We start from the raw sequence: 57299 nt of genomic DNA, 5'->3' as shown, positions 1-57299 counted from the left end.
CGCCTGCGTCAGCTCGCGCTGGAAGGCACCGAGGTCGAGGGCTGCGTCTCCTGCATGCTGTGACCTTCCGACGACGGCGGCCCTGCCGCCGTCGTCGGTCTTCACCCTGATTCATCCACAGACATCAAAGTAAGCAAGGGAAAATCGATGAGCGCCGAGAAGGTCAAGCTGCTGGGCCACGTTGAGGCCATCAACTGGAACCGCATCCAGGACGAGAAGGACGTGGAGGTCTGGAACCGCCTGGTCAACAACTTCTGGCTGCCGGAGAAGGTGCCGCTGTCCAACGACGTGCAGTCCTGGCACACGCTGACCGCGGATGAGCAGCAGCTGACCATGCGCGTGTTCACCGGCCTGACGCTCCTGGACACCATCCAGGGCACCGTCGGCGCCGTGTCGCTGATCCCCGACGCGCTGACGCCGCACGAGGAGGCCGTGTACACCAACATCGCCTTCATGGAGAGCGTGCACGCCAAGAGCTACAGCTCCATCTTCTCCACGCTGTGCTCCACCAAAGAGATCGATGACGCCTTCCGCTGGTCGCTCGAGAACGAGCACCTGCAGAAGAAGGCGCAGATCGTCATGGATTACTACCAGGGCGAGGATCCCCTCAAGCGCAAGGTCGCCTCGACCCTGCTGGAGAGCTTCCTGTTCTACTCGGGCTTCTACCTGCCGATGTTCTGGTCCAGCCACGCCAAGCTGACCAACACCGCCGACCTCATCCGCCTCATCATCCGTGACGAGGCCGTGCACGGCTACTACATCGGCTACAAGTTCCAGAAGGGTCTGGAGCTGGTCTCCGAGGAGAAGCGCCAGGAGATCAAGGACTACACCTTCGAGCTGCTGTTCGAGCTGTACGAGAACGAGGTGGCGTACACCCACAGCCTCTACGACACGGTGGGGCTGAGCGAGGACGTCAAGAAGTTCCTGCACTACAACGCCAACAAGGCCCTGATGAACCTGGGCTACGAGGCGATGTTCCCGTCCTCCGTGACGGACGTGAACCCGGCGATCCTGTCGGCGCTGTCCCCGAACGCGGACGAGAACCACGACTTCTTCTCGGGCTCGGGTTCGAGCTACGTGATCGGCAAGGCCGTGAACACCGAGGATGAGGACTGGGAGTTCTGAGTTCCTGATCTCCGCGCTGAAGCGCTGCGTCTGACGCACGACGGCGGCCGCTCACCTGGGGTGGGCGGCCGCCGTCGTGTGCTGGGGAGCGTTGCTGCGGCTAGAGGTTCAGCGTCCACACGGTGATGACGACCACCAGGATGACGACGAGCAGCCCGGCGCCGCAGCCGATGGCGGCGATCGCTCCGTAGCCGAGCCGCGAGACGCGGGCTCCGGAGGCTCGCATCGCGGCGAGGAACTCGTTCCCGCCCCCGGCGTTGAAGGCCTGGGCGGCGCCCACCTGATTCATGGCCCGCCCGGCCGTGCTCATGGCGCCGAGGGTCTGGTTCCCGGTGATCTCTCCGACGACGTTCGCCGCCCCGAAGTTGAGCGCCTGGTACACCGCTCCCGGGTTGGCGAGGATCGGGTAGTTCCGGCCCGCTACCGTGAGGGTGATGCGCTGCGCGGCCGACTTCACGGTGACCTCAGCCGCGGGAACACTGAAATACTGCATCCATCCGGTCGGCGACCCGACCCAGAGCGTGACGATCCCCTCCTCGAGCACCGCTTGCGCCGGGTACCAGCTGTTCGTCGCGTTGTCGCCGTAAGCGCCGGTGAACGTGGCATGAGGAAAAATGGAAGGCATCGTCACGCCGCGAGTCTACCCTTCGGGTTCTCCGGACCTGTCACTCCTGCCCTGTCACTCCCGTCCGAGAGGAACCCCATGGCCAAGAAGAAGCGCAGCACGAGCCGAGCCGGCGGCGCAGTTCAGGAGGAGCAGGCGCTCCGGGGCAAGGCGCGGCGGGCCGTCGACGTCGTGACTCCGGCCTTCGTGGCGTGGTTCGCCGAGCACGAGGAGCCGGTCGGCCTGTGGAACGCTGCCGCCGTGCTGGACGTGGTGCAGGACTTCGTGTTCGCGCATGCCGAGGGGACCGGCGTCGTCTCCGCCACGGGGTTCACACCCGACGGGTTCGTCGCCGCCTATGACGTCCTGGCCGAAAGCGTCGACGGCAAACAAGACCTCAGTGACTTCCTGGGGGCCGCCATGCACTCCTACCTCGACTTCCTGGAGGACACCGGCACCTGGACCGGCGAACCCGCGGACCTGGCCACGCTCCAGGGCTGATCGCGGCCGGCTTGAATACTCGCCGAATGCAGAAATAAATGTCAGACCCCTGCCGAAGAATGGGGTCATGGAAGTCAGTGCTCAGCTTCTTGGAGCTCAACCTCTCGGTCCTCCGGACTCGGCGGCCGTGACGGATCCCTGGGATGCGCTCGGTGCCCTGACCGAGGCGATCGTCGCGGCGGACCGCGTCATCGCCCAGATGCAGGCGAGCCGCGAGATGCTGCTCGCCCTCGCAGCCGGCCTGGCGCCTTCCCTGACGTCCGACGACGACGGCGTGCCGGCCGGCTTCGACCCGCTCACCTGGGACGCGCGGGCGGCAGAGCTCGCCGAGCGCTCCGTGGCGGCCGAGATCGGGACAGCGACCCGTACGAGTGACCGGACCATTCAACGGCAGATGGCGGAGGCCGCGGATCTCGTGGTGCGATTCCCCGAAACGCTGCGTGCATTCAGCGAGGGACGGATCAGCCTCGCCCACACCCGGGTGATCCGGGACGTTGCCGCTGACCTGGACGATGACGACGTGCGCGCCCGGTATGAGGCCCGCGTGGTCGCCCACCCTGAGAACTCGGTGCCGCAACGGCTGAGGCGGTTCGCGGTCCGGGAAGCGGAAAGGGTCCGGCCGGAAGCTCTCGCTCTCCGTTTCGAGCGGGCTCGAGCCGAACGACGCGTCTGGGTGTCGCCCCTGCCCGATGGGATGGCGGAGCTGACGGCGGTTCTGCCTGCCGCGGTGGCTCACGGGATTCACGGCCGTTTGACGGATATGGCGCGGGACTATACGGCTCATTGCCGAGACTCCGGTGCTCAGGGTGCGCACGTGTCCGCGCAGGCGCCAGTAACGCCTGGCAGCAGCCCCGGCGATGTGTGCACCCTGGACCAGCTCCGGGCCGATCTGCTGGCCGACATGCTGCTGACCGGTGCGCCTCAGAGCATGGCGGACCCGGAGGGACACCTCGCGGCGATCCGTGCCCGCGTCGATGTGACGATTCCCGTGGAGATGCTTCGGTCCTCGGAGGAGTCTGGCGGATCATGGAGAGTTTCTGAGCGGCGCACGATTCCAGCCCACGGCCTCGGCTCGGGGAGTGACAGTCGTGTCTGGTCTCACAGCCCGGTGGCCTCACACGGCGGTGCTGGACATCATGGCGTGGCCGCGGAACTCAACGGGCGTTTCGTCCTTGACCCGGAGACTGCTCGCTGCCTGGCCTCCGCGGAGCCCGCCTGGAACCGAGTGCTGACCGACCCGCTGTCCGGTGCGGTCCTGGCCGTTGACCGGTACCGTCCGAACGCCGACCTGCGCAGGTACCTCGTGGCCCGGGACGCCCGATGTCGCTTTCCCGGCTGTGGGATCCGCGCCGCGTCGCTGGACCTCGACCACACCGAGGATGCGGCGCACGGCGGTACGACGAGTTCCGTCAATCTCGCCGGGCTCTGCCGGAGGCACCACGTGCTGAAACATCACTCCCGCTGGACTGTCCGGCAACTGGGGAGAGGGGTCCTCGAGTGGACCAGCCCCACGGGTTGCATCCATCGTGACGATCCTCCGGCCCCGGCGACGCGGACGAAGGATCCCAAGATGACGGGTCAGGACCCGCCACCGTTCTGATGGGTCATGCCCTTCTGCGCATGCACCTCACCCCTTGTCCGGCCGCCAGCCACGCCAGACCGGCTGCCGGAGGATCCCGTCACCAGTGCGTCCCCGCGATTCGATCTCTGCGAGCGCGTCGGGGTCGACCCAATGTGCTCCACGCCGGATCTCCGCCGGGACCTCCACCGCCGCATCAGGTCGCTCCTGCCCTTCCAGCCGCTCCCGGATCTCCCGGCGTTCCCGCGTCGAGAACCCCGTGCCGACCCGCCCGGCGTACTGCAGCGTGCCATCCCGCCGCTCGGCAAGAAGCAGTGACGCGAAACCGCGCGGCTCGGCGTCGCTCTCCCGCCAGCCCATGACGTACACCTCTGCCGTGTCCAGCAGCGGGTACTTCCGCCAGTCCTGCGAGCGCGAGCCGGAGCGGTACGCGCTGTCGCGGCGTTTGGCGACCACTCCTTCCAGGCTCAGTTCACCCGCGGCGTCCAGCGCCTGCTCGCCCGAGCCATCAAAGACGTCCGGCACGGCGAACGGCCCGTCCGAGGGCGGCCCGATCACCGCGGTGAGGAGCTCACGGCGCTGCTCATAGCCCAGCGAGCGGCAGTCACGGCCGTTGAGCTGGAGAACATCGAACAGGAAGTAGGCGGCCGGTGCGGCCTGGCGAGCGCGTGCGACTTGGCCCGGCTCAGTCAGCCCGAACCGCTGCTGGAGCTTCGAGAAGCTTGGAACGCCGTCGGCAAGGGCGACGATCTCCCCGTCGAGCACGGCCTGCTCGGCGTTGATCAGGTTCGGGAGACCGTGCAGCTCGGGATAGGAGGCGGTCAGGTCGCCACCCGAGCGGCTGACCAGGCGCAGTCTCCCGTCCTTGACGACGGCGAGCGCCCGGATCCCGTCCCACTTCATCTCGAACGCCCACTCGCCGGGGTCGAGGTGGGGGAGCGAGGCGAGCGGTGCGCTCTCGGCCAGCATCGGGGTGAAGTCCGCGGGATCGGAGGCGCCGGAGGGGGTGAACTCCGGTGGCGCCGGCTGGTCCTCGTCCTCGAGCTCCATGCGGTGGATCATCCAGCGGGGCTTGCCGCCCGACTCGCCGGCCCGGAACAGCGCGACCCGACGAGGGCCACCGAGCCCGCCGCCGGGGCTGCCGTGCAGCGTGACGATGACCTCGTCGTCGCGCCATTTCTCCAGGTCGTAGTGGCCGTTGTCCCAGATCTCCACCGTGCCCGCCCCGTACTCGCCCCGGGGGATCGTGCCCGCAAAAGTCCGGTAGGACAGGGGGTGATCCTCGGTGGGGACGGCGAGGTGGTTGACGGCGCCGTCGTCGGGCACGCCTTTCGGCAGGGCCCAGCTCACGAGCACCCCGTCATGCTCCAGGCGGAAGTCGTAGTGGAGGCGGCGTGCCTGGTGGCGCTGGATCACGAAGCGCCGTTGGTCGCCCTCCGCATCGTCATCGCTGTCACCCGGGGCCGGGACCGGTTCCGGGGTCCGGCCGGCGTCGCGCTTGGCTCGGTACTCGGTCAATCGGTCGGGCGCCGCACCCGCACCCTTGCCGGCGCCGCTGCCCGCGCCCGCACGGAGTAAAGCCGCCAGCGGATCGCCGCGCTTCTCCACGCGCTGCAGGACCTCGTGGAATTCCAGATGGCGCAGATGGGGAGAGGCGAGCTCACGCCAGGTGCGCGGCGCCGCCACCATGGGGCGGGCCCGCCCGCGCAATGAGTACGGGGCCACCGTGGTCTTCGCAGCGTTGTTCTGGCTCCAGTCGAGGAAGACCTTTCCGGGGCGAAGCGCGCGTTTCATCGAACTGGTGATCGTCTCGGGATGGTCCGCCTCCAGGGAACGCGCCAGTTCGTGGGCGACGGCGGACGCATCGTCGGAACTCAGCTCGCCATTGAGTGCGGCGTAGAGGTGGATGCCGGAACTGCCACTCGTCACAGGGATGGATTCAAGCCCCATGTCCCGCAACAGATCGCGGACCAGGAACGCCACCTGGGCGACCTGAGTCAGTTCGACGCCGTCCCCGGGATCCAGGTCGAACACCAGGCGATCCGGGGAACCCGGCTTCCCCTCGGCGGTGAAACGCCATTGGGGCACGTGGATCTCCAGCGAGGCCAGCTGGGCGAGCCACACGAGCGTCGCCGCGTCATCCACGAGCGGGTACGTGTTGAGGTGATCCTTGTGCTGGATCTCGCCGGTGTGCACCCAGTCCGGGTAGGAATCGCCGAGGTCCTTCTGGAAGAACGCCCCGCTCCCGTCCGGGCCCACGCCATCGGGCCATCGCTTCCGCGTGGCCGGCCGCTCCCGGCAGTGGGGGATCATCGTCTTCGCGATCGCGGAGTAGTACGCGATCACGTCTTCTTTGGTGGTGCCGGTCTCGGGGTAGAGCACCTTGTCCAGCTTCGTCACCCGGATACGGTGCCCGCCGAGCCGCACCTCGCCGTCGCGCTGTGCCATGACTACATCATGGCCCGGTCCCCACGCAAGAGGTAGACCGTTGACGTTTGCGGGGTCTCTACTGTAAGGATGAGAGCGATCTGGAGCGGAGCCATCACCTTCGGCCTCGTGAACGTCCCGGTCAAGCTGTACAGCGCGACGGAGGACCACGACGTCGATCTTCACCAGGTGCACGACGCCGACGGCGGGCGCATCCGCTATCAGCGCCGTTGCGAGGTGTGCGGCAAGGTGGTCGAGTACGAGGACATCGACAAGGCCTATGCGGACGACGAGCAGACGATCGTCCTGACGAAGAAGGACCTGGAGTCCATCCCGCAGGAGCACGATCGCGACATCACCGTGGTGGAGTTCGTCCCCAGTGATCAGCTCGACCCCTTGCTCTTCGACCGCAGCTACTACCTGGAGCCCGCGGGGAAGAACGCCAAGGCCTACGTGCTGCTGCGCCGCACCCTGGAGAAGACGGACCGGACCGCGGTCGTGCATTTCGCCCTGCGCCAGAAGACCCGGCTGGCGGCTCTCCGCGTCAGGGGGGACGCTCTGCTCCTGCAGACCCTGCTGTGGCCGGACGAGATCCGTGAACCCGAGTTCCCTGCGTTGGACGAGAAGACCCGCATCAGTGCCAAGGAGATGCAGCTCTCCGCGGCCCTCGTCGAGAGTTTCTCCGAGGACTTCGACCCCTCCGCCTTCCACGACGACTACCAGGAACAGTTGCGGACCCTGATCGAGGCGAAGCGGCGTGCCGGCGACTCGCTCGACACGGAGGAGACCTTCGGACGGGAGGAATCGGGTGGAGGCCAGGTCATCGATCTGATGGAGGCTCTCAAGCAGAGCGTCGAGCGCTCGCGGGCACGGAAGAAGGGCGGGGCTGGCAAGGGGGAGACCGCGAAGAGCGGCACGGGCAGGAAGCCCGCGGGCACCGGCAAAAAGGCTCCGGCCAAGAAAGCCGCGAAGGCCAAGAAGACGGAGACCCGGAAGGGAGCCTGAGCGCGGGACACGGTACCGTCAGTGACATGACCGAATTCTGGCGCAGCCGCGACATGCCCCAGCTGGAATCGCGGCGCTCCTGCCAGGCCGTGTCCTGCTACCGGCCCCATACCCACGACCGCTTCTCCATCGGACTCATCGATGCAGGACAGGCGGTGTTCGCCGGGAGCGGTGACACACGCTGTGAGCTGGAGCCGGGGGACGTGCTGCTGATCCCCGCGCACACCGTGCATTCCTGCAACCGGCAGAGCGGCCTGTGGACCTACCAGATGATCCACGCCGACCAGGACTGGATCACCAGCCTCCTGCCGGACGGCGCCACGCGACTGCTCGACGGCGTCGCAGTATTCCGTGAACCCGGCCTGCACGGCGTCTTCAGCCGCCTCAATGACGAACTGTTCCGTGGAGAGGAGCCGGCCGCGGTGCAGGCCCTGCTCGTGGAGGCCCTCGCCGCCTGCCTGGACCTCGCTCCGTTGTACCGGGGCGCGCCCAGTCCGGAGCCCTCCGCGGATCCCTCATTGGCGCCCGTCCTGGACCGGCTCCGGAGTGATGCGGCCACCCCCAGCCTCGACGAACTCGCCGGACTGCTCGGTATGGACAAGTACCAGCTCATCCGCGCCGTGAAGGACGCTACGGGACTCCCTCCCATCGCCTGGCGTCAGAACGACCGAGTGATCGAAGCGCGCGCCCTGCTGCGCGAGGGTCGGTCGCCCGCAGAGACCGCATACGCGCTCGGCTTCACCGACCAGAGCCACTTCCACCGGGTGTTCCGGTCTCACGTCGCGGCAACGCCCGGCACCTACCAGGGCTGACGCAACTTCGTACAAGACGGCGAGGCGCATCCGCAGCAGACTGTCCGGATGGACATCACCGCTGCAACGCTTCACACCGTCTCCGACACGCTCCGCCGCTGGGCCCTCGATGAGGACCTGAAAGCCAGAACCATGGCCGACCCTGCGCTCGCGGTCGTCGCCGGACGTGTCGCCGCACGCTATACGGCAGGGGCCGACGTCGACGGCGCGCTGACGGTCCTCAAGTCGGCGTCACGTCGTGGGCACCGGGGCAGCATCGAATGCGTGGGCGAATCCGTGCGGGACGCGGCGGTCGCCTCACAGGAGACCGAGGCGTTCGTGGAACTGGCACAGCGGCTCGGCCGGCCCGGGTCCCCGTTTCCGGTCCCGGCCCCCACGATCTCCTTCGATCTCTCCCACCTCGGATCGCTCGTCTCGCCGGAGCTGGGCCTCGCGAACGCGTCGCGGGTCGCCCAGGCGGCCCGCGACGCCGGCGCCTCCGTGATGATCTCGGCCGAGGGTTCTGACCGCACCGACCTGGTGCTCGATCTCTGGGAGCGGCTCTCCTCGGACTTCCCGGAGACCGGAATCACGCTCCAGGCCGGGCTGCACCGCACGCCGGAGGACCTCGAACGCGTGCTGCGCTGGTCCGGGCCGGTGCGTCTGGTGAAGGGCGCCTTCCTCGAACCCTCATCGGTGGCGTATCCGCGGGATTCCGAGCCCATGATCGCGGCCTATCACCGGTTCGCGGAGCGGCTGCTCACGAGCGGGCACCGGGTCAACCTCGCCACCCACGACGCCGCACTGGTCGAAGAACTTCGCACTCGGCACGGCGACACGCTCCGGGAGGACCACGTCGAGTTCGAGATGCTGCAGGGGCTCGGAACGGAGCTGCTCGACGCGTTGCACGCCGACGGTTTCGCCACCCGGGAGTACATCGTCTACGGGCCCGAATGGTGGCTCTACGTGCTCAATCGGATCGCGGAGCACCCCGAACGGGTCCTCCTCGCGGTGGCCGATCTGGGGCATCCGGCGGTGGGGTGACGCGTGGCACATTACCGTCATCCGACGCGGTTCCTCGGGCCCGTCGAGCGCGGCTGGCACTATCATGGAAGCTTCCCCGGACATGCCGCGTGAGCTCACGCGTGCCCGGAGCCGGGGTCAGTAGCTGAACGACAACGGAGGACCATGAGCCGGAACCGGAAGAAGCCGCGTCAGGATAAGAAGCAGGCGGCAGCCCTCAAGCAGAGCGAAGCCCTGTACAAGAACGCCGATCGCGCCGTCGACACCCAGGCTCTCGCCTTCGTGCGCTGGTACGAGGAGACGGACGGGAACACGGGTGCCGAGGCGCTGCAGGTGCTCCAGTCGGTCAAGCAGTTCCTGTGGCTGTACGGCGCCAGCGGCGCCCCGGTGTCCGCCACCGCGTTCGACGCCGACGTCTTCCTGCAGGCCATGGCCCAGCTCCAGGCGATGAGCGAGGCGGGGGAGAGCCGGGTCTTCCAGGTCATGACGGACGACCTTCAGGTGTACCTCGGATTCCTCGACGCCACGGGTTCGTGGACGGGCACCGCCGAGGACCTCGAGGTGCTCCTCGAGAACTTCGTCCTCAGCCAGGATGAGGACACGCCGGAGGAAGCGGTCGCGCCCGTCGAGACTGGCGCCGCCGGCACGTCCGACACGTCCGACGCTTCCGCTGACGACATCCACCACGCCGTCGCCCTCCTGGAGTGGCTCGGCGATGGCAAAGAGCTGACGGCCACCGGATCTCTGCGTCTGGCGGACATCGCGGGCGCCGCCGCGGCCGTCGGCGTGCACGCGGTCGGTTCCCAGAAGCGTCTCTCCGAGGATGAGGTGGCGGCCAGGGCCGACGCCGACGGCCGACTGCCGCAGGTCGTCCGGTCCATGGCCGAGCTGGAGCACCTGAACACCCTGTGGCTGAGCCTGCGCGACCTCGGATACCTCGAGGTCACGGGCAAGAAGGCCACCGTGAGCGACGCTGGCCGCGCCCTGCAGAACGGCGGCGCCGCGGAGCGTGAGGCCCTGGTGCGTGAACTCGCCGCCGACACCGAGCTTCCTGCCGCAGGCTGACCCCCTGAGGCCGGCCCAGTGAGCGCGGGTTTCGCCGTGGTCGACGTCGAGACCACCGGCCTGGTCCCCGGAAGGGACCGCGTGGCCGAGATCGGCGTCGTCCACGTCGACCCCGACGGCACCGTCCGCGACCGCTGGGAGACTCTCGTCAACCCGCAGCGCGACCTCGGCCCGCAGCGCATCCACGGGATCCGCGCCGAGCAGGTGCGCGACGCACCGCTTTTCGCCGATGTCCTGCCGGAGGTCATGCGCCGGCTGGAAGGGCGGGCTTTCGTCGCGCATAACGCCCGGTTCGACCACCGCTTCCTGACCGCGGAGTTCCTCCGTGCGGGCGAGGAGTTCCCCGTGATGGCGGAGGACGTCGTCTGCACCATGCGCCTGGCCCGGACGTTCCTGCCGGGTGCGGGCCGGTCGCTCCAGGACTGCTGCAACGCCTTCGGCCTGCTGCTGGAGGACGCACACACCGCGGGTGCCGACGCCGAAGCCACCGCGCATGTGCTGAGCGCCTACCTGAGCATGGCGCCGGAGGACCCGGGCTGGGCGGCGGCGCTCGAACGGTCGGCAGACACCACCTGGTCCGTTCCGGCCCGTGCGGGACACCTTGGGCTGTCCCGCGCCGGCAGCGACCAGCTGGAGAGTCTCCGTCGCCGACTCGCGGCGGCCTGGACCGATGGCATGCTTTCCCCGGAGAGTGTGTCCGGGTTGTATGCGGAGGCGTCCCGGCTCGGCGTCCCGGGCGAGCACATCGACGCACTGCTCCAGGAACCGGCCCCCACGCCACCTGGAACGGGGCCCGCTCCCACGGTTCCCGTCATCCCGGGCCAGCGGCTCGTCCTCACGGGACAGATGGCCAGTCCTCGTCACGAGATCACCGAACGCCTCGGAGCGGCCGGGTATCCGGTCCACCCCACTGTCACTCGGGCCGTCGCACTCGTGATCGCCGCGGACCCGGACAGCCTGTCCCTCAAAGCCAGGCGAGCGAGGGATTACGGCATCCCCGTCGTCGGCGAGGACTTCCTGCACACGCTCCTCGGAGGGCTCTGATCGCCTGAGGGTTTCTGCGATTACCCTGTGAATCCTCGGAAGAGACCCGTCGGCTCCGCGGAAAGACGCCGGCGGGCCGGTAATCTCTGGCAGTATGTCGAGCTTTGCCCGCCGTGCCGCAGCCCCGACGCTCGCCGCGGCACTCACCGTGACGCTGCTCTGCAGCGGCCTGCTGCCCGGAGCCGTGGCGGACGACGACACCCCGCCGAGTGGTTACCCCTCGTGGAGCGACGTTCAGCAAGCCAAGCAGAGCGAAGGCGCGAAGGCCGCCGAGATCACCAGGATCAAAGGCTTGCTGGGGCAATTGGAGACCGAAGCGGAGAAGCGGGGCAACGCCGCCGTCGTCGCGTCGGGAGAGTATGCCGTGGCCGATGCGGCCCTCGGCGTCGCGAAGGCGAAGGCGGACGGGCTGTCGGCGCAGCTCCGCCAGGCCACCGCGGAAGCCGCGCGGTACCGGAAGGAGTACGGCTCCTTGGCCGTGCAGGCCTACAAGAGCGGCAGCCTGGACCTCCCGGGCATCCCGGATCTCCAGTCCATCCAGCCGGATCGTCTGCAAGGACTCAGCGTGCTGGAGGTGGTGACGGGCCGGGCCTCCGCTTTGCTCGCGAAGTCGTCCGCCGCAGAGAACACGGTGCGGTCCCTCAGCGACCAGGAGCAGCGCGCCGAGGCTGAGCGGCAGCGTCTGGCGGATGATGCCCAGCGCAAGCTCGATGCCGCCCAGGCCGCGAAGACCGCCATGGACACTCAGCTCGCCCAGCAGAAGCAGCACGGCCAGGAACTCACGGCGCAGCTCGCCTCGCTGAAGGGGACCACGGCTTCCGTCGAAGCGCGGTATCAGCAGGGTCAGGAGGCTCTTGCCGCGTACGAAGCGGCGCAGGCAGCCAAGCGCGCCGCCGCCGAGCAGCGTGCCCGGGAACAGGCCGCAGCGGCTGCAGCGGCTGCGGAACAGGAACGCGAGCGGGAGCTGGCCGCGGCCAACGCAACTCAGGCAGGTTCTGCGAGCAGTCCGGCGCCCAGCGCACCTGACCCGGCGCCTCAGCCGCCCGTCGTCGTGCCGCCCGACCCCGGGGGAGCCGTCAACGACCCCGCCGGAGCCCAGTCCTATGCTGCGGGCCGGTTGGGATCTTACGGCTGGGGACAGGACCAGTTCCAGTGCCTGCAACTGCTGTGGACGCAGGAGTCGAGCTGGCTCACGACGGCGACCAATGCGTCTTCCGGCGCCTACGGCATCGCGCAGGCGCTCCCGGCCGGCAAGTACGCCAGCTCTGGCAGCGACTGGCTCACGAACTACCGCACACAGATCGAATGGGGCCTCGGTTACATCCGGGACCGCTATGGCTCACCGTGCGGAGCCTGGGCGCACGAAGTCTCCAACAACTGGTACTGAGCCGGATTCTCCACCCTGCCTCACCACTTGAGTCCGCGCCCCACGATCGCGCGGATGAGGGCGTCACTCACGTCGGTGTTCGCCGAAGGATTCCGGATCAGGGTGAAATCCACATCCCCCACGGGCGGGAGATCGAAGCGCCGTGTGATGACCGTCAGGTCCTCGGGGATGAGCGTCGAGGGCATGACCGCGACGCCGAGCCCGGCCCGGACGGCGGCCAGCACACCGGCGATCTGCCGGGTGGAACATGTCACCTTCCAGCGTCGCCCCTGCGATTCCAGGGCGTCGATGGCCAGTCTCCGGCTCAGGCTCGGCGCCGGGTAGGCGACCAACGGCACGGGGGAGTCGTCGGGCAGCACGGTCTGTCCCAGGCCGACCCAGGCGAAGGAGTCGTGCCGGGCCACTTCGCCCTCGGCGGCTCCCGCCACCCATTTGACGAACACGAGGTCCAGCTGGCCGGCCTTGAGACGCCGGTGCAGCTGGTCACTCTGTCCGACCGTGAGCTCCAGGTTGATCTCCGGATACAGCTGCCGGAACTCGCGCAGGATCCTGGGCAGACTCGTGTTCGCCAGATCGTCCGCCGCCCCGAAGCGCAGGCGCCCCCGCATGGCCGAGCCGGCGAAGTAACGGGCCGCGGCGTCCTGCTCCGCCAGGATGGTCCGGGCGAAGCCGGCCATCGCGTCGCCGTTGTCGGTGAGGCGCACCTCCCGGGTGTCGCGCACGATGAGGGACCTCTTCGCCGCGGCCTCCAGCTTCTGCACATGCTGGCTGACGGTGGGCTGGGCCAGGCCGAGCCGCTGCGCCGCCTGGGTGAAGTTGAGCGTCTCGGCGACGGCGAGGAAGGATCTGAGGTGAACAGGATCGAACATGGGAGCGCCTTTCCGGCAGGACTCTGTGGACGCAGGATCCCCGTGTTTCCAGGCATCCAAGGTCATTGCGATACGCAATGGCACTTATAGTCATAATTCTCTTCTGCAATGGAATCGCGCAAGCCTACGGTGGACTCACACTCCGAGAACCTGAACCGAGGACTTCCGTGACGCCCCCACCGGCCACCGCGCCGCACCCAGCCAGTTCCGTGACCAGCCCCGCAACCCAGCCCCTCGCCGTCGTCGCCGAAAAGCTCCCGTGGCGGCAGACGTTCAACTCCCTCTCCATCCCCAATTTCAGGATCTTCACCGCCGGTCATTTCGTGGCCGTCATCGCGGTCTGGATGCAACGTATCGCCCAGGACTGGCTGGTCCTCCAGCTGTCCGGCTCTGTGACGGCGGTCGGTGTGACCGCGGCGCTGCAGTTCCTGCCATCGCTCCTGCTGGGACCGTGGGGCGGCGCCCTGACGGACCGGCTTCCCAAGCGGCGGATTCTCATCGCGACCCAGAGCGCGGCGGCGCTGCTGGCCGCGAGTCTCGCCCTCCTGGCGCTCAGCGGCCGCATCGAAGTGTGGCACTGCTATCTGATCGCGCTGATCCTTGGCCTCGTGACGGTTCTCGACCAGCCGGCCCGCCAGGTGTTCGTCAACGAACTGGTGGGTCCCGAGCACCTCCGTAATGCCATCAGCGTCAACTCGACCGTGTTCCAGCTCGGCGGTCTGATCGGGCCGTTCCTCGCCGGGGTGCTGCTCAACGCCGTCGGCGCAGGCTGGGCGTTCGCGCTGAACGCGCTGGCCTGCTGCTGCACCGTGCTGAGTCTTACCGCCATGAACCGCGACCGACTGCACGTCACCGCTTCGGCGCCCCGCCAGAAGGGCATGGTGCGCCAGGCGGTCCAGTACGCGCTCCGCAAGCCGACCATCCGGTGGCCCTGGCTCATGGCGGCCTTCGTGTCGCTGTTCGCCCTCAGCCTCCCGGTCCAGCTCGCGGCCTTCGCGGACCGGGTGTACGACGTCGGCGCCGGAGGCTACGGCCTGCTGAACGCCATGCTCGCGCTGGGTGCGCTCCTGGGCGCCGTCACGTCGACCCGGCGCCGCAGACTCCAGGTCCGATCCGCGGTGTTCGCCGCGGGCGCCTACGGGGTCATGCTTTGCCTCGCCTCCCTGGCGCCGGGACTGGTGGCCTTCTGCGTCCTCATGGTGTGCTCCGGATTCTGTTCGCTGCTCTTCCTGACCGCCGCCAACCAGCTCGTGCAGACGAGTTCCAACACCGCCATCAGAGGCCGCGTGATGAGCCTCTACCTCGTGGTGCTCATGGGCGGCCAGGCACTCGGCGGCCCGATGATGGGTTCTCTCGCCGAGCGCTTCGGACCTCACGTCTCGCTGTTCGTCTCCGGGGTGGCGCCCGCCGTGGCCGCGGCCGTCGTCTCGGTGGTCCTGGCACGGCAGGGGCAGCTCCGGCTCCAGGTCCGGCTTCGGGGGTACCGCCCGTCGTTCCGGATCGCGGGCGGTGCGGCACGAGCCGCGGACGGCTGAGAGGTCACTCCCGGTTAGGCTGAAGGGGTTGCTCGCATCCCGACAGAAGGCAGGCCCATGCAAGAGTCACCCAATCCGCTCGTGCCCACCGGCTGGGAAGTGGGTGTCGTGGTCATCGGCGCCGTCATCGTGGTGCTGGCGATCGTGGCGTGGATCCTGCTCCTGGTCGGGAAGCCGCTCACTCCGGCGTATCGGCTGGTGCTGGCCCTCGCGGTGCTGATGTTCCCGGTGCTGGGCCCGCTCGCGGCGATCCTCATCTCGCTCCGGGCTCCCCGTCCCGGTCACGACGTCCTTCAAGGGCAGCAGGACTGACAAGGGCAGCAGGACTGATCCAGGGCTGATCGGCCCCGGGAGTCACCGCCCGGCGGCATCCTCGGCGATGCGCTTCGACACCGAAGCCGGCATCGTGGAGCAGGAGTCGCCCGAGTTCCGGTCCGCCGCGTGGTCGCTGGCCAGATCGGTGATGCCGACGGTCGCCACGGTCGCTTGCCAGCCGCCCATGCCCTCGATCTGGCGTGGGACCCAGACATTGGCCGCGCCGTTGATGAGATCCCAGGCGAGCGGGTCGGCGCTCGGGCCGAGGTCGATGCCACCCTCCGGAGCTCTGCGCACCCGTTCCGGCAATGGAAGGACGCCCATGAGCTGGCCCGCCTGGTGCTCGGTCATCGCCCAGGGCGGGGTGTTGAAGTAGTACCAGCTCGCGGCGCAGATCCCGTACAGCTTGGGAGCGAACTGGGCGTAGTTCAAATAGAGCTCCAGGACCCTCTTGGCCGGAACCGTCAGGCTCATCTCCGTGGCGAGGCCGGCTTCAAGAGTCTTGCGCACGGGGTCCTGGCTGGGCCAGAGGTAGATGTTCTTGACTAATTGCTGGGGGATGGTCGACCCGCTCGGGTCCTTCTCGCCCTTCTGCCAGGCCTCGGCCCGCTGGGTCAGTTCCTCCCAGGTGAAGGCGCCGACACGGGTGCCGAGCTGTTCGTCCTCGTGGGCGATCGTCGCGGCGAGGGCGAAGCGGCTGATGTGGTCGATCGAGACGTACTGGTACACGATCGGCTCGCCACTCTGGAACATGTACGACGTCCGTGGCGGAGTGAACCAGTTGTAGCTGAGGACCGACAGGAACTGCACCACCAGGACCACCGCGATACTCACCGTGACGCGTTTCAGGACCTTCCGGCGGCGGCTTGGCGTGGCGAGCGGGGGCGGAAACGATGCTTCCGGCTGTTGATCCTTGCCGGCCGGCCGGGATCGTGGGGCAGGGGCGGGGACGACGCCGCGTGGCCGCTTGTCGCGGCGCGGACGGCGGCCGCGGGCCGGCGGAGTCTCCTCGGCCCAGGCTCCCTGCGGCTCCGGCGATCCCGGGTGTCCGTAGGCGCCCGGGTCTTCGGGAGGAAGGCCCCGCTGGGCTTCGATCCGTCCGGTGCGCGCGGCCTGCCAGGAGTGGTTCGGTGGTTCGGAGCGCATGGCTGGAGTGTAGAGGAGCTTTCTTGAAGGGCTCTGACAGCCTGGTCATGCCGGGCTGTCAGAGTCCCCTCCGCGCACCTGGGCTGTCAGACCCCGAGGCGTTCCTTGACCTCGGCCGCACTCGGGTTCGTGGCGGCGGAGCCGTCCGGGAACAGCACCGTCGGGACGGTGCGGTTGCCGCTGTTGAGCTGTTCCACCAGTTCAGCCGTGCCCGGGACCTCTTCGATGTTGATCTCCTGGTAGCCGATGCCCTGGGCGTCGAGCTGCTTCTTCAGGCGCTTGCAGTAGCCGCACCATTCGGTGGAGAACATGGTGATGCTGCCGGATTCGGGGGTGAAGTCCACGGGTTCCTCTCGGGGCTGTGCTTGATCGGGTCTGTGTCTGAGTTTCTGCAGACCACAACAGTACGGGGTCCGGCTTTCTTCCCCCGGCACGGAGGGATGACGCGTGGAGACCGGGGGTGACATCGGACCCCGATGCGGGTAGACAAGTGACATGACCTCCTTCGTCACTTCAGCCGATGGCACCCGGATCGCGTACGAAGCCCAGGGGAGCGGGCACCCGCTCCTCATCGTGGGCGGCGCCCTGAACGACAAGAACTCCGCCGCGGGCTACGTCCCACTCCTGGAGGACGCCTTCACCGTGGTCCGCTACGACCGGCGGGGACGCGGCGAGTCAGGGGACACCCAGCCGTGGTCCGCGGAACGCGAGATCGAAGATCTGAAGGCCGTCGCCGCGGAGTTCGACGGGCCGGTTTCCGTGTACGGACACTCCTCGGGCGCCATCCTGAGCCTCCTCACGGTGGCATCCGGACTTCCGGTGCACCGCGTCGTGACCTATGAACCCCCGTTCCTGACCGAACAGACCACCGATTGGCGTGCCTTCGCGGAGCAGCAACGCGAAGCGGCGGCCGCGGGGCGGCCCGGAGACGCCGTGGAGAACTTCATCCGGCACGTCGGCGCCCCCTGGGATCCCGCGATGCGGCAGATGCCGTTCTGGGCAGGGCTCGAAGCACTAGGCCACACGGTCACGTACGATCTGCAGATCGTCGGTGACAGTTCGGTGCCGATCGAGGAGCTCGCCGGCGTCGAGGCGCCCGTGCTGTCGCTGTACGGAGGGGACAGCCCGCAGTGGGCCGAGACCTCCGCCGAGGCCGTCGCAGCCGCGGTTCCCGACGGCAAGGCGCTGGCCATCCCCGGCCAGACCCACAATTCGGACCCGGCCGCGCTCGTGCCGCAGATGAGGGCATTCCTGCTCGGCTGACCCCGGGGAACCATCCTGTTTGCTGACGCACCGTCACCATCCCGGTGGAGGCCGATGCGTCACACTGGAGGGGATGGACTTCCTCCTCAATCTCCCGTTCCACGTGGCGTTCCCGGTGCTGTTCGTGATCGTCATGTGCCGCGCCAACGCCACGTACTGGATCGGGCGCGGCGCGGTCAACGGGCTGGAGAAGACCAGGCTCGCGCATCGCCTGAGCGGAGCCGAGGCGGGCACCGCGAAACGCTGGATCGCGAAGTGGGGGCCGGGCGCCGTCGTCGTGTCCTTCCTCACGATCGGCATCCAGACCGCGGTGAACTTCACCGCCGGCGCGGGGCGCATGCCCCTCAAGCGCTACCTTCCCGCCGTCACCCTGGGCTCCATCATCTGGGCCCTCCTATACGCGACCGCCATCCTGGCGCTGATCGACACCTGGCTGGGTCTCATGGCGGGCTCGCCGTGGGCCTGGGTCGCAGCGGCGCTCGTGGTCCTGGCCGTTGTAGCGTTGGTACTTGTACGACGACGGCGACGCAGCCTGCGCGCGGCCGTCACCCCGGTGGATGCCGACGTCAAGCCCTGACCGCCTCGGCGAGCCCACCTCCACGCGCTGGGCTCCAGCGAGGAAGGACGCGGTGTGAACCTGCCCGAACTGGCCGGAGGGGACTCCTACTACGTCCCGCTCGGCGACGGTCGATACCAGTCCACGATCCACGCGCAGGGCGCCTGGAATCCCCACGAGCAGCACATGGCTCCGGCCAGCGGGCTCATGGTCCGCGAACTGGCGCAGCATGATCCCCGGCCCGAGTTGCGGATGGCCCGGCTCTCCTTTGAGATCCTCGGTCTCATCCCGGGTGGCGAGTTCTCCATCCGGTGCGAGACGATCCGGCCCGGCAAGACCATCGAGCTGGTTCAGGCGGAACTGCTGGCACCCGATGCCAAGGGTGTGGAGCGCGTGGCGATCCGCGCTTCCGCCTGGCGCCTGATCATGACCGACACTTCGGCCATCGCCGCGGTCGAGGACGAACCGATGCCGTCGCTCGAGGAATGCGACCCGTTCGACGTCGCCTCGCTGTGGCCGGGCGGCTACATCGCCTCCCTCGACGTGCGCGTGGCCCGACACCACCGGCGTGGCAACGGCTGTGTCTGGGTCTCGACCCGGCACCCTCTCGTCGCAGGCCAGGAGACGCCCGAGTGGGTGCGTCTCATGGGGCTCGTGGACACCACCAACGGCATCGCGGCCCGGGAGAAGCCCGGCCCCGGTGGCTACGCCTGGCCGAACACGGACCTCCAGATCCATCTGTACCGTCAGCCGTCGGGCACCTGGCTCGGCCTGGACAACTCTGTCTCGTTCGGCGCGGACGGGATCGGTCTGACCTCCACGGTCCTGCATGACCTCCATGGCCCGTTCGGCAGGGCCGAGCAGATCCTCACCATCCGGGCCGTGGGATGACCGGTCGGCACGCGGCCGCTGTCGCGCCCCTGACTGTCGCGCCCCTGACCGTGGTGCATCAGGAGCACACCCTCGGGCCGGCCGAGGACCTGGACCTGGCACTCCGTCTGCTCCGCCGCGCCCAGGACGGACTGATCGGCCCCACCTTGCGCCTGTACCGGCCTGAGCCGACGGTGGCCTTCGGGCAGCGGGACGCCAAACTGCCGGGGTTCGACGCCGCAGCCCAGGCGTGCCGTGACCGGGGCTTCGAACCGTTGATCCGCAAGGCGGGTGGCCGTGCCGCCGCCTATCACCGCGGTTGCCTCGTGGTCGATCACATCGAGCCGCGGGCGGATGCGATCGCGGGAGCGAAAGCGCGGTTCTCGCATTACGGGGAACTGCTCGCCGAGTCCCTGCGGTCCCTGGGTGTGCTGGCCGCCGTCGGGGAGATCCCCGGGGAGTACTGCCCCGGGGAGTTCAGCGTGCACGGTGACGACCCGGTGTTCCCGTCGCACCAGGTGAAGCTCATCGGCACGGCGCAGCGCGTGGTGTCGGGCGCCTGGCTTTTCAGCTCAGTGATCGTGGTGGAGGACTCCGGCCCGTTGCGGGATGTCCTGACCGACTCGTATGCGGCGCTCGGACTCGAGTGGACTCCCGCCACGGCGGGGAGCGTCCAGGATCTGTCGCCGGATCTCCGGGTGGAGGACGTCATGGGCGCGGTCGTCGCCCGCTACTCCCAGGAGACGCCGCTGGCCCGGGCCACCCTGGAGAGCCTCCTGGGGGACTGAAGCAAGGCGCCAGGGCCGGTCTGCAGGTGGTGCCGCCCGTCATGTCAAAGGCTCCTTTCAGGATCCCTCGAAATCGGCCGGGGTCCACGATAGGCTCGGGTCATGACGCAGTTGACCGGGGAATACACTGTCCAGAGCTTTGACGCCGCCACCCTTCCAGAAGACCAGATCTCCCGCTTCGCCGAGTGGTGCAAAGCCGTCAAGCTCGGATTCCACGACTCGATGCCGGGCGACGACCTGATCGCCAAGATCCTGCGCAACGCCCGCCACGACAACCGGGTCTTCACCGGCGTTTACCAGGAGTCCACGCCGGAGTACGGTCTGGCCACTGAATCGCCCGTGGCGACCTTCGGAACCTTCACCAAGAACCTCAACGTGGGACGTGGCCAGGAGATCCCGGCGCACCTCATCACGGCGGTCACCGTCCGGCCCACCCACCGGCGGAAGGGCCTGCTGACCCGGCTCATGACCGAGGACCTGCGGCGTGCCCAGGAGAACGGCCTGGCCATCGCGGCGCTGACCGCCTCCGAGGGCGGCATCTACGGCCGCTTCGGCTTCGGCGTGGCCACCTACGAACGGTCGCTGACCGTGGACGTCACCTCGCGCTTCCGGCTCCGCAAGGCCTCGACCGGCCGGGTGGAACTGACCGATCCGCGCAATCTGCTGGAACTCGCCGAGGGCATTTTCGACCGCTTCCACGCGGCGACCCCGGGTTCCATCGGCCGTGCACGCTTCTACCCGATGCTCGCTTCCGGCTTCATGGACGAGAAGGGTGAGGAGAGCAAGGACCTGCGGGCCGCTTTGCACTACGACGCCGACGGCACCCCGGACGGCTACGTCTCCTACCGCTTCAAGGGCTGGAACACCGAGCCCTACACGATGACCGTCGTCGACTTCGTGGCGGCCACTCCGGAAGCCCATCTGGGGCTGTGGGCCTTCCTGGCGAGCCTGGATCTCGTGGAACGCATCGAGGTGGAGTCTGCCCCGGCGCAGGACGCGCTCGAGTGGGCGCTTGAGGATCCGCGCTGCGTGGAGGCCAAGGAGCCGCGGGACATGCTGTGGCTTCGGATCCTGGACGTCAAGGCCGCGCTGGAGGCGAAGCGCTACCCGCTGGACGGAAGTCTGGTGCTCCGGGTGGAGGACCCTCTGGATCTCGTGAGCGGGACGTACCGCGTCGTGGTGGTCGGCGGGACCGCCACCGTCACCGAGGTCGGGGACGACGACGTGGACGACGCCACCGTGGAACTCACCCTGGGCGTCGCGGAGCTGAGCTCGGTCTACCTCGGAGGGGTCCCCGCGGCCACGCTGGCGGAGGCCGGCCGGATCCAGGAACACGTCCCGGGCGCGGTGGAGCGTCTGGGCCTCTTCCTGACCCCCGAGCGACCGGTGCACTGCCACACGCACTTCTGAGAAGAGCGGCTCCTCGGGGAAGTGCCGATTAACAGCGATTCGTCAGGAATCCCGGACTACACTGAGGCGGTGTATTCCCCGCGTCATCTCCGGGAAGGGCTCGGGGGCGGGCCTGCGGATCCCGGTCGTCGTGCCCTGTTCCTGGGCATCGCCGCCTCCCTCGGACTCGGCCTCGTGGCCTGCGACCCGGGGGACGCTCCCGAGACTCCGCCGCGCGGCGCAGCGGGTGGGGCCGCCGGTGCCGTACCCGCGGCGACGCCGGCACCCGGCGTCGCGCGTCCTCGGCCCACGCCGTCCGTCCTGCCCGTGGTGACGCGCCGGGAGATCCTTGCTGAATTCGGACGCCGGATCCCCACGCAATGGGGCCTAGACGTCACCGGCGTGGCGCTGGGCAGCCGCAGCCGTTCGGTCGCGCTGACATTCGACGCATGCGGCGGCCCGGGCGGCTCCGGATTCGACCGCAAACTCATCCGCTCGCTCCGCCGTCACCAGGTCCCGGCCACCCTTTTCATCAATCTGCGCTGGGCCCGCCGGAATCCCGGTCTCCTGCGGGAACTCGCCACGGATCCGCTCTTCGAGATCGCCAATCACGGCGTGCATCACAGTCCTCTCTCGGTCAGCGGCCGCAGCGCCTACGGGATCCCGGGGACCGCGAATCTGGGTGAGGCGTACGACGAGGTCATGGGCAATCAGGAAGGCCTCTCCGCGCTGACCGGCCGCGCGCCGCTCGCCTTCCGTCCGGGCACGGCCCACTACGATGAGGTCTCCGCCGCCATGGTGCGGCGCTGCGGTCTGCTGCCCGCCAACTTCTCCGTGAACGCCGACGGCGGCGCCACCTTCACGCCGGAGATGGTCGCCGGTCAGCTGGCGGAGGTGAAGGCCGGTGACGTCGTGATCTCGCACTTCAATCAGCCCAGGTCAGGCACGGGCGAGGGGTATGTGGCAGGCCTTCCCGGGATGCTGGGACGGGGTCTTCACTTCGCGCATCTGAGCACGGTGTTCGAGCTCGGGAAAGCGGCTTTGACCGGCGTTGCCGCGGGACGGTAAACTAGTAGGGCGTGCGTTACGCGTACGCGCGAATCAATCCAACACATCAGGATGGTCCTCGTGTCCGCGCCCTGAGCGTGGCGGATCTGCCTGACCGACTAACTATCCACATCGGAGCCCCTACTACATGACCATCACCTCTACCGAGAAGTCCGGTACCCCCGTCGTCGCAGTGAACGACATCGGGTCCGAAGAGGATTTCCTCGCCGCCGTCGACGCCACCATCAAGTACTTCAACGATGGCGATCTCGTCGAAGGCACTGTCGTCAAGGTCGACCGCGATGAGGTCCTTCTTGACATCGGATACAAGACCGAAGGTGTCATCCCCTCCCGCGAACTCTCCATCAAGCACGACGTCGACCCCGGTGACGTCGTCGCTGTTGGCGATGAGGTCGAAGCCCTCGTTCTCACCAAGGAGGACAAGGAAGGCCGCCTCATCCTCTCCAAGAAGCGCGCGCAGTACGAGCGTGCCTGGGGCGACATCGAGAAGATCAAGGAAGAGGACGGTGTCGTCACCGGTACCGTCATCGAGGTGGTCAAGGGTGGTCTCATCCTGGACATCGGCCTCCGTGGCTTCCTCCCGGCATCCCTCGTGGAGATGCGTCGCGTCCGCGACCTGGCTCCGTACATCGGTCAGCAGATCGAAGCCAAGATCATCGAGCTCGACAAGAACCGCAACAACGTGGTCCTGTCCCGCCGTGCCTGGCTCGAGCAGACCCAGTCCGAGGTCCGCTCCACCTTCCTCAACAAGCTCGAGAAGGGCCAGGTCCGTACGGGCGTCGTGTCCTCCATCGTCAACTTCGGTGCCTTCGTGGACCTGGGTGGCGTCGACGGCCTCGTGCACGTCTCCGAGCTGTCCTGGAAGCACATCGACCACCCGTCCGAGGTTGTCGAGGTCGGCCAGGAGGTCACCGTCGAGGTTCTGCTCGTCGAGCTGGACCGCGAGCGTGTCTCCCTGTCGCTGAAGGCCACCCAGGAAGATCCGTGGCAGACCTTCGCCCGCACTCACGCGCTGGGCCAGGTCGTTCCGGGTAAGGTCACCAAGCTGGTTCCGTTCGGTGCGTTCGTTCGCGTCGAAGACGGCATCGAGGGCCTGGTGCACATCTCCGAGCTGGCCGTCCGCCACGTGGACCTCGCCGAGCAGGTCGTGTCCGTGGGCGACGAGCTGTTCGTCAAGGTCATCGACATCGATCTCGAGCGTCGCCGCATCTCCCTCTCCCTCAAGCAGGCGAACGAGGGCGTGGATCCGGAAGGCACCGAGTTTGACCCGGCGCTGTACGGCATGGCTGCCGAGTACGACGAAGAGGGCAACTACAAGTACCCGGAGGGCTTCGACCCGGAGTCCAACGAGTGGCTTGAGGGCTACGAGACCCAGCGCGCCGCTTGGGAGCAGCAGTACGCTGACGCCCAGTCGCGTTGGGAGTCCCACAAGAAGCAGGTTGCTCAGCACCTGGCCGACGACGCTGCAGCCGCCACCACCGGCTCTGCAGACGCCGCACCGACCAGCTACTCCTCCGAGGCCCCGGCTGCCGAGTCCGGCACCCTGGCTTCCGACGAGGCTCTCGCCGCTCTGCGCGAGAAGCTGACCGGCAACTGATTGCCTCGTGAGACGTTCACTCCGGTGAACTGATCACATGAGGAAGGCCGCCACGGGAAACCGTGGCGGCCTTCCTTGTCTAAAACCACTCACCTTGTCTCAAAACACTCATCGACTGCTCCATAGGATGCCGAAATCCACCGAAATCGGGGAATTCGCGCATCGTATGGAGCAGTCGAGGGAAAATGGGAAGCATGATTCCTGAAAGCTGGTTCCCTGCGACGCGGCCCGACGACGGCGAGACCGTCGGTTATCTGGACATGGTGGGGGAGGAGTTCCAGCCCTACGACCTCCTGGGACGTCCGCACGGAGAGCCCGCCGAGTACACCGAAGCCGAGGAACGCCTCGCCGAGCTGGGGCTGTCCTACCTGGCCCGTCGGTGGAGCTTCGCGGTGCAGGATCACCCCGAGCCCATCGCCGTGGTGATCTCCGAGCTGAACCGCGACGCCGTCGTGGTCCTCAGTGACGACGCGGACTACCACCGCGATTTCGGAACGCCCTTGAGCCTGCCGCTGCCCCTCGACGTGTCCGTGCTCTGGGAGAACACGGACGGCACGGGGCCGCGCTTCACCCAGGGCGTGCCGAACGGCTGAGTGGTCAGCGCTCGGCGCCTAGCGCACAGCGTTCAGCACGCAGTGTTCACCGCACGACGGCGGCGACGGCGCTGAGCTCGATGAGGGCTCCCGGCACGCCCAGCCCCGCGACCAGCGCCGCCGTGACCAGGGGAGGGGCGCCGTCCCGGGCGAGCAGCGGCGCGATCGCCCCGTAGGCTGCGCGCAGATCGGCGTCGGCCTGGATCAGCACGGTCCACTGAATCACGTCGCTCAGCCCGGCTCCGGCCGCCTCCAGAGCGAGCCGGGCATTCCCGAGGGCGCGGAGTGACTGCTCCGCGGCGTCGTCGGAGACGACACGGCCGCTCTCGTCCACCCCGTTCTGACCACCGACGTAGATGGTGGTCGCTCCGGGCGGGACGATGGCGACATGACTGAAGGCAGGGCTCTTCACGAGGCCCTCGGGCTGCAGGATGGTGATGTCCATGGCCACATCCTGTCACCTCGGGCCGGCAAAAGGGAGGCCCGGGACCCTCGCCTGGTGGGGCGGAGTCCCGGGCCTCGTGTCGTCAGTGACCGCCGGAGGCCGTCACTGCACCGCCTTCAGGGCATTCACGATGCCGTAGCCGTAGTAGCTGTTCAGCTCGGTGGTGCCCGTGCAGGCCGGGCCGATGTTGGCCTGCGGCGCCGAGCACGGCGTCGGGGTGGCATCGGCGCGGAGCTTCGCCACCATCTGGGCCGGAGTCAGCTCCGGATGTGCGGACTTCATGAGCGCCAGCACACCGGCGACGTGAGGAGACGCCATGGAGGTGCCGCTCTTCAGGCCGTACTTGCCCTTCGGGATCGTGGACAGGATGCTCGACCCCGGGGCGGCGACGTCGATCTCGCCGAGTCCACGGTTGGAGAAGTAGGAGAGCTGTCCGGTCTTCATGATCGAGGACACCGTCACGACGCCGGGCAGCTGCGACGGGATGTCCTTGCAGCCCTGGTTGATGGTGCGCGGCGTCGGCGCCGGGGCGTCGTTGGGGCTGCCGTCATCCTGGGTGTTGAGGGTGAAATCGACGCTCGAGTTTCCGGCGGCGGCCGAGCTCACCACGCCGCGCTTGACGGACCAGTTCACAGCACGTGCCACGGACTCGCGGACGGCGGCCTGATCGGGCTGGTCATCACACCAGAACTCGAACGGGTCGATGTAGTAACTGTTGTTGGTGACGTCCATGCCGCGCTGCGCGGCCCACATGAACCCGCAGATGGCGTACTCCGGGTAGATGAACCCGGCGTCACTGACGACCTTGACGGCGGCCAGGCGCACATTCGGCGCGACGCCGACGATGCCCACGCCGTTGCGGGCGGCTGCGATCGTGCCGGCCACGTGCGTCCCGTGGTCGGAGGTGGTCGGGTACCAGCCGCCGGGGGTCTGGTCGGGGCGTCCACCGGCGGTGCAATTGACCGAGTCCGGGACGGAGATGTTGGCGGCGAGGTCCGGATGCGTGGGATCGATGCCGGAATCGAGAACGCCCACCAGGACCTTGCGGTTGCCGTCGGTGACCTTGTTGGCCTGGTCGGCCTTGATCTGGGCCATGTCCCACTGCTGGGATTCCATGGCATCTGCCGGGCCCGCGGGGACCAGGGTGGTGGGTTCGTCACCGTTGACGGGCTTGTTCTTCCCCTTGTTCCAGCCCGAGGCGCCGGGACCCCACGGGACCTGGGGGCCGGTGACCTTGTCGGTCACCTCGGCCGTCCGCGTCGCGCCGACGGACTGGACGGCGTTCTTGCCGGCCGCCTTGACGCGGTCGCGGAACGCCGAACGGTCTGACTGGGCGATGACGACGCCGATCTCCGGCCAGCTCTGGACGACGACGCCGCCCGCGGCGGTGACGGCCTGCTCGACCTTCCGGGTCTGGCCGGGGTTTGCCTGTCCGGCGTTGACCACGTAGCTCATGACGGTGCCGTCCGGTGGATTCACCGGGACGGGTGTGGAGGCTTCGGTCACGGTGGCCTGGGCGGAGACCCCGGAGCCGAGCAGGACCAAGCCGAGCGACGCGACGGCGCAGGTGACAGGACGCAATGGTCGGCGGAAAGTGTGCAACCTCATGGGTGAGGGTCCTCTCGATGAGTGGAGGCCGGACGGGCCGGCTGCAGGCGAGTGCCTTCCCTCGTTTCTAGTCGGCGTTCCCAGGGTTTTCAATGGTTATTGAAAGATCCACTTCAGAAAAGTCGGGTAGAAGCCCTCCGTCACGCCGTCAGATCGACCCATTCCGTGCCGCCGGGACGGGCGTCATAAGCACCTGCACTGAGCGAGAGGACGGTCCGCTGCACGCGGTCCAGCGTGGTCGCATCGTCCTCGAAGGCCACCCTGAGGGTGGCATGACCGGCACCGTACTCCGTGCCGATGACGTGGAGCCCTGCGGACCGGATCTCGTTTTCGAGCTTGCCCGCGTCGGCGAAGCCCACCGGCACATCCGCCAGGCGCAGTCGTTGGCGTGTCACCCACGGCGCGCGGTCGGCGGCCTGGGACACGGAGTCCGAGTAGGCGCGCACCAGCCCTCCCGCGCCCAGCAGGATTCCGCCGAAGTACCGCACGACGACGGCGCAGACGTCGCTCAGGTCGGCCACTCCGTTCGCGGTCTCGCGGCGGTTGAGGGCTTCCAGCATCGGGATGCCCGCTGTGCCGGACGGCTCGCCGTCGTCACTGGAGCGCTGCGTCATGCGGTCGGGGCCGAGGATGAAGGCGCTGCAATGGTGCCGGGCATCGTGGAATTCACGACGGAGTTCGGCGATCAGCGCACGCGCCCCGTCCTCGTCCTCCACGCGGCGGAGCACCGTGATGAACCGTGACCGCTTGATCTCGAGCTCATGGCGGAAGTCCGGCCCGGCGGCGAGCGTCGTGTACCGCGTCGCGCGGCTGTCTTCGGCTTCAGGCACCAGTCCATCGTAGTCGGGCGCCGTGCGGCGGGGCCGGGCAGCGCCGGTCTGTGCCGGTTGCTCCGGGCTGCGCCGGTCCTCACTGGTGATCCCGGACGCAGCCGCTAGGGTGTTGCTGTGCTGAGAATCGGATTGACCGGCGGGATCGCCTCGGGAAAATCGGTGGTGACGGCGCGGCTCGCCGAGCTGGGAGCCGTGGTGGTCGACGCCGACGCGCTGGCCCGCGAGGTCGTGGAGCCGGGCACTCCGGGACTGGCTGCGATCCGCGAGGCCTTCGGCGACGGCGTGATCCGTCCGGACGGCTCCCTCGACCGGCCGGCCCTCGGCGCGATCGTCTTCGCCGACGAGGGCAGGCGCCGGACGCTGAACGGCATCGTCCACCCCCTCGTCCGGAGCGCCGCGGCGGCGATCGTGGCAGCGGCGCCGGCGGACGCCGTCGTCGTGCAGGACATCCCTCTCCTGGTGGAGACCGGGCAGCAGGGGGATTTCGACCTGGTCGTGGTGGTGGACGCCCCCGATGATGTCCGGGTGGCCCGCATGGTGGGGCTCCGCGGCATGTCCGAGGACGAGGCGAGCGCCCGCATCGCCGCGCAGGCCGGGCGGGAGGAACGCAACGCCGCCGCCGACGTCATCCTCGAGAACACGGGGAGCCTGGCGGAGCTGCTCGAACAGGTCGATGCGCTCTGGGAGAACGTGGCCCGTAAAGTGTCGTAGGCGAGTAGTACATTTGTTCTATGAGCCTCGCCCAGGAGATCAACCGCGTCGTGGCGCCTTTCGAGGTCGTCAGTGAATACCAGCCCGCCGGGGATCAGCCCACCGCCATCGCGGAGCTGACGGAACGCATCACCAATGGTGAGAAGGACATCGTGCTGCTCGGCGCTACCGGCACCGGCAAGAGCGCGACCACCGCCTGGCTGATCGAACAGGTCCAGCGCCCCACGCTCGTCCTGGTGCAGAACAAGACGCTGGCCGCCCAGCTCGCCAACGAGTTCCGGGAGCTGCTGCCGAACAACGCCGTCGAGTACTTCGTCTCGTACTACGACTACTACCAGCCGGAAGCCTACGTCCCACAGACGGACACCTTCATCGAAAAGGACTCCTCTATCAACGAAGAGGTGGAGCGGCTCCGGCACTCCGCCACGAACGCGCTGCTGACGCGCCGCGACGTGGTCGTGGTGGCCACGGTCTCCTGCATCTACGGTCTGGGCACGCCGGAGGAGTACATCGCCGGCATGGTCACCCTGCGCAAGGGCATGCAGATCAACCGGGATGACCTGCTCCGGCGGTTCGTCGCCATGCAGTACGCCCGCAACGACATCGACTTCCACCGCGGCACCTTCCGGGTGCGGGGCGACACCGTCGAGATCATCCCCATGTACGAGGAGCTCGCCCTGCGGATCGAGTTCTTCGGGGACGAGGTGGAGAACATCTACACTCTGCATCCCGTGACCGGCGAGATCGTCCGCGAAGAGGACGAGATGTACGTCTTCCCGGCGTCGCACTATGTGGCGGGTCCGGAGCGGATGTCCCGCGCCATCAAGACCATCGAAGACGAGCTGGCCTCGCGGCTGTCCACCTTCGAAGCGCAGAACAAGCTCGTGGAGGCGCAGCGTCTGCGCATGCGCACCACGTACGACCTCGAGATGATGCAGCAGATGGGCTTCTGCAACGGCATCGAGAACTACTCCCGCCACATCGACGGCCGCGAGGCCGGCTCGGCCCCGCACTGTCTCCTGGACTACTTCCCGGACGACTTCCTGCTCGTGATCGACGAATCACACGTCACGGTGCCGCAGATCGGCGCCATGTACGAGGGCGACGCGAGCCGGAAGCGGACCCTCGTGGAGCATGGTTTCCGCCTGCCGTCCGCCATGGACAACCGGCCGCTGAAATGGGACGAGTTCCTGGAGCGCGTCGGGCAGACCGTCTACCTCTCCGCCACCCCCGGCAAATACGAGCTCGGAAAGTCCGACGGCGTGGTGCAGCAGATCATCCGGCCGACCGGTCTGGTGGACCCGGAGATCGTGGTCAAACCCACCAAGGGCCAGATCGACGATCTCCTGGGGGAGATCCGCACGCGCGTGGACAAGGACGAACGTGTCCTGGTGACCACCCTGACCAAGCGCATGGCCGAGGATCTCACCGAATACCTGCTCAGCCACGGTGTGAAGGTCCAGTACCTCCACTCGGATGTGGACACGCTGCGCCGTGTGGAGCTGCTGCGGGAGCTGCGTCTGGGTGTCTTCGACGTGCTGGTCGGCATCAACCTGCTCCGCGAAGGCCTTGACCTTCCCGAGGTCTCGCTGGTCGCGATCCTCGATGCGGACAAGGAAGGCTTCCTGCGCTCCTCCACGTCGCTGATCCAGACCATCGGCCGTGCGGCCCGAAATGTCTCGGGCCAGGTCCACATGTACGCGGACCGGATTACGGACTCGATGGCCCTGGCCATCGAGGAGACCAACCGCCGTCGTGAGATCCAGGTGGCGTACAACAAGGAGCACGGCGTCGATCCGCAGCCGCTGCGGAAGAAGATCGCGGACATCACGGACCAGCTGGCCCGCGAGGACGCGGACACCCAGGAACTCCTGGCCGGGGCCAAGCGCAACGGCAAGGGCTCCAAGGCGGCCGCGGAGAAGGCCAGTGCCACGGTGCGCAGGGACGGCCTGGCGGCCGCGCCCGCCACGGAGCTGGTGGGCCTGATCGAGCAGATGACCGAACAGATGCACGCCGCTGCGGCCGAGCTGCAGTTCGAGCTCGCCGCCCGCCTCCGTGACGAGGTGGGCGATCTGAAGAAGGAGCTTCGCCAGATGCAGGCGGCAGGTCACGCGTAGGCAGGCCGTGAAGGGACAGTCCCGCCGGGACCGCCTCGTGGGATAGAATGATTCCCGAGTAGGGGAGTATCCCGTGTGCTCAGTCCGTCAACACGTGAGGCAATGGCGCTTCGCCGGGCTGGGCAGGACCTGTTCGTCAGGCCCGGAGAGACTTATGGCAATGGTTCATACCCTCTGAAAGGTCTCCCGTGCCTGATCTTCCCCTCTGGTTTGAGGTCGGATCCTTCGTGGTCCTCGGCATCGTCCTCCTCGTCGATCTCCTGATGGTCCTCAAGCGGCCCCACGAACCCTCCATGAAGGAGGCCGGTCTCTGGGTCGGCTTCTACGTGACGCTCGCCCTCGTGTTCGCCGGACTGATGTTCGCGTTCACCGGCCCCGAGTACGGCAGTCAGTTCGTGGCCGGCTGGGTCACCGAATACAGCCTGAGCATCGACAACCTGTTCGTCTTCATCATCATCATGGCGCGCTTCTCGGTGCCTCGGAAGTACCAGCAGGAAGCCCTCATGGTGGGCATCATCATCGCGCTCGTCCTGCGTGGCATCTTCATTCTGCTGGGCGCCGTGATCATCGAGCAGTTCTCCTGGGTGTTCTACATCTTCGGCGCCTTCCTCCTCTGGACCGCCTACAACCAGGCCAAGGACGACAGCGAGGACGACGAGGACGGCGGCGACAACCGGCTGGTCCGCTGGTTCTCCAAGATCCTCCCGATGCACAACGAGTTCAACGGCGGCAAGGCCACCGTCAAGATCAACGGCAAGCGTCTCTTCACCCCGATGCTCCTGGTGTTCCTGACCCTCGGCATGACGGACCTGATCTTCGCCCTGGATTCCATCCCCGCGATCTTCGGCCTGACGAAGAGCCCGTTCATCGTGTTCACGGCCAACATCTTCGCCCTCATGGGTCTGCGCCAGCTGTACTTCCTGCTGGGTGGTCTCATGGAACGGCTCATCTACCTCAAGCACGCGCTGTCGATCATCCTGGCCTTCATCGGCTTCAAGCTGATCTTCCACGCCATGCATGAGAACGAACTGCCGTTCATCAACGGCGGCCAGCACATCGAGTGGGCCCCGGACATTCCCACGTCGTTCTCGTTGATCTTCATCCTCGGCACCATCGTCCTGGCCGTGGTCGCCAGCCTGGCGGTCTCGAAGAAGCGCGAGGGCCGTGAGGCGACCGAGCACCAGATCAGCCGCACGGCCGAGCGCGTGGCGCACCAGCAGGAGGTCGTGGCCCGTCGCGAAGCCGAGGCACAGGCTGTGGCACAGGCCGAGGCCGGTGAGCCGGTGGAACCCGGCAAGGCGCCCGAACAGCGCTGACACTGCCGGGGGAACGCCTCCTGACTGAACGACGACGCCGGGCGGCAGCGAAAGCTGCCGCCCGGCGTCGTCGTGTCCGGGGGAGGCCCGCGTCAGGCGTCCGCGACGTCCCCGCCTCGCGCCATGGTGAGGAGGCGGCGGAAGATGGCCTCGCCGTCGTCGGCGATCCCGTCATGGTGGAAGTCCGGCGTGACCCAGGTCTTCAGCCCGCGGACGGAGGCGGCCGTCTCGAGGGAGAGCTCCCGGTCCACGAAGACGTCGTCCGCGTAGACGGCGGCTGCCACGGGGACCGTGTTGGTCGCGAGGACGTCCAGGTCGAAGACGCGCGGCCAGTCCTGCTTGGCGGCCACGATCTCGGCGACCTCGGTGAGGGGCCGCAGGGTCGGGTCCTGTTCGAACAGCCAGGGCTGGATCATCTCACCCGTGAGGAGGATGTCTTCAGCTTCGGGGGAGAACTGCGGGAACTCCCGCAGCACCCGCCAGGAGGACCAGTCCGTCGCCGCCTCCTGGGCGTAGATCGACTCGTGGATCACCGCGTACAGCGGGTTCGGGGCGAAGTCCAGGTAGGCCGGCAGCTGGGCCAGGAACCACTGGGAGAGCCGTTCCCCGTCGGGGGTCTGGATGAAGGCCTTCTCCAGGAGGTAGTGCAGGGAGTCGACCCGGGTGTTGCCGCCCAGGTACATGCCGAGCATCTGGAAGCGCTCCACCGTGAGCCGGTCACCGCGAGGCAGGAACTCGGGGATCTCGCGGAGATGCGCGGCGATCCTGTTCACCAGGGCGCGGTCCTCCGGATACCAGCCGAAGTACTCGCGGTTGCGTGCCTCCATCCGGGCGTAGGTCGCGCGGTAGACACGGTCCGGTGAGCCCTGCAGGGGTGCGAGGCCGCCGGTGATGAGCACCTCGCGGAGCGCTGCCGGAGCGAGCGAGAGGTACGCCAGGGAGCACCACCCGCCGAAGCTCTGGCCGAAGATGCTCCAGCGCTCGATGCCGAGCGCCTCACGGATCGCCTCGGCGTCGGCCACGATGGAGTCATGGCGGAAATGGGTCAGGTACTCCGCCTGAGCGGCCGCGTCGCCGCGGCCGGCGAGCGTCGCCGCCTCCACCGGAGAGGAGAGGCCCGTGCCGCGCTGGTCCAGCATGAGGACGCGGAAGTGCTCGGTGGCCGCCTTGGCCCAGCCGCTCAGGGCCGTCCAGCGGTTGCCGGGGAAGCCGGGACCGCCCTGGAAGAACAGCAGCCACGGAAGTCCGCTCCGCTGGTCGTCGCTCAGACCGGCCGGGCCGTACTCGCGGGCGAAGACCTCCAGAGTCTCGCCTTCGGGCTCCGTCGGGCGCAGCGGCACCGTGAAGAAGTGATCGGCGGTCCGGACACCGCGGAACTCGTGGACCTCGCCTTCGCGGTGATCGGCGACGGGTGTCATGCGGTCACCGCCGACGCGCCCTCACCGGTCCCGACGGCCTGCAGCGCCTCGCCCGTGAGGCGGAAGGTCGACCAGCCGTCCATGGGGACGGCGCCGAGAGAGCGGTAGAACCGGATGGACGGCTCATTCCAGTCCAGGACGCTCCACTCCACGCGGGCATAACCGCGTTCCACCGCGAGCGAGGCCAGGTGCGTGAGCAGTGCCTTGCCATGGCCCTCACCCCGGGCCTCCGGCTTCACGTAAAGGTCCTCCAGGTAGATGCCGTGGACGCCTTCCCACGTGGAGTAATTCAGGAACCAGAGCGCGAAACCGCGGGTCCGGCCGAGGTCGTCCTCCGCGATCGCGGCGTAGATGGCGGGGTGGCCGTCGAAGAGGTGCTTCTCCAGCTCCTCCGGCGTGTTGCGGACGGCGTCCGGCTCCTTCTCGTAAACGGCCAGGTCCACGATCATCTGGTGGATGTCACGGACGTCTGCACGGGTGGCTTCTCTGATGCGGCTCATGGATTTCAGCTTAGCCGTGCGGCCGGACCACTCAGAGCCGGTTCACGTCCACGACCTTGATCACGGCGCTGCCCGCTTCGTCCGAGGCCGCCAGGTCCACCACCGCGGAGATGCCCCAGTCATGGTTCCCCGCCGGATCGGCGAAGATCTGGCGCACGTCCCACCGGTCACGGCGCTCGGTGATGAGAAGCAGCTGGGGTCCGCGAGCGTCGGCGCCCGTGCTGATGTCGTCGTGCTCGTCGAAGTAGTCGTCCAGCACGTCCTCCCAGCGGTCGGAGTGCCAGCCGGCGTCGCCGTCGAGCTCAGCCAGGGCGCGCGAGTCCTCGTCCGCGAACAGTTCCACGCGCCGGAACATCTCGTTGCGGACCATGACCCGGAACGCGCGGACATTGTCCGTCAGCCGGGGCGGCGCGGGCGGCAGGAGCGGATCCTCGGTGTGGTCGTGGGGATTGCTCAGCTCCTCCCACTCGTCCAGGAGGCTGGAGTCGACCTGTCGCACCAGCTCGCCGAGCCACGCGATCAGGTCTTCCAGATCCTCCCGCAGGGCGTCGGCGGGGACCGTCTGCCGCAGGGCCTTGATGGCATCACTGAGATACCGCAGCACGATGCCCTCGCTGCGCGCGAGACCGTAGTACTGCACGAATTCACCGAAACTCATGGCCCGTTCGTACATGTCACGGACCACCGACTTCGGGGTCAGCTCGAAGTCACCCACCCAGGGGGCCGCACGTCGGTACGTGTCGAACGCCTCGAGCAGCAGCTCGGCCAGCGGCTGAGGGTAGCTGACCTCTTCGAGTGCCTTCATCCGCTGCTCGTACTCGAGCCCCTCGGCCTTCATCGCCGCGACGGCGTCCGTCTTCGCCTTCTTCAGCTGGGCGGCGAGGATCTGGCGCGGCTTGTCGAGCGTGGATTCGATCACCGAGACGACATCCAGGGCGTACGACGGCGACTCCGGGTCCAGGAGGTCCAGTGCGGCCAGCGCGAAGGGGGAGAGCGGCTGGTTGAGCGCGAAGTTGTCCTGCAGGTGGACGGTGAGCCGCACGGTGCGCCCGTCCGGTCCGCGTTCGGCCTCCGGGATCCGTTCGACGACGTCGGCGGCCAGCAGCTCGCGGTAGATGCCGAGCGATTTGCGCATCAGCTCCAGCTGACGGCTGCGGGGCTCGTGATTGGACTCCAGCAGGTGCCGCGTGGCCGCGAACGGGTCGCCCGGCCGTTCCAGCAGGTTCAGCAGCATGGCGTGGGTGATGGTGAAACTGGACGAGAGCGGCTCCGGGACGGAAGCGACGAGGCGCTGGAAGGTCGGCTCGCCCCACGAGACGAAACCCTCCGGCGGCTTCTTCTTGACCACCTGACGGAGCTTCTTCTGATCGTCGCCGAACTTCGCCACGGCCTTGGCCATCGCCTTGGCGTTCTCGATCGTGTGCTCCGGCGCCTGGACCACCACCGTCCCGGCGGTGTCGAAGCCGGCACGGCCCGCACGGCCGGCGATCTGGTGGAACTCGCGCGCATTCAGGAGCCTGGTGCGCACGCCGTCGAACTTGCTGAGCGCGGTGAGCACGACGGTGCGGATGGGCACGTTGATGCCGACGCCGAGCGTGTCCGTGCCGCAGATGACCTTGAGCAGACCCGCCTGGGCGAGCTGCTCCACCAAGCGGCGGTACTTGGGCAGCATACCGGCGTGATGCACGCCGATCCCGTGCCGGACCAGACGGTTCAGGGTCTTGCCGAAGCCCGCGGAGAACCGGAAGCCCGCGATGAGCTCGGCGATCTTGTCCTTCTCCTCGCGCGTGCACATGTTGACGCTCATGAGGCTCTGCGCGCGCTCGATGGCTTCCAGCTGGCTGAAGTGCACCACGTAGACAGGGACCTGCCGGGTCTCCAGCAGCTCTTCCAGGGTTTCGGCCATGGGTTTCATGCCGTAGTAGAAGTGCAGCGGGATGGGCCGTTCGGCGGAGCTCACGGTCACGGAGGCGCGCCCGGTGAGGTCGGTCAGGCCCTTCTCGAAGCGTGTGACGTCGCCCAGGGTGGCGGACATGAGCAGGAACTGCGCCTGCGGCAGCTCCAGGAGCGGGACCTGCCAGGCCCAGCCGCGCTGGGGATCCGAGTAGAAGTGGAACTCGTCCATGATCACGGCGCCGAGCTCGGCCTCTGAACCTTCGCGGAGCGCGACGTTGGCCAGGATCTCCGCAGTGCAGCAGATGATGGGCGCGTCGGCGTTCACCGAGGAGTCGCCCGTGACCATGCCGACGTTCTCCGCGCCGAAGATGTCGCAGAGCGCGAAGAACTTCTCCGAGACCAGCGCCTTGATCGGGGCGGTGTAGTAGCTGCGTTCGCTGCGGGACATCGCGTAGAAATGCGCGGCGATGGCCACCATCGACTTCCCGGATCCCGTCGGCGTCGCCAGGATGACGTTCGCGCCGCCCGCCAGCTCCAGAGCCGCCTCGTCCTGCGCGGGGTAGAGGGACAGCCCCCGGGATTCGACCCACTCGACGAAGGCCGTGTACACATCGTCATCGTTCAGGCGGCCGGAGGAGGGGAGACTGTCAAGGAGCTTCACCGTCCCAGCCTAGCGGGCGAGGGGCCCCGCCCGACGCGGAGCGAGGGTGGGGAGCCCGCTCGTCGTTGTGTGCTCAGTTGTTGCGGGTGTTCGCGTACGACACCCGCAACAACTGAGCACACAACGGGTGGGGTACTCTCGCACTGAGAGTTGCCTCACGCCGGTCCGGCGGGCTCTTCGGCGAAGGAGAAGCGATGCACCCGACCGTGGAATGGGACCCCGCGACGTACGTGAAATTCGGCGACTACCGGGACCGCCCCTTCTTCGACCTCACCCAGAGGATCCACGCCGAGTCGCCCCGGCTCGTGGTCGATCTGGGGTGTGGCCCCGGCAATCTGACCGCGACGCTCGCCGAGCGCTGGCCGGAGGCGCAGGTGGTCGGGGTGGATTCCTCGCAGGCGATGCTGGACCGCGCCGCCGTCCACGCCGAACGGTTCCCCAACCTCCGGTTCGAGCTGGGTGACATCGCGACGTGGATGCCCGGCGACGCCGACGTCGTGGTCTCCAACGCCGCACTGCAGTGGGTGCCTGGGCATGAGCAGCTGCTCCCCGTCTGGCTGGACGCCATGGCGGAGGGGTCCTGGTTCGCGTTCCAGGTGCCGGGCAACTTCGGCGCGCCGTCCCATGTGCTCATGCGCGAACTGGCCGACTCCACGGCCTGGGCCGTGAAGCTCGCCGGCGTGCTCCGCCATCGGGACGCGGTGCTCGAACCGGCCGACTATCTGACCATCGCGCTCGACGCCGGCTGGCAGGCCGACGCCTGGGAGACCAGCTACCAGCAGCTGCTGCAGGGCCCGGATCCGGTGCTCGAGTGGGTGCGCGGCACCGGCCTGCGTCCCGTCCTGGGTGCACTCAGCGCCTCCGACGCCGAAGCATTCGAGCGGGATTATGCGGTGATGCTCAACGAGGCTTACCCCGCCACACAGCACGGCACGGTATTCCCCTTCCGACGCCTGTTCACCGTCGCCCGCAAAAGTCCGGCGGAGGACGTGGACGGGGCGGACTCATGAGTGCGTTTCCCGGCTCGTGGCGGCCCCGGACCGACAGCTCGGTGCCGCTGTTCGAACAGCTGCGGCTGCGGATAGTCCATCTGGTGGACGACGGCGGCCTGCCGCCCGGCCAGCGGCTGCCCGCGGTGCGTGCGCTGGCCACGGAACTCGACGTCGCCCCGCACACCGTTGCGCGCGCTTATAAGGAACTGGAAGCGGCAGCGATCGTGGAGACGAGGGGCCGCAACGGCACCGTCATCCTGCCCCGGGACGACCGTCAGAAGAGCCTGGGCGAGGCCGCCTCGGCCTATGCCGAGGCGGCCCGCGCGAGCGGCGTCAGTCTTGCCGAAGCCGTGCGCCTGCTGACGGCGGCCTACCGCGACCAGGCCTGAGGCTCACTCGCCCGGCGTCGTACCCTGCGCGGCGGACGCTGCGGGGGCATGCTCCGCACGGAAGCGAGCCACGTCGGGCCGGGCACGCCACGGCTCGGGTCCCTCCAGGGGACGGAAGCCGACCCCGGCCGCCTTCAGACGCGCGAGATGACCGGGGATCTCCGGATCCCCGGTGAGCCGGGCGCGGAAATCCTCGAAGGCGGGTTTGCGGGAGCACCACGCCACCTCCGCGAACGCGCACAGGCGCGGGAAGGCATGGAAGTCGCGGATCCTCTGGTCCACCAGGTACTCGCTCCAGAGCTGGGCCTGGACGCCGGCCACCACGCCGCCGTGGTCGCGCTCGAGGGCGGCGATCCGGTCCGGGACGGGGTCGAAGCCGTGCACCTTTTCGAGCGGCAGCACCGGCCAGAAAGCACTCGGTTCATCGGGGTGGTCACTTTCCCGGTAGTCCAGGTACGTGAACTCGTGCTGCGAGATCACCGTGCGGTGGCCCTGTTCGAGGCTGAGCTCCACCGTGTCCACTCCCAGCCAGGCGTTGACGATCGCGCTCTGCGGCAGCGCCTCGCCGATCGCCTCGTGCCAGACGCCGGTCTGGCGGCCGTGGCCGGCCAGGTGATCGGCGAGGCGGCCCAAGAACCAGCCGTGCAGGGAGGCGACGGAAGCGAGCCCGAGATCCTGCGCACGGGCGACGATCTCCGGTGATTCCTCCCACCGCGTGTACGGCACCTCGTCCCCACCCAGATGGATGGTGGGCGACGGGAAGACGGAGACGAGCTCATCGAGCACGGTCCGGTAGAAGTCCAGGGTCTGTTCGGAGGGGTCCAGGATGCAGTCGCTGACGCCCCAGCGGGTGCTCACCTCGACATCGGGTGAGCCGACGCCGAGGAACGGGTACGCGGCGATCGCGGCGACACTGTGGCCGGGGAGGTCGATCTCCGGGACGATCGTGATGCCCCGCTCCGCCGCGTAGGCGACCGCTTCACGGAGCTGCGCCTGCGTGTAGAAGCCACCGTGCGGATGCCCGGCCATGAGAGCGTGCTCCAGAGCGGGGGTGTCGTAGGCGACAGGGGTGTCCTGACGCCACGAGGCCACCTCGGTGAGCCGGGGGAAGGCCTTGACCTCGAACCGCCACCCCTGATCGTCACTCAGGTGGAGGTGCAGCACGTTGAGTTTGTGTGCGGCGAGCAGGTCGATGAACCGCAGGAGCTCGCTGAAGGGCATGAAGTGGCGGGCCACGTCCAGGAGGACACCACGATGCGCGAAACGGGGCGCGTCGGCCACCCGCAGGCGGGGGAGCGAGTGCACGGTGCGTCCATCAGCACGACGGCGTGCCGACCCCTGTGGCACGAAGGCCTCGGGCCCGCTGAGCTGGCGGAGTGTCTGCCAGGCATGGCGCACGCCGTCCAGGCCTGCGGCTTCCACGCGGATGAGCCCGTCGATGTCCAGCCGGTACGCCCCTGGAGCCAAGGACGGGTCGGTGCTCACGAACAGCAAGGCGTCCTCGGGAGCCGCATCGTCCAGCCGGACCCCCAGCCAGTCCTCCGCCTGATGGCGCAGCAGGGCCCAGCCAGGATCGTCGGTCTGAAGATCCGTGGCGAAGGCGAGCCGGGCGGGAACGGTCAGGTGCCCGGACAGGAGTTCCAGGGACTCCGGAGCCGGGACCAGCGGGGGAATGCGCATGGAGGACCTCTTCGCGAATAGGGGGTCTAGGTGGACACCAGCCTGCCACACGAGGCCGACATGGAAATTCGAACAGGTTTTCGATTAGCATGGCTAGGTGCCTCATGTCAGCGGTGAACAAGTCCTGTCTCCTGAACAGCTCAACCACAACCATGGCGCGGCCCGCCTGAACGGCGCCGGCTCGCCTGGTCATGCCCCCTCGTCGCGCCTGGTGGTGAAGGGCGCCCGCGAGCACAATCTGCGCAATGTGGACCTGGATCTGCCCCGGGACGCCATGATCGTCTTCACCGGCCTCTCCGGCTCCGGGAAGTCCTCGCTCGCCTTCGACACGATCTTCGCCGAGGGCCAGCGCCGCTACGTGGAATCACTGTCCGCGTACGCGCGCCAGTTCCTCGGCCAGGTGGACAAGCCCGACGTCGACTTCATCGAGGGCCTGTCGCCGGCGGTCTCGATCGACCAGAAGTCGACCAGCAAGAACCCCCGGTCCACAGTCGGCACCATCACCGAGATCTACGACTACATGCGTCTGCTCTGGGCGCGTGTGGGCCGCCCGCACTGCCCGATCTGTGGGGAAGAGGTGACCCGTCAGACCCCGCAGCAGATCGTCGACCAGCTGCTGGAGCTCCCCGAGGGCACCCGCTTCCAGGTGCTCGCGCCCGTGGTGCGCGGCCGCAAGGGTGAGTTCGTGGACCTGTTCAAGGAACTCGGCGCCAAGGGCTTCGCCCGGGCCCGGGTGGACGGCGAGCAGATCCAGCTGACGGACCCGCCCAAACTGGGCAAGCAGTACAAGCACACCATCGAGGTGGTCGTGGACCGTCTGGTGGCCAAGGACGGCATCCGGCAGCGCCTCACCGACTCGGTCGAGACCGCCCTGGGGCTGGCCGAAGGCCGCGTGCTCGCGGACTTCGTGGACCTCGACGCCGAGGACCCGGGCCGGGTTCGGGCATTCTCCGAGAATCTGGCCTGCCCGAATGAGCACCCGCTGGCGATCGACGAGATCGAACCGCGGTCTTTCTCGTTCAACAACCCGTTCGGCGCCTGCCCCGAATGCACGGGCATCGGCACCAAGCTCGAGGTCGACGAAGAGCTCGTGGTCCCCAACCCGGAACTGAGCCTGAACGAAGGCGCCATCGCCCCGTGGTCCCTCGGTGCGGCCACACAGGAGTACTGGAACCACCTGCTGTCGGGCCTCGCGGACGAGCTCGGCTTCTCGATGGACACTCCGTGGGAGAAGCTCGGCAAGGCCGTCCGTGAGACCGTGCTGCACGGCAAAGACCACAAGGTGGTGGTCCAGTACCGCAACCGTTTCGGCCGCGAACGCAAGTACAGCACCGGCTTCGAAGGTGTGGTCCAGTACGTGCACCGCAAGCACGGGGAGACCGAGTCGGACTTCGCCCGTGACCGGTACGAGGAGTACATGCGGCAGATCCCGTGCCCTGCCTGCAATGGCGCACGGCTCAATCCGGCGTCGCTGTCCGTCCTGATCAACGGCAAGTCGATCGCGGCCGTCTGCGCCATGCCCATGCGGGACTGCGTCGAGTTCCTGGGCAGCCTGGAGCTGTCCCCGCGCGAGGCGCAGATCGCCGCTCAGGTGCTTAAGGAGATCCACGCCCGCCTGACCTTCCTGCTCGACGTCGGGCTGGATTACCTCAACCTGGAACGCCCTTCCGGGACCCTGTCCGGCGGCGAGGCCCAGCGCATCCGCCTGGCGACGCAGATCGGTTCAGGCCTGGTCGGTGTCCTGTACGTGCTCGACGAGCCGTCCATCGGTCTGCACCAGCGGGACAACCGCCGCCTGATCGAGACCCTGACCCGTCTGCGCGGGCTGGGCAACACCCTGATCGTGGTCGAGCACGACGAGGACACCATCCGGGAAGCCGACTGGATCGTGGACATCGGCCCGGGCGCCGGTGAACACGGTGGCAAGGTCGTCCACTCGGGCACCTACAAGGAACTCCTGGCCAACACGGAGTCACTCACGGGCGACTACCTTTCCGGCCGCGAGGGGATCGACGTGCCGGCCAAGCGCCGTCCGTACGACCGCAAGCGCGAGCTCGTGGTGGTGGGGGCCCGTGAGAACAACCTCAACAACGTCACGGCGCGCTTCCCCCTGGGTGTGCTCACCGCAGTCACGGGTGTGAGCGGCTCCGGGAAGTCGACCCTGGTCAACGAGATCCTGTACAAGGTCCTGGCCAACAAGCTCAACGGAGCCCGCCAGGTCGCAGGCCGCCACAAGACCGTGGAGGGCCTGGAGCACCTGGACAAGGTGGTCCATGTGGACCAGAGCCCGATCGGGCGCACCCCGCGGTCCAACCCCGCCACCTACACCGGTGTGTTCGACAACATCCGGAAGCTCTTCGCCGAGACCAACGAGGCGAAGGTCCGCGGTTACCTGCCGGGCCGCTTCTCCTTCAACGTCAAGGGCGGCCGCTGCGAGGCGTGCTCGGGCGACGGCACCCTGAAGATCGAGATGAACTTCCTCCCGGACGTCTACGTGCCGTGCGAGGTCTGCCATGGGGCCCGGTACAACCGGGAGACTCTGGAGGTCCACTACAAGGGCAAGACCATCGCGGATGTGCTCAACATGCCCATCGAGGAAGGGGCGGAGTTCTTCTCGGCCTTCACCCCGATCGCCCGGCACCTGAACACCCTGGTGGACGTCGGCCTCGGCTACGTCCGTCTGGGCCAGCCGGCCACGACTCTCTCCGGAGGTGAGGCGCAGCGCGTCAAGCTCGCGGCGGAGTTGCAGAAGCGGTCCAACGGCCGCAGCATCTATGTGCTGGACGAGCCCACCACAGGCCTGCACTTCGAGGACATCCGGAAGCTGCTGCTGGTGCTCCAGGGGCTGGTGGACAAGGGCAACACGGTCATCACCATCGAGCACAACCTGGACGTCATCAAGAGTGCCGACTGGATCGTGGATCTCGGGCCCAACGGTGGCTCGGGTGGCGGGCGCATCATCGCCACCGGAACGCCCGAACAGGTCGCGGCCACGGAGGGCTCGTTCACGGGTGAGTTCCTGGCCGAGATCCTCGAGGGAAGCCCGGTCAAGTAGTCGCGTGACGGCATACATCGGCCCGAAGCATGCCGTGTGGCGCATGGGTGTTTTCTGTCCATGCGCCCGGCATGAGAAACTACCTCGGTGACTCTCGCTCAAGCTGCCGTGCTCTTCGACCTGGACGGGACCCTCATCGATCCCGCGGGCGGGATCACCGGCGGAATCGCTGCGGCTCTCCAGGAGGCGGGCCTTCCCATTCCATCCGATCAGGCGCTGCAGGCGATGGTCGGCCCCCGCCTGAGCCATGCTCTGCAGGAGTTCGCGGGGGTGCCGGAACAGCGGGTCGATGAGGTCATCGCCCTCTACCGGCGTCATTACCGGACGACAGGGATGGCGGCCAGCCGGGTTTACCCCGGCATACGCGAGACTCTGGCGGAACTCCGTGCGCGAGGATACGCCCTCGCAGTGGCCACCCAGAAGCCCCGCACCCTGGCGCTTGAACTGCTCGGCCTGCATGGCCTGGTGGAATCCTTCGACACTGTTCAAGGCTCCTCGGACGATGAGAGCGCCCAGGGCCCCGGCCACGGGGTGCCTCTCGGCAAGCAGCAGATCATCGCCGCGGCGCTCGAGGAGCTGGGAGCCCCGGCATCCGCGGTGATGGTGGGGGACCGGTACCAGGATGTCGAGGGCGCGACGGCGAACGGTCTGCCGTGCATCGGCGTCGCCTGGGGTTTCGCCGTAGAGGGTGAATTGGAACGTGCGGGGGCGGCCTCGGTGGTCTCCTCCACCGAGGAGCTGCTCCGTGGACTGCCCGGCCCCGCCGGTGCGCACTCCGGTGAGCCACCGCTCGCCGGACGGGAAGCGGCGGCCACGGTGGCCGTCTTCGGGGGAGCAGTGGTTGATGGAGCAGCGGAGGAAGAAGACCATGGCCGTATTTGACGCAGTTCGCTTCACCACCCGGACCCTCATCAAAGGCACGTGCCGCCCGACGGTCACCGGCCTGGAGAACGTCCCGACCGATGGCCCGTTCATCGTGGCGCCGAATCACCTCTCGTTCTTCGACAGCGTGATCGTGCAGGCTCTCATGCCCCGCCCGGTGGCCTTCTTCGCGAAGGCGGAGTACTTCACGGGAACCGGCGTGAAGGGCAAGGCCATGAAGGCGTTCTTCGAGTCGGTCGGGTCCATCCCGGTGGAACGCGGCGAGCAGGCTGCCAGCGTCCAGGCACTCAAGACGCTGCTGGACATCCTGGAGAACGGCAACGGAGTGGGCATCTACCCGGAGGGCACCCGCTCCCGGGACGGCCTGCTGTACCGCGGCCGGACCGGTGTCGGCTGGCTCGCGCTGACCACGGGAGCACCCGTGGTGCCCGTCGGACTGATCGGCACGGACAAGCTCCAGCCGGCCGGCAAGAACACGCTCAAGCCGCAGCACTTCACCATGGTCGTGGGCGAGCCGCTGTACTTCGAGAAGACCGGGCCGGACCATTCCCTGCCTGCTCGCCGGCAGGCGACGGACCGCATCATGGACGCCATCGCGGCGCTGAGCGGTCAGGAACGGGCCAGCGGCTACAACCAGGTGCGCACCAGCGAGTGATCTAGAGAAGCGGAGGAGCTATGGCGGATCCGGCCAGCTACCGGCCCAGGACGGGGGAGATCCCCACCGAACCTGGGGTCTACCGCTTCCGTGACCAGCACGGGCGGGTCATCTACGTGGGCAAGGCGAAGAGCCTCCGTTCGCGCCTGAACTCCTATTTCGCCAAACCCGCGGGCCTCACCCCGAAGACCTATGCGATGGTCCACGCCGCATCGAGCGTCGAGTGGACCGTGGTGGGCAGCGAGCTCGAATCCCTCCAGCTGGAATACACCTGGATCAAGGAGTTCAAGCCGCGGTACAACGTCGTGTTCCGCGACGACAAGAGCTACCCCTACCTGGCTGTGACGATGGGGGAGAAATTCCCCCGGGTGCAGGTCATGCGCGGCGAACGCCGGAAGGGCGCCAAGTACTTCGGCCCGTACACGGCCGGAGCCATCCGCGAGACCATGGACACCCTGTTGCGCGTGTTCCCGGTCCGGAGCTGCAGCGCCGGGGTGTTCCGGCGCGCCGAGGCCAGTGGCCGGCCGTGCCTGCTCGGATACATCGACAAGTGTTCGGCCCCCTGCGTCGGGCGCATCAGCGAGGAGGACCACCGGGCTCTCGCGGAGGATTTCTGCTCCTTCATGGGCGGCGAGGCCGGGCGCTTCCTCCGCCGCCTCGAGCGCGACATGAAAGACGCCGTCGCGGAGCTCAACTACGAGCAGGCCGCACGGATCCGTGATGACATCGCCGCCATGCGCAAGGTGTTCGAACGCAACGCCGTGGTGCTGGCCGACACGACCGACGCCGACCTCTTCGCCATCCACGAGGACGAGCTCGAGGCCTCCGTCCAGGTGTTCCGCGTCCGCGGCGGCCGGATCCGGTCCCAGCAGGGCTGGGTGGTGGAGAAGGTCGAGGACACCACCCCTGCGGACTTGATCGAGCACCTCCTTCAGCAGGCCTACGGCGAGGAGGCCGGCAACACGGACCGCATCCCCCGGGAGGTCCTCGTCCCGGTGCTGCCGCCGGATCCGGCGCAGCTCGGCGAATGGCTGAGCGGACTCCGGGGCAGCCGTGTGGAGATCCGCGTTCCGCAGCGGGGGGACAAGGCCCAGCTCATGGAGACCGTGCGGACGAACGCCGAGCAGGCCCTCAAACTCCACAAGACGCGCCGGGCCGGGGACATCACGACCCGTTCGCTCGCCATCCAGGAGCTCCAGGAGGCCCTGGAACTCGACGAGCCGCCACTGCGCATCGAGTGCTTCGACATCTCCCACGTCCAGGGCACCAACGTCGTGGGCTCCATGGTGGTGGTCGAGGACGGCCTGCCGCGCAAGAGCGAGTACCGGAAGTTCACCATCACGGGCGCCGCGGCCCATGATGACACCGCCGCCATGGATGACGTCCTGACGCGTCGTTTCAAGGCCTATCTGCGGGACCGCGTCCACGTCCCGGAGACGCTGGGCCGGGCCGACGACGGCGCCGGGCCGGACAGCGCTGGACTGGATGGCGCTGGACAGGACAGCGCCGGGCCGGACAGCGCCTCACCTTCCGCCGCAGCGCCCGAGGAGGCCGCTCTCGGCGCCCCCGTGTCACCCGGCAAGTTCGCCTACCCGCCGAACCTCGTCGTCGTTGACGGCGGCAAGCCCCAGGTGGCGGCTGCCCAGCGTGCGCTTGACGCGCTCGGCATCACCGAGGTGCGGGTGGTCGGTCTGGCCAAGCGCCTCGAGGAGGTCTGGCTGCCGGACAGCGATTTCCCCGTGATCCTGCCGCGTGCCTCGCAGGGGCTCTACCTGCTCCAGCGGATCCGAGACGAAGCCCACCGCTTCGCCATCACCTTCCACCGTCAGCGGCGTGGCAAGGCCATGACGGCGTCGGCGCTGGACGGCGTCCCGGGCCTCGGCGAGAGCAAGCGGAAGGCGCTGCTGTCCCACTTCGGTTCAGTCAAGAAGATGCGGGCTGCCACCGTCGAGGAGCTGTGCGAGGTCAAAGGCATCGGCACGGTCCTGGCCGCCGCCATCCACGCCCACCTCACCCGTGAGAGCGCCGATGAGGTCCCCGCCGTGAACTACACCACCGGTGAGATCCTCGAGCCCTGAGCGACGGGAAAGTTCGCTAGGCTTGAGGCAGCCGCGTCGCCGGGCCGGCGGCGCCGGACGCACTGATCCAAGGAGCAGGAACCCCCATGTCGGACGCAGAAGTGACCAGTCCCGCCGCAGAGGGCGCGGCCCAGGAGCACGGCGCCCAGGAGCACAACGCCGAACTGCTGATCATCACCGGCATGTCCGGCGCGGGGCGCAGCACCGCCGCGGATGCACTGGAGGACCACGGCTGGTACGTCGTGGACAACATCCCGCCGAAGATGCTCAACATGCTCACCGAGATCGTCTCCCACGCCGGGCCGGCGATCCCGAAGCTCGCGGCCGTCGTCGACCTCCGCAGCAAGGGGCTCTCCGCGAACATCCTCGAGTCCCTCAACACGCTGTCCGCGAGCGGCATCAAGTACCAGGTCCTGTTCCTGGACGCCTCGGACGAGGTGCTCGTGCGCCGCTTCGAGCAGGGACGCCGACCGCATCCGCTGCAGAACGGCGGCCGGATCCTGGACGGGATCGCCGCGGAGCGCGAACTGCTCAAGGATCTGCGCCACAAGGCCGACATCGTGCTGGACACCTCCTCGCTGAACGTGCATGGGCTGGCCAGTGCGGTCACCGATCTCTTCACCGACTCGGGGCCCGTGGTCCTCCGTCTCAACGTCATGAGCTTCGGGTTCAAGTACGGCCTGCCCGTGGACGCGAACTACGTCGCCGACGTCCGGTTCCTGCCGAACCCCCACTGGATCCCCGAGCTTCGCCCGCACACGGGCCAGGACGAGGACGTCCGGGACTACGTCCTGGCCGCGTCCGGCGCCGAGGAGTTCCTGGAGAGCTACGTCAAGGCCCTGGAACCCGTCCTGGCGGGCTACCGCCGCGAGAACAAGCACTACGCCACCATCGCGGTCGGCTGCACGGGCGGCAAGCACCGGTCCGTGGCCATGTCGGAGGAGCTGTCGAAGCGCCTCGCCCAGCTGCCCAACGTCACGGTCAACACGAGCCACCGAGACCTGGGGCGCGAATAGTGACGATCTTCACCGGCCAGCTTCCGCTGGTCCCGCCGGGTGGCCGCGCCGCAGCTCAGGATGGCGCCGGTCCCGCCGTGGTCGCCCTGGGTGGCGGCCACGGGCTGTCCGCCACCCTGAGCGCGCTGCGCCTGCTCACCACGTCGCTGACGGCGGTCGTGACCGTGGCCGACGACGGCGGTTCCTCCGGCCGTCTGCGCCAGGACTTCGGCGTCCTCCCGCCCGGCGACCTCCGCATGGCGCTGGCGGCGCTCTGCGACGACACCGACTGGGGACGCACGTGGCGTGACGTCATGCAGCACCGGTTCCGGGGCCGCCCCGGGGGCAGCGGCGCCCTCGACGAGCATGCCATGGGCAATCTCCTCATCATCACGCTCTGGGAGCTCCTGGGTAATCCTGTGGACGGTCTCAAGTGGGCCGGAGCATTGCTGGGCGCACGCGGACAGGTTCTGCCGATGTCCACCGTCCCGCTGACCATCGAGGGGGAGGCGAAGATCCCGGGAGTGGACGGCGAGACCGGCTCGCGCACCATCCGCGGTCAGGCCCAGTGCGCCGTCGCGGGGGAGCTGGAGAACGTCCGGCTCATCCCGCAGGACGCTCCAGCCTGCGCGGAGGCCCTGAGCGCGATCGAACTCGCGGACTGGGTGGTTCTCGGACCGGGGTCCTGGTACACCTCGGTGCTGCCGCATCTGCTGCTGCCGGAGATGCGTTCGGCGCTGGCGAGCACGCCGGCGCGGCGGGCCCTGGCCATGAACCTGACCACCGAGACCAAGGAGACGGTGGGCATGAGCGCCGCCGATCACCTGCGCGTGCTGCGCGAATACGCCCCGGAGGTCGGTTTCGACGTGGTCATCGCGGATCCGGATTCCGTGGGCGACCGCGAGGAGTTCGCCGCCGAGGCCGGCCGCCTGGGAGCAGAAGTCCATCTGGCCACCGTCCGGAGCCCGCGCTCCGCCGCGGTGCACGACCCGCTGCGGCTGGCCACCGCCTATCACGAAGTTTTCAACAGGAAATAGGAGCACGTGTGGCGCTGACTGCATCCGTCAAGGAAGAACTGTCCCGGCTGGACGTGAAGAAGGTCTCGGAACGCAAGGCCGAGGTGTCCGCTCTGCTGCGCTTCGCCGGGGGACTGCACATCATCTCCGGCAGGATCGTGATCGAGGCTGAAGTGGACCTCGCCGCCACCGCGCGCCGGCTCCGGGCCGCCATCTTCGAGGTGTACGGCCATCAGAGCGAGATCATCGTGGTGTCCGGGGGCGGCCTGCGGCGGGGCTCGCGGTACGTCGTGCGCGTGGTCGTGGACGGTGAGTCGCTGGCCCGCCAGACCGGGCTGCTGGACTCCCGCGGGCGCCCCGTGCGGGGGCTGCCGCCCGTCGTCGTGAACGGCTCAGCGGCGGATGCCGAAGCCGTCTGGCGCGGCGCCTTCCTGGCCCACGGCTCCCTGACCGAACCGGGCCGGTCCTCCGCTCTCGAGATCACCTGCCCCGGACCGGAGGCCGCCCTGGCCCTGGTGGGCTCCGCCCGCCGGCTGGGCCTGGCCGCGAAGGCGCGTGAGGTGCGCGGCGTGGACCGCGTCGTGATCCGCGACGGCGACACCATCGCCGCGCTGCTCACCCGCATGGGCGCGCACGACGCCCTCATGGTCTGGGAGGAGCGCCGCATGCGCAAGGAGGTGCGTGCCACCGCGAACCGCCTGGCGAACTTCGATGACGCCAACCTCCGCCGCTCGGCGCAGGCCGCCGTCGCCGCCGGCGCGCGCGTGGAGCGCGCCCTCCACATCCTGGGGGAAGACGTGCCGGACCACCTCAAGTACGCTGGTGAATTGAGGGTGGCCCACAAGAACGCGAGCCTCGACGAGCTCGGCCGGCTGGCCGACCCGCCCATGACGAAGGACGCGATCGCGGGGCGCATCAGGCGTCTGCTGGCCATGGCGGACAAGCGTGCCGCCGAACTCGGCATCCCGAGTACGGAGGCGAATGTGACAGCCGAGATGCTGGACGAATAGACAAAAGCCCTGGTCGTCACATGAAGTAGTGCGTGGAATGCCCGGGCCGGTCGCGGTGTTGTGCCAGCCAGGGGCCATGCCTCACAGATTTCCGGGGAGCGATTCCCGGATTGACAACAAGTCAACACAAGGACCCGTGTCCTAACGTTTGGAGGAATCAGTGTCTGAGTACGTACTCCCGGAACTGGGCTACGACTACGCGGCGCTCGAGCCGTACATCTCGGCTCGCATCATGGAGCTGCACCACGACAAGCACCACGCTGCCTACGTCGCCGGCGCCAATGCCGCACTGGCCGGTCTCGCCGAAGCCCGTGAAAAGAACGACTTCGCCAACATCAACCGACTCTCCAAGGATCTGGCGTTCCACACCGGTGGCCACACCAACCACTCCGTGTTCTGGAAGAACCTCTCCCCGGACGGAGGCGACAAGCCCGAAGGTGAGCTGGCCGCCGCGATCGATGACGCCTTCGGCTCCTTCGACGCCTTCCGTGCGCAGTTCACCGCTGCGGCTCTCGCGCTGCAGGGTTCCGGCTGGGCCTTCCTCGCCTACGAGCCCATCGGCGGCAACCTGCTCATCGAGCAGCTCTACGATCAGCAGGGCAACGTCGCCGTCGGCACCACCCCGCTGCTCATGCTCGACATGTGGGAGCACGCCTTCTACCTGGACTACGTGAACGTCAAGGCCGACTACGTCAAGGCGTTCTGGAACATCGTGAACTGGGCCGATGTGGCCGAGCGCTTCGAGGCGGCCCGCAACGGCGCCTCCAAGCTGATCACCCTGTCCTGATCACCCTGGAAATCGAGCCCCGTCCGGCCTGCCGGGCGGGGCTTTTCCGTGCCGTAATATAGCTCACTTTTGCCGCTCGCCCCGCGCGGTCACTTGCCCCGGACGCCCGCATTAAACGTAAGATAGATCACGGAAGGCCTCGTGCCTTCAGCAACGTGGCTGCGAGTCCTTTCACAACGGTAATTCTCTCTGCCCAATGGCGTGCGGGGTCTGTATGTCGGACCTGGTCCGACTCGATACGTGCGTCGTCGTGGCGCATGAAGGAGATTGCACAGTGACCACCCGTATTGGCATCAACGGCTTCGGCCGTATCGGCCGTAACTACTTCCGTGCAGCCCTCGCGCAGGGTGCGGACCTGGAAATCGTCGCCGTCAACGACCTGACCAGCCCGGAAACCCTGGCTCACCTGCTCAAGTACGATTCGGTCACTGGCCGTCTGGGCGTCTCCGTCGAGGTCCAGGATGGGGACCTCGTGGTCGACGGCAAGCACATCAAGGTGCTCGCCGAGCGCGATCCCGCCAACCTGCCCTGGGGCGAGCTGGGTGTCGACATCGTCATCGAGTCCACCGGTTTCTTCACCAAGGCCGCCGACGCCAAGAAGCACATCGAGGCGGGCGCCAAGAAGGTCCTGATCTCCGCTCCGGCTTCGGACGAGGACATCACGATCGTCATGGGCGTGAATGACGAGCTCTACAACAATGAAGAGCACAACATCATCTCCAACGCCTCCTGCACCACCAACTGCCTGGGCCCGCTGGCCAAGGCCATCAACGACGCCTTCGGCATCGAGCGTGGCCTCATGACCACGATCCACGCCTACACCGCGGACCAGAACCTGCAGGACGGCCCCCACAAGGATCCACGCCGTGCCCGCGCCGCCGCCATCAACATGGTCCCGACCTCCACCGGCGCCGCCAAGGCCATCGGCCTGGTCTTGCCCGAGCTGAAGGGCAAGCTGGACGGTTTCGCCGTGCGCGTCCCGGTCCCCACCGGTTCCGCCACCGACCTGACCGCCACGCTGTCCCGTGAGGTCACCGTGGAAGAGGTCAACGCGGCCGTCAAGGCGGCTTCCGAGTCCGGCCCGCTCAAGGGCTACCTGACCTACACCGAGGACCCCATCGTGTCCTCGGACATCGTCACCGACCCGGCCTCCTCGATCTTCGACGCCGGCCTCACCAAGGTGATCGGCAACCAGGTCAAGGTCGTCTCCTGGTACGACAACGAGTGGGGCTACTCGAACCGTCTCGTCGACCTCACCAAGCTGGTCGCGTCCAAGCTGGGCTAAGCTCTAAATCATGACGTCTCACACCCTCAACGAGCTCCTCGCTGAAGGTGTCCGCGGGCGGCACGTTCTGGTCCGAAGTGACCTGAACGTGCCGCTCGACGGCTCTTCAGTGACAGACGACGGCCGCATCCGCGCCTCTCTCCCGGTCCTTCAGAAGCTGGTCGACGGCGGCGCCCGCGTCCTCGTCTCCGCTCACCTCGGACGCCCCAAGGGCGCCCCCGAGGAGAAGTACTCCCTCAAGCCGGCGGCGGACCGTCTGGCCGAACTGGCCGGCTTCCCGGTCAGCCTCGCCGCGGACACCGTGGGCGCTTCGGCGCAGGACCTGTCCGCGAAGCTCGCGGACGGCGAGGTCCTGGTGCTGGAGAACGTGCGCTTCGATCCGCGCGAGACCAGCAAGGACGACGCCGAGCGCCAGGCCTTCGCGGCTGAACTCGCCGCGCTGACCGGCGAGAACGGCGCGTACGTGGACGATGCCTTCGGCGCCGTGCACCGCAAGCACGCCAGCGTCTATGACATCGCCACGATCCTCCCGTCCTACCAGGGTGACCTGGTCAAGACCGAGGTGGACGTCCTGCAGAAGCTGACCGCTTCCCCGGAGCGCCCCTACGTGGTGGTCCTGGGCGGTTCCAAGGTCTCCGACAAGCTGGCGGTCATCGACAACCTCATCGGCAAGGCGGACACGCTCCTGGTGGGTGGCGGCATGCTGTTCACCTTCCTGGCCGCAGCGGGGCACAAGGTCGGATCCAGCCTTCTGGAGGAGGATCAGATCCCGGTGGTCCAGGACTACCTGGCCCGCGCCGAAGCCGCAGGCAGCCGCTTCGTGGTGCCGACCGACGTCGTGGTCGCGAGCCGCTTCGCCGCGGACGCCGAGCATGAGGTCGTTCCCGCGAGTGCCATCGAGGAGAGCGCGTTCGGCGCCTCCGGCATCGGCCTGGACATCGGACCGGACACCGCGGCTGCTTTCGCCGAGCACATCCGCGGCGCCAAGACGGTCTTCTGGAACGGTCCCATGGGCGTCTTCGAGTTCGAGGCGTTCTCTCAGGGCACCCGGGCGATCGCCCAGGCCCTCACGGAGACCGACGGCTTCACGGTGGTCGGCGGTGGCGACTCCGCCGCGGCCGTCCGCACCCTCGGCTTCGCCGACGAACAGTTCGGCCACATCTCCACCGGTGGCGGCGCGAGCCTGGAGTACCTTGAAGGCAAGGAACTTCCCGGTCTGAGCGTTCTGGACCGCTGAGGAACCGGAAAGGCCGCGGCGCCGAGCCGCGGCCTTTCCCGTCCCACCCACTTCATCCCCTCGACAGTCACGGAGGCCATTGTGACCACCACCCCCGAGCGCACGCCGCTCATCGCCGGCAACTGGAAGATGAACATGGACCACCTGCAGGGCATCGCGCTCCTGCAGAAGCTGGCCTGGACCCTGGAGGACAAGAAGCACGACTACCAGCGTGTCGAGGTGGCCGTGTTCCCGCCGTTCACCGATCTGCGCGGCGTCCAGACCCTGGTGCAGGGCGATGACCTGGACATCGCGTACGGTGGCCAGGACCTCTCGCAGTACGACTCGGGCGCCTACACCGGCGACATCTCCGGTGACTTCCTGAACAAGCTGGGCTGCCGCTACGTCCTGGTGGGCCACAGTGAGCGCCGCACCATCCACGGCGAGAGCGACGAGGTCCTCAACGCCAAGGTGCAGGCCGCCTACCGTCACTCGCTCGTGCCGGTGCTCTGCGTGGGCGAAGGGCTCGAGATCCGTCAGGCCGGCACGCACGTCGAGCACACGCTGACGCAGCTCCGCGCCGACGTCGCGGGTCTCAGCGCCGAGCAGGCCGCCGAACTCGTGGTCGCGTACGAGCCCGTCTGGGCCATCGGCACCGGTGAGGTCGCCGGCCCCGAGGATGCTCAGGAGATGTGCCAGGCGATCCGCGCCGAACTCACCGAGCTCTTCGGCGCGGAGGTGGCTGCGAAGACCCGCCTGCTGTACGGCGGTTCGGTGAAGGCCGCCAACGCCGCCGCGATCCTGGGCCAGGCCGACGTCGACGGCGTGTTGGTCGGCGGTGCCAGCCTGGATGCAGCTGAGTTTGCTAACATTGTCAGGTTCGAGGAGCACGCCGGCGCCTAGCCGGCAGCGTTCCTCACCTCATCGACGCAGAAAGGCCGTTGTGGGCGTTCTCCAAGTCATCCTGCAGATCCTCCTGGGAGTGACGAGCTTCCTCCTCACTCTCCTGATCCTCCTGCACAAGGGCCGCGGTGGCGGTCTGTCCGACATGTTCGGCGGCGGTATGACTTCCGGCCTGAACTCTTCCGGTGTCGCCGAGCGGAACCTCAACCGCTTCACGGTGATCCTGGGCGTGACCTGGGCCGTGGTGATCATCGGCCTGGGCCTGATCATGAAGTTCAACGGCGCTGCCAGCTGATCGGCTGCAGCGACTCGGAAGGCCCCCGGCATAGCGCCGGGGGCCTTCGTCGTTTAAGGCACTTCTCATTCACGGAGGTCTGCTGCCGCCCGGACACGGAAATGACGAAGGGTTGGTGAGCCACGGCTCACCAACCCTTCGTTCGTCTCTGCTGTACGTCTCCGCCGTGCGTCAGAGCCCGCGGGGCTCCTTGTGCACCAGGTTCTCGGGGACCTTGGCGGCGGCGGCCTCGTCGATCAGCCACAGGGTACGGTTGCGGCCCCGGGGACCGGCAGCCGGGACCTGTACGGTGCCGGCGCCGGCCAGGGCGAGCCCGACGGCTCCGGCCTTGTCATCGCCGGCCACGACCATCCAGACCTCATCCGCCGTGTTGATGGCGGGCAGGGTCAGGGAGATCCGCTGCGGCGGCGGCTTGGGGGAGTCATGGACGCCCACCACGAGGGCCTCGTTCTCACGGATGCCGGCCATTTCCGGGAAGAGGGACGCGACGTGCGCGTCCGGGCCGACGCCGAGCAGGAGGACGTCGAAACGGGGGAGCGCCGCCGGGACATCGGGGCGCTGATCCGAATAGTCCGCGGCGTGCTCGGCCGCGGCCGCCTCGGCCAGACGGCGCGCGTAGTCAGCCGCGGCGTCGTCGACCGAGTCGAACTCGTCCGACGAGCCCGGCACGTGCACGCGGGCGGGATCCAGGTCCAGGCGGTCCAGGAGCGCCTTGTGCGCCTGGACGGCGTTGCGGTCCGAGTCCTCGGCGCCCACGAAACGCTCGTCACCCCACCAGAAGTTGACCCGGCGCCAGTTGACGGCCGGGGCGGCCGCCGACTCGGCGACGGCACGCAGCGTGCCGATGCCCACGGTGCCGCCCGTGAGGACCACCGTGGCCTCCCCGAACCGGTCCTGGGCATCGACCAGTTTGGTGACCAGCCGGGCGGCGATGGCCGCCATCAGGACCTGTGAGTCGGGATGGACGCTCACCCGTGGTTCGTGGGTCATCTCAGGCACTCCTTTGCGCGATTCGAGGCAATCCTTCGGTCAATACTTCCCCGAAGACCTCGTCCGGGTCCAGCCGGCGCAGTTCCTCGGCGAGGCAGTCCTGAAGGCCACGGCGCGGGAGGGAGATCCGCTGCAGGGGCTGATCGGGCTGGCTCAGTTCCGCCACGGTGGTGCCCGGGCGGTGCAGCTGGACGTCTCCGGACGGGCGCCGGATCAGCACGCGGCGGATGCCGGTGCCGGCAGGGTCCTCGATGATCCTCACGGGGACGTCGAAGGCCAAGGCGAGCCACGAGGCGAGCAGGAGAGTGCTCGCGGAGTCGCTGGCGCCCTCCACCTCGACCTCGGTGACGGGAGTGTCGTCGACCTGGTCGAAGGCGGCCGCGAGCTGGATGCGCCAGTTGGTCAGACGCGTCCACGCCAGGTCGGTGTCACCTGCCTGGTACGTGCGCCGGATGTTGTCCAACGCCGCCACCGGATCCGCCTCGTTCGCGGAATCGGTGATGCGACGGTGGGCGATGCGGCCGATGGACGTCCCGGAGGCGTCCTCCGGGGCTCCGTGCGGCCACCAGGCGACGATCGGGGCGTCCGGCAGCAGGAGGGCGGACACGAGGGATTCGCTCTCCTCAGAGAGGCGTCCGTAGCCGCGCAGCACGATCACCTCGGAAGCGCCGGCGTCGCCGCCGACCCGGATCTCCGCGTCCAGGCGGTCCGGCTCCTCGGCGCCCGCGTCCGCGAGCACGATGATGCGGCACGGGTGTTCGCGGCTGGCCTCATTGGCCGCCTGGATGGCTTCGTCCTCGAGTCCGTTGCGGGTGAGGACCACCAGGGTGAGCACACGGCCGAGGGCGATGACGCCGCCCTGTTCCCGCAGCTTGGTGATCTCCTTGGAGATCTTGGAGGTGGTGGTGTTGGGAAGTTCGACGATCATGGCCTTCTCCAGGTGCGTCCGTCACGGGCCAGGAGCTCGTCCGCGGAGGACGGACCCCAGCTGCCCGGGGCATACGGTTCGGGTTGTTCCTCCAGGCTGGCCCAGTACTCCTCGAACGGATCGAGGATCTTCCAGGACAGCTCCACCTCCTGGTGACGCGGGAAGAGCGGCGGCTCGCCCAGCAGGACGTCCAGGATGAGGCGCTCGTACGCCTCGGGGCTGGACTCGGTGAAGGAGTGGCCGTAGCCGAAGTCCATCGAGACGTCACGGACCTCCATCTGCGTGCCCGGGACCTTGGAACCGAAGCGGATGGTGGCGCCCTCATCGGGCTGGACGCGGATCACCACGGCGTTCTGTCCGAAGTCCTCGTCGCCGTTCTCGCGGAACAGCAGGTTCGGGGCCTTCTTGAAGACGACGGCGATCTCGGTCACGCGTCGCCCCAGACGCTTGCCTGTGCGCAGGTAGAACGGCGCACCGGCCCAGCGACGGGTGTTGATGTCCACCCGGATCGCGGCGAAGGTCTCCGTGGTGGAGTCCGCCGGGATGCCTTCCTCCTCCAAGTAGCCGAGGACTTCCTCGCCACCCTGCAGACCGCCGGAGAACTGGCCCCGGGCGGAGTGCGTGGACAGGTCATCCGGCAGCTTGACGGCTGCCAGGACCTTCTCCTTCTCCGCGCGGAGATCTTCGGCGTTGAAGGAGATGGGCTCCTCCATGGCCGTCAGCGCGAGGAGCTGCAGGAGGTGGTTCTGGATGACATCGCGGGCCGCGCCCACGCCGTCGTAGTAGCCCGCACGGCCACCGGTGCCGATGTCCTCGGCCATGGTGATCTGCACGTGGTCCACGTAGTTGGCGTTCCAGATCGGCTCGAAGAGCTGATTGGCGAAGCGGAGCGCCAGGATGTTCTGGACGGTCTCCTTGCCGAGGTAGTGGTCGATGCGGAACACCGAGTCCGGCGGGAAGACGGACTCGACGATGTCGTTCAGGGCGCGGGCCGACTCGAGGTCGTGGCCGAACGGCTTCTCGATGACGACGCGGCGCCAGGTGCCCGGCTCGGCCTGGGCCAGGCCGTGCTTGGACAGCTGGGTGCAGACGAGTTCGAAGGCCTTCGGCGGGATGGAGAGGTAGAACGCGTGGTTGCCGCGCGTGCCCCGTTCCCGGTCGAGTTCTTCGATGGTGGCCTTGAGACGTTCGAAGGCCTCGTCGTCGTCGAATTCACCCTGCACGAAGCGGATGCCGAGCGACAGCTGGTCCCAGACCCGCTGATCGAAGGGCGTGCGGCAGTGCTGCTTGACGGATTCGAGGACCTCGGCGGCAAAGTCCTCGTTCTCCCACTGGCGGCGGGCGAAGCCCACCAGGGCGAAGCTGGGAGGGAGGAGCCCACGGTTGGCCAGGTCGTACACGGCCGGCATGAGCTTCTTACGGGCGAGGTCACCCGTGACACCGAAGAGGACAAGGGAGGACGGACCGGCAATCCGGCTCAGACGGCGGTCCCGCGGATCCCGCAAGGGGTTCCGGAGACCGCCGTTCTGGGCGCCAGGTTCACGTGTTGGCATTGTGCTTGAGGAGCCTTAGCGATATGGAGGGATGGGTTCTGGGCTCAGCGGCCCAGGTTGTTGACGATGTCCAGGAGCTGACGCACACCGGCCGCGCGGTCGGTGAGGTGCAGCCGGAGGACGGGGACGCCGTGGTCGGTGAGGACCTGGGCGTCGCCTGCGGCCTGAGCCGAGATCAGCTGTCCGAAGGTGAACGGCCTCTCCGGGATGACCACGTCCGTGGAGCTGTCCGCCGTGATCTGAAGGAACACGCCTTCGGCGGGGCCGCCCTTGTGGAACTGGCCGGTGGAGTGCAGGAAGCGCGGACCCCAGCCGAACGTCACGGGACGCCCGGTCACGGCCACGAGCGGATTGCGCACCGCCTCGAGCTGCGGGTAGGCGAGACGGTCCAGGTAGGCCTGGACGCTCACGTACCCGCGGTCACCCAGGCGGCCCAGCAGGGCCTTGAGGGCGGACTCGACGGTCTCGTTGACCTCCGCCTCGGCCAGCCACTCGCCGCCGCGCACCTCGATGGCGCCGTCGGTGAAGTCGGCGGGAACCGGCTC

At 68.1% G+C, this 57299-nt stretch carries 53 protein-coding genes (2 of these 53 running past the window's edge); 37 read left to right on the top strand and 16 right to left on the bottom strand.

Annotated features, from left to right (window positions below):
- Together nrdE and nrdF are read left to right on the top strand one after the other, a co-directional pair.
- Nucleotides 1–63, top strand: partial view of a class 1b ribonucleoside-diphosphate reductase subunit alpha gene (gene nrdE, locus AB6732_RS07775; RefSeq protein WP_278269121.1) — the end only. It extends 2058 nt beyond the left edge of the window; only the last 63 of its 2121 coding nucleotides appear in the window; its start codon lies off the left edge, out of view; the stop codon is at nucleotides 61–63.
- Nucleotides 64–147: 84 nt separating this feature from the next.
- Complete coding sequence (gene nrdF / locus AB6732_RS07770) at nucleotides 148–1125, top strand: class 1b ribonucleoside-diphosphate reductase subunit beta (protein WP_066212927.1); 978 nt, start codon at nucleotides 148–150, stop codon at nucleotides 1123–1125.
- Nucleotides 1126–1225: 100 nt separating this feature from the next.
- On the opposite strand, the gene AB6732_RS07765 is transcribed toward nrdF, so the two are convergent.
- Entirely contained in the window at nucleotides 1226–1756 is a 531-nt protein-coding gene (locus AB6732_RS07765) for a hypothetical protein (protein WP_370959390.1), read from the bottom strand.
- A gap of 72 nt (nucleotides 1757–1828) precedes the next feature.
- Here AB6732_RS07765 and AB6732_RS07760 point away from each other — a divergent pair, with 72 nt between their 5' ends.
- Nucleotides 1829–2230 carry a hypothetical protein gene (locus AB6732_RS07760; RefSeq protein ID WP_278268901.1) on the top strand — a complete coding sequence of 134 codons (402 nt, stop codon included), beginning with the start codon at nucleotides 1829–1831 and terminating at the stop codon, nucleotides 2228–2230.
- Between the two features lie 67 nt (nucleotides 2231–2297).
- Nucleotides 2298–3830: a DUF222 domain-containing protein gene (locus tag AB6732_RS07755; RefSeq protein WP_370959389.1), complete on the top strand. Its 1533-nt coding sequence runs from the start codon at nucleotides 2298–2300 to the stop codon at nucleotides 3828–3830.
- A 27-nt stretch (nucleotides 3831–3857) separates the two neighbouring features.
- Here AB6732_RS07755 and AB6732_RS07750 read toward each other — a convergent pair whose 3' ends face one another.
- The gene (locus AB6732_RS07750; RefSeq protein ID WP_370959388.1) at nucleotides 3858–6257 is read right to left on the bottom strand and encodes an ATP-dependent DNA ligase; all 2400 of its coding nucleotides are present in this window, start codon (nucleotides 6255–6257) and stop codon (nucleotides 3858–3860) included.
- A 69-nt stretch (nucleotides 6258–6326) separates the two neighbouring features.
- Here AB6732_RS07750 and AB6732_RS07745 point away from each other — a divergent pair, with 69 nt between their 5' ends.
- The 6 genes from AB6732_RS07745 (at nucleotide 6327) to AB6732_RS07720 (ending at nucleotide 12551) form a co-directional block, all read left to right on the top strand.
- On the top strand, nucleotides 6327–7241 hold the full coding sequence (locus AB6732_RS07745) for a Ku protein (RefSeq protein WP_370959387.1): 915 nt from the start codon (nucleotides 6327–6329) through the stop codon (nucleotides 7239–7241).
- Nucleotides 7242–7267: 26 nt separating this feature from the next.
- Nucleotides 7268–8053: a helix-turn-helix domain-containing protein gene (locus AB6732_RS07740; RefSeq protein WP_370959386.1), complete on the top strand. Its 786-nt coding sequence runs from the start codon at nucleotides 7268–7270 to the stop codon at nucleotides 8051–8053.
- A 48-nt stretch (nucleotides 8054–8101) separates the two neighbouring features.
- Nucleotides 8102–9076, top strand: coding sequence for a proline dehydrogenase family protein (locus tag AB6732_RS07735; protein WP_370959385.1), 975 nt, complete (start codon nucleotides 8102–8104; stop codon nucleotides 9074–9076).
- Between the two features lie 144 nt (nucleotides 9077–9220).
- Entirely contained in the window at nucleotides 9221–10120 is a 900-nt protein-coding gene (locus AB6732_RS07730; protein WP_370959384.1) for a hypothetical protein, read from the top strand.
- Nucleotides 10121–10138: 18 nt separating this feature from the next.
- On the top strand, nucleotides 10139–11164 hold the full coding sequence (locus AB6732_RS07725; RefSeq protein ID WP_370959383.1) for an exonuclease domain-containing protein: 1026 nt from the start codon (nucleotides 10139–10141) through the stop codon (nucleotides 11162–11164).
- A gap of 94 nt (nucleotides 11165–11258) precedes the next feature.
- A complete protein-coding gene (locus AB6732_RS07720) occupies nucleotides 11259–12551 on the top strand; it encodes a coiled-coil domain-containing protein (protein WP_370959382.1) in 1293 nt (430 codons plus the stop codon).
- Nucleotides 12552–12571: 20 nt separating this feature from the next.
- Here AB6732_RS07720 and AB6732_RS07715 read toward each other — a convergent pair whose 3' ends face one another.
- The gene (locus AB6732_RS07715; protein ID WP_370959381.1) at nucleotides 12572–13420 is read right to left on the bottom strand and encodes a LysR family transcriptional regulator; all 849 of its coding nucleotides are present in this window, start codon (nucleotides 13418–13420) and stop codon (nucleotides 12572–12574) included.
- A 209-nt stretch (nucleotides 13421–13629) separates the two neighbouring features.
- Between AB6732_RS07715 and AB6732_RS07710 the strand changes: the two genes are divergently transcribed.
- Nucleotides 13630–14955 carry an MFS transporter gene (locus AB6732_RS07710; protein WP_370959380.1) on the top strand — a complete coding sequence of 442 codons (1326 nt, stop codon included), beginning with the start codon at nucleotides 13630–13632 and terminating at the stop codon, nucleotides 14953–14955.
- Nucleotides 14956–15012: 57 nt separating this feature from the next.
- The gene (locus tag AB6732_RS07705) at nucleotides 15013–15267 is read left to right on the top strand and encodes a hypothetical protein (protein ID WP_370959379.1); all 255 of its coding nucleotides are present in this window, start codon (nucleotides 15013–15015) and stop codon (nucleotides 15265–15267) included.
- A gap of 42 nt (nucleotides 15268–15309) precedes the next feature.
- Here the strand turns inward: AB6732_RS07705 and AB6732_RS07700 are convergent, their stop codons facing one another.
- Nucleotides 15310–16416: a transglycosylase domain-containing protein gene (locus tag AB6732_RS07700; protein WP_370959378.1), complete on the bottom strand. Its 1107-nt coding sequence runs from the start codon at nucleotides 16414–16416 to the stop codon at nucleotides 15310–15312.
- An 86-nt stretch (nucleotides 16417–16502) separates the two neighbouring features.
- The gene (locus tag AB6732_RS07695) at nucleotides 16503–16760 is read right to left on the bottom strand and encodes a mycoredoxin (RefSeq protein ID WP_066212886.1); all 258 of its coding nucleotides are present in this window, start codon (nucleotides 16758–16760) and stop codon (nucleotides 16503–16505) included.
- 151 nt (nucleotides 16761–16911) lie between these two features.
- On the opposite strand from AB6732_RS07695, the gene AB6732_RS07690 reads away from it, so the two are divergent.
- The 8 genes from AB6732_RS07690 to AB6732_RS07655 all read left to right on the top strand — a co-directional run bounded on the left by AB6732_RS07690 (nucleotide 16912) and on the right by AB6732_RS07655 (nucleotide 24540).
- The gene (locus AB6732_RS07690) at nucleotides 16912–17679 is read left to right on the top strand and encodes an alpha/beta fold hydrolase (protein WP_370959377.1); all 768 of its coding nucleotides are present in this window, start codon (nucleotides 16912–16914) and stop codon (nucleotides 17677–17679) included.
- A 73-nt stretch (nucleotides 17680–17752) separates the two neighbouring features.
- Entirely contained in the window at nucleotides 17753–18256 is a 504-nt protein-coding gene (locus AB6732_RS07685; RefSeq protein WP_066212881.1) for a DedA family protein, read from the top strand.
- A 54-nt stretch (nucleotides 18257–18310) separates the two neighbouring features.
- Entirely contained in the window at nucleotides 18311–19126 is an 816-nt protein-coding gene (locus tag AB6732_RS07680; RefSeq protein ID WP_370959376.1) for a thioesterase family protein, read from the top strand.
- Nucleotides 19123–19893, top strand: coding sequence for a biotin/lipoate A/B protein ligase family protein (locus AB6732_RS07675; RefSeq protein ID WP_370959375.1), 771 nt, complete (start codon nucleotides 19123–19125; stop codon nucleotides 19891–19893). The genes AB6732_RS07680 and AB6732_RS07675 overlap by 4 nt, the downstream gene beginning before the upstream one ends.
- Before the next feature lie 102 nt (nucleotides 19894–19995).
- Entirely contained in the window at nucleotides 19996–21303 is a 1308-nt protein-coding gene (locus AB6732_RS07670) for a GNAT family N-acetyltransferase (RefSeq protein WP_370959374.1), read from the top strand.
- A gap of 69 nt (nucleotides 21304–21372) precedes the next feature.
- The gene (locus tag AB6732_RS07665; protein ID WP_370959373.1) at nucleotides 21373–22350 is read left to right on the top strand and encodes a polysaccharide deacetylase family protein; all 978 of its coding nucleotides are present in this window, start codon (nucleotides 21373–21375) and stop codon (nucleotides 22348–22350) included.
- Between the two features lie 127 nt (nucleotides 22351–22477).
- Nucleotides 22478–23947 carry a 30S ribosomal protein S1 gene (gene rpsA / locus AB6732_RS07660; protein WP_066212868.1) on the top strand — a complete coding sequence of 490 codons (1470 nt, stop codon included), beginning with the start codon at nucleotides 22478–22480 and terminating at the stop codon, nucleotides 23945–23947.
- Nucleotides 23948–24141: 194 nt separating this feature from the next.
- The gene (locus tag AB6732_RS07655; protein WP_370959372.1) at nucleotides 24142–24540 is read left to right on the top strand and encodes a hypothetical protein; all 399 of its coding nucleotides are present in this window, start codon (nucleotides 24142–24144) and stop codon (nucleotides 24538–24540) included.
- Between the two features lie 46 nt (nucleotides 24541–24586).
- Here AB6732_RS07655 and AB6732_RS07650 read toward each other — a convergent pair whose 3' ends face one another.
- The 3 genes from AB6732_RS07650 to AB6732_RS07640 all read right to left on the bottom strand — a co-directional run bounded on the left by AB6732_RS07650 (nucleotide 24587) and on the right by AB6732_RS07640 (nucleotide 27423).
- Nucleotides 24587–24985 (bottom strand): RidA family protein, encoded by a 399-nt coding sequence (locus AB6732_RS07650; RefSeq protein WP_370959371.1) that lies wholly within the window; start codon nucleotides 24983–24985, stop codon nucleotides 24587–24589.
- A gap of 102 nt (nucleotides 24986–25087) precedes the next feature.
- Nucleotides 25088–26593 (bottom strand): S8 family serine peptidase, encoded by a 1506-nt coding sequence (locus tag AB6732_RS07645; RefSeq protein ID WP_370959370.1) that lies wholly within the window; start codon nucleotides 26591–26593, stop codon nucleotides 25088–25090.
- 140 nt (nucleotides 26594–26733) lie between these two features.
- Nucleotides 26734–27423, bottom strand: coding sequence for a YigZ family protein (locus AB6732_RS07640; RefSeq protein WP_370959369.1), 690 nt, complete (start codon nucleotides 27421–27423; stop codon nucleotides 26734–26736).
- Between the two features lie 117 nt (nucleotides 27424–27540).
- Between AB6732_RS07640 and coaE the strand changes: the two genes are divergently transcribed.
- From coaE to AB6732_RS07625, 3 genes are all read left to right on the top strand, one after another.
- Nucleotides 27541–28137: a dephospho-CoA kinase gene (coaE, locus tag AB6732_RS07635; RefSeq protein WP_370959368.1), complete on the top strand. Its 597-nt coding sequence runs from the start codon at nucleotides 27541–27543 to the stop codon at nucleotides 28135–28137.
- A 20-nt stretch (nucleotides 28138–28157) separates the two neighbouring features.
- Nucleotides 28158–30254, top strand: a complete 2097-nt coding sequence (uvrB, locus tag AB6732_RS07630; protein ID WP_370959367.1) for an excinuclease ABC subunit UvrB — start codon at nucleotides 28158–28160, stop codon at nucleotides 30252–30254.
- 188 nt (nucleotides 30255–30442) lie between these two features.
- The gene (locus AB6732_RS07625) at nucleotides 30443–31570 is read left to right on the top strand and encodes a TerC family protein (RefSeq protein WP_370959366.1); all 1128 of its coding nucleotides are present in this window, start codon (nucleotides 30443–30445) and stop codon (nucleotides 31568–31570) included.
- A gap of 92 nt (nucleotides 31571–31662) precedes the next feature.
- Here AB6732_RS07625 and AB6732_RS07620 read toward each other — a convergent pair whose 3' ends face one another.
- From AB6732_RS07620 to AB6732_RS07610, 3 genes are read right to left on the bottom strand one after another with little or no spacing between them, the layout of a single operon-like run.
- A complete protein-coding gene (locus AB6732_RS07620) occupies nucleotides 31663–32988 on the bottom strand; it encodes an alpha/beta fold hydrolase (RefSeq protein ID WP_370959365.1) in 1326 nt (441 codons plus the stop codon).
- On the bottom strand, nucleotides 32985–33488 hold the full coding sequence (locus AB6732_RS07615; protein WP_370959364.1) for an N-acetyltransferase family protein: 504 nt from the start codon (nucleotides 33486–33488) through the stop codon (nucleotides 32985–32987). The genes AB6732_RS07620 and AB6732_RS07615 overlap by 4 nt, the downstream gene beginning before the upstream one ends.
- 31 nt (nucleotides 33489–33519) lie before the next feature.
- Nucleotides 33520–36045 carry a DEAD/DEAH box helicase gene (locus AB6732_RS07610; RefSeq protein ID WP_370959363.1) on the bottom strand — a complete coding sequence of 842 codons (2526 nt, stop codon included), beginning with the start codon at nucleotides 36043–36045 and terminating at the stop codon, nucleotides 33520–33522.
- A gap of 194 nt (nucleotides 36046–36239) precedes the next feature.
- Between AB6732_RS07610 and AB6732_RS07605 the strand changes: the two genes are divergently transcribed.
- Both AB6732_RS07605 and AB6732_RS07600 read left to right on the top strand, forming a co-directional pair.
- Nucleotides 36240–37055 carry a trans-aconitate 2-methyltransferase gene (locus tag AB6732_RS07605; protein ID WP_370959362.1) on the top strand — a complete coding sequence of 272 codons (816 nt, stop codon included), beginning with the start codon at nucleotides 36240–36242 and terminating at the stop codon, nucleotides 37053–37055.
- Entirely contained in the window at nucleotides 37052–37426 is a 375-nt protein-coding gene (locus AB6732_RS07600; RefSeq protein WP_370959361.1) for a GntR family transcriptional regulator, read from the top strand. The genes AB6732_RS07605 and AB6732_RS07600 overlap by 4 nt, the downstream gene beginning before the upstream one ends.
- Before the next feature lie 3 nt (nucleotides 37427–37429).
- Here the strand turns inward: AB6732_RS07600 and AB6732_RS07595 are convergent, their stop codons facing one another.
- Entirely contained in the window at nucleotides 37430–39106 is a 1677-nt protein-coding gene (locus AB6732_RS07595; protein ID WP_370959360.1) for a beta-N-acetylhexosaminidase, read from the bottom strand.
- A 166-nt stretch (nucleotides 39107–39272) separates the two neighbouring features.
- Between AB6732_RS07595 and uvrA the strand changes: the two genes are divergently transcribed.
- The 12 genes from uvrA to secG all read left to right on the top strand — a co-directional run bounded on the left by uvrA (nucleotide 39273) and on the right by secG (nucleotide 53283).
- Entirely contained in the window at nucleotides 39273–42161 is a 2889-nt protein-coding gene (gene uvrA / locus AB6732_RS07590; RefSeq protein WP_370959619.1) for an excinuclease ABC subunit UvrA, read from the top strand.
- 87 nt (nucleotides 42162–42248) lie between these two features.
- Entirely contained in the window at nucleotides 42249–43043 is a 795-nt protein-coding gene (locus AB6732_RS07585; RefSeq protein WP_370959359.1) for an HAD hydrolase-like protein, read from the top strand.
- Complete coding sequence (locus AB6732_RS07580; RefSeq protein WP_107002409.1) at nucleotides 43030–43698, top strand: 1-acyl-sn-glycerol-3-phosphate acyltransferase; 669 nt, start codon at nucleotides 43030–43032, stop codon at nucleotides 43696–43698. The genes AB6732_RS07585 and AB6732_RS07580 overlap by 14 nt, the downstream gene beginning before the upstream one ends.
- Before the next feature lie 20 nt (nucleotides 43699–43718).
- Nucleotides 43719–45776 (top strand): excinuclease ABC subunit UvrC, encoded by a 2058-nt coding sequence (gene uvrC, locus AB6732_RS07575; RefSeq protein ID WP_370959358.1) that lies wholly within the window; start codon nucleotides 43719–43721, stop codon nucleotides 45774–45776.
- 86 nt (nucleotides 45777–45862) lie between these two features.
- The gene (gene rapZ / locus AB6732_RS07570; protein ID WP_082724078.1) at nucleotides 45863–46792 is read left to right on the top strand and encodes an RNase adapter RapZ; all 930 of its coding nucleotides are present in this window, start codon (nucleotides 45863–45865) and stop codon (nucleotides 46790–46792) included.
- A complete protein-coding gene (gene yvcK / locus AB6732_RS07565) occupies nucleotides 46792–47808 on the top strand; it encodes a uridine diphosphate-N-acetylglucosamine-binding protein YvcK (RefSeq protein WP_370959357.1) in 1017 nt (338 codons plus the stop codon). The genes rapZ and yvcK overlap by 1 nt, the downstream gene beginning before the upstream one ends.
- 8 nt (nucleotides 47809–47816) lie before the next feature.
- Nucleotides 47817–48797, top strand: a complete 981-nt coding sequence (gene whiA / locus AB6732_RS07560) for a DNA-binding protein WhiA (RefSeq protein ID WP_066212828.1) — start codon at nucleotides 47817–47819, stop codon at nucleotides 48795–48797.
- Nucleotides 48798–48957: 160 nt separating this feature from the next.
- On the top strand, nucleotides 48958–49584 hold the full coding sequence (locus tag AB6732_RS07555) for a superoxide dismutase (RefSeq protein WP_066212825.1): 627 nt from the start codon (nucleotides 48958–48960) through the stop codon (nucleotides 49582–49584).
- Between the two features lie 274 nt (nucleotides 49585–49858).
- The gene (gene gap, locus AB6732_RS07550; protein ID WP_307496763.1) at nucleotides 49859–50869 is read left to right on the top strand and encodes a type I glyceraldehyde-3-phosphate dehydrogenase; all 1011 of its coding nucleotides are present in this window, start codon (nucleotides 49859–49861) and stop codon (nucleotides 50867–50869) included.
- Between the two features lie 10 nt (nucleotides 50870–50879).
- Complete coding sequence (pgk, locus tag AB6732_RS07545) at nucleotides 50880–52106, top strand: phosphoglycerate kinase (protein ID WP_370959356.1); 1227 nt, start codon at nucleotides 50880–50882, stop codon at nucleotides 52104–52106.
- A gap of 81 nt (nucleotides 52107–52187) precedes the next feature.
- Nucleotides 52188–52988 (top strand): triose-phosphate isomerase, encoded by an 801-nt coding sequence (tpiA, locus tag AB6732_RS07540; protein WP_370959355.1) that lies wholly within the window; start codon nucleotides 52188–52190, stop codon nucleotides 52986–52988.
- Nucleotides 52989–53028: 40 nt separating this feature from the next.
- Entirely contained in the window at nucleotides 53029–53283 is a 255-nt protein-coding gene (gene secG / locus AB6732_RS07535) for a preprotein translocase subunit SecG (protein WP_066212811.1), read from the top strand.
- Between the two features lie 171 nt (nucleotides 53284–53454).
- Here secG and pgl read toward each other — a convergent pair whose 3' ends face one another.
- The 4 genes in view from pgl to AB6732_RS07515 are tightly spaced (at most 44 nt apart) and all read right to left on the bottom strand, a layout consistent with a single transcriptional unit that may run on beyond the window.
- Entirely contained in the window at nucleotides 53455–54273 is an 819-nt protein-coding gene (pgl, locus tag AB6732_RS07530; RefSeq protein WP_370959354.1) for a 6-phosphogluconolactonase, read from the bottom strand.
- Nucleotide 54274: 1 nt separating this feature from the next.
- Nucleotides 54275–55201: a glucose-6-phosphate dehydrogenase assembly protein OpcA gene (locus AB6732_RS07525; protein ID WP_370959353.1), complete on the bottom strand. Its 927-nt coding sequence runs from the start codon at nucleotides 55199–55201 to the stop codon at nucleotides 54275–54277.
- On the bottom strand, nucleotides 55198–56754 hold the full coding sequence (zwf, locus tag AB6732_RS07520; protein ID WP_066212804.1) for a glucose-6-phosphate dehydrogenase: 1557 nt from the start codon (nucleotides 56752–56754) through the stop codon (nucleotides 55198–55200). Before zwf ends, AB6732_RS07525 begins: the two co-directional genes overlap by 4 nt.
- 44 nt (nucleotides 56755–56798) lie before the next feature.
- A protein-coding gene (locus tag AB6732_RS07515) for a glucose-6-phosphate isomerase (protein ID WP_370959352.1) crosses the window boundary here: on the bottom strand, nucleotides 56799–57299 show its final stretch. The gene runs 1122 nt beyond the window's last position; 501 of the gene's 1623 nt are visible here — the last part of the coding sequence; the start codon falls outside the window, past its right edge; it ends in the stop codon at nucleotides 56799–56801.

The sequence above is a fragment of the Arthrobacter sp. RCC_34 genome, from assembly GCF_041360795.1.
Classification (GTDB): Bacteria; Actinomycetota; Actinomycetes; order Actinomycetales; family Micrococcaceae; genus Arthrobacter_E.
This window is presented reverse-complemented; position numbering and strand designations above follow the sequence as displayed.

Bases quoted from the DNA above. Each gene is read 5' to 3' on its own strand.
- nrdF (WP_066212927.1), top strand. From the start codon at position 148: ATGAGCGCCGAGAAGGTCAAGCTGCTGGGCCACGTTGAGGCCATCAAC.
- AB6732_RS07760 (WP_278268901.1), top strand. From the start codon at position 1,829: ATGGCCAAGAAGAAGCGCAGCACGAGCCGAGCCGGCGGCGCAGTTCAG.
- AB6732_RS07755 (WP_370959389.1), top strand. From the start codon at position 2,298: ATGGAAGTCAGTGCTCAGCTTCTTGGAGCTCAACCTCTCGGTCCTCCG.
- AB6732_RS07750 (WP_370959388.1), bottom strand. From the start codon at position 6,257: ATGGCACAGCGCGACGGCGAGGTGCGGCTCGGCGGGCACCGTATCCGG.
- AB6732_RS07745 (WP_370959387.1), top strand. From the start codon at position 6,327: ATGAGAGCGATCTGGAGCGGAGCCATCACCTTCGGCCTCGTGAACGTC.
- AB6732_RS07740 (WP_370959386.1), top strand. From the start codon at position 7,268: ATGACCGAATTCTGGCGCAGCCGCGACATGCCCCAGCTGGAATCGCGG.
- AB6732_RS07735 (WP_370959385.1), top strand. From the start codon at position 8,102: ATGGACATCACCGCTGCAACGCTTCACACCGTCTCCGACACGCTCCGC.
- AB6732_RS07730 (WP_370959384.1), top strand. From the start codon at position 9,221: ATGAGCCGGAACCGGAAGAAGCCGCGTCAGGATAAGAAGCAGGCGGCA.
- AB6732_RS07720 (WP_370959382.1), top strand. From the start codon at position 11,259: ATGTCGAGCTTTGCCCGCCGTGCCGCAGCCCCGACGCTCGCCGCGGCA.
- AB6732_RS07715 (WP_370959381.1), bottom strand. From the start codon at position 13,420: ATGTTCGATCCTGTTCACCTCAGATCCTTCCTCGCCGTCGCCGAGACG.
- AB6732_RS07705 (WP_370959379.1), top strand. From the start codon at position 15,013: ATGCAAGAGTCACCCAATCCGCTCGTGCCCACCGGCTGGGAAGTGGGT.
- AB6732_RS07700 (WP_370959378.1), bottom strand. From the start codon at position 16,416: ATGCGCTCCGAACCACCGAACCACTCCTGGCAGGCCGCGCGCACCGGA.
- AB6732_RS07690 (WP_370959377.1), top strand. From the start codon at position 16,912: ATGACCTCCTTCGTCACTTCAGCCGATGGCACCCGGATCGCGTACGAA.
- AB6732_RS07685 (WP_066212881.1), top strand. From the start codon at position 17,753: ATGGACTTCCTCCTCAATCTCCCGTTCCACGTGGCGTTCCCGGTGCTG.
- AB6732_RS07675 (WP_370959375.1), top strand. From the start codon at position 19,123: ATGACCGGTCGGCACGCGGCCGCTGTCGCGCCCCTGACTGTCGCGCCC.
- AB6732_RS07670 (WP_370959374.1), top strand. From the start codon at position 19,996: ATGACGCAGTTGACCGGGGAATACACTGTCCAGAGCTTTGACGCCGCC.
- rpsA (WP_066212868.1), top strand. From the start codon at position 22,478: ATGACCATCACCTCTACCGAGAAGTCCGGTACCCCCGTCGTCGCAGTG.
- AB6732_RS07655 (WP_370959372.1), top strand. From the start codon at position 24,142: ATGATTCCTGAAAGCTGGTTCCCTGCGACGCGGCCCGACGACGGCGAG.
- AB6732_RS07650 (WP_370959371.1), bottom strand. From the start codon at position 24,985: ATGGACATCACCATCCTGCAGCCCGAGGGCCTCGTGAAGAGCCCTGCC.
- AB6732_RS07645 (WP_370959370.1), bottom strand. From the start codon at position 26,593: ATGAGGTTGCACACTTTCCGCCGACCATTGCGTCCTGTCACCTGCGCC.
- uvrB (WP_370959367.1), top strand. From the start codon at position 28,158: ATGAGCCTCGCCCAGGAGATCAACCGCGTCGTGGCGCCTTTCGAGGTC.
- AB6732_RS07620 (WP_370959365.1), bottom strand. From the start codon at position 32,988: ATGACACCCGTCGCCGATCACCGCGAAGGCGAGGTCCACGAGTTCCGC.
- AB6732_RS07615 (WP_370959364.1), bottom strand. From the start codon at position 33,488: ATGAGCCGCATCAGAGAAGCCACCCGTGCAGACGTCCGTGACATCCAC.
- AB6732_RS07605 (WP_370959362.1), top strand. From the start codon at position 36,240: ATGCACCCGACCGTGGAATGGGACCCCGCGACGTACGTGAAATTCGGC.
- AB6732_RS07600 (WP_370959361.1), top strand. From the start codon at position 37,052: ATGAGTGCGTTTCCCGGCTCGTGGCGGCCCCGGACCGACAGCTCGGTG.
- AB6732_RS07595 (WP_370959360.1), bottom strand. From the start codon at position 39,106: ATGCGCATTCCCCCGCTGGTCCCGGCTCCGGAGTCCCTGGAACTCCTG.
- AB6732_RS07580 (WP_107002409.1), top strand. From the start codon at position 43,030: ATGGCCGTATTTGACGCAGTTCGCTTCACCACCCGGACCCTCATCAAA.
- uvrC (WP_370959358.1), top strand. From the start codon at position 43,719: ATGGCGGATCCGGCCAGCTACCGGCCCAGGACGGGGGAGATCCCCACC.
- rapZ (WP_082724078.1), top strand. From the start codon at position 45,863: ATGTCGGACGCAGAAGTGACCAGTCCCGCCGCAGAGGGCGCGGCCCAG.
- pgk (WP_370959356.1), top strand. From the start codon at position 50,880: ATGACGTCTCACACCCTCAACGAGCTCCTCGCTGAAGGTGTCCGCGGG.
- pgl (WP_370959354.1), bottom strand. From the start codon at position 54,273: ATGACCCACGAACCACGGGTGAGCGTCCATCCCGACTCACAGGTCCTG.
- AB6732_RS07525 (WP_370959353.1), bottom strand. From the start codon at position 55,201: ATGATCGTCGAACTTCCCAACACCACCACCTCCAAGATCTCCAAGGAG.
- zwf (WP_066212804.1), bottom strand. From the start codon at position 56,754: ATGCCAACACGTGAACCTGGCGCCCAGAACGGCGGTCTCCGGAACCCC.